Annotated in this window: 49 protein-coding genes, 4 pseudogenes and 1 riboswitch (2 of these 54 cut by a window edge); of the genes and pseudogenes, 27 read left to right on the forward strand and 26 right to left on the reverse strand. The window is 72.5% G+C overall.

The features are described from left to right. Together ACIBMZ_RS01070 and ACIBMZ_RS01075 are read left to right on the forward strand one after the other, a co-directional pair. Positions 1-249: the 3' end of a hypothetical protein gene (locus tag ACIBMZ_RS01070; protein WP_396689913.1), read on the forward strand. Its footprint begins 723 nt before the window's first position; only the last 249 of its 972 coding nucleotides appear in the window; its start codon lies beyond the left edge, outside the window; it ends in the stop codon at positions 247-249. Between the two features lie 103 nt (positions 250-352). Next, on the forward strand, positions 353-853 hold the full coding sequence (locus ACIBMZ_RS01075; RefSeq protein WP_396689915.1) for a GNAT family N-acetyltransferase: 501 nt from the start codon (positions 353-355) through the stop codon (positions 851-853). Between the two features lie 60 nt (positions 854-913). On the opposite strand, the pseudogene ACIBMZ_RS01080 reads toward ACIBMZ_RS01075, so the two are convergent. The 8 genes and pseudogenes from ACIBMZ_RS01080 to ACIBMZ_RS01115 all read right to left on the reverse strand — a co-directional run. Continuing rightward, positions 914-2,473 (reverse strand): annotated as a pseudogene (locus ACIBMZ_RS01080) (AAA family ATPase); the annotation flags it as partial. Between the two features lie 149 nt (positions 2,474-2,622). Next, a pseudogene (locus ACIBMZ_RS01085) lies at positions 2,623-3,208 on the reverse strand (ATPase); the annotation flags it as partial. A gap of 38 nt (positions 3,209-3,246) precedes the next feature. Then, the gene (locus ACIBMZ_RS01090) at positions 3,247-3,756 is read right to left on the reverse strand and encodes a hypothetical protein (RefSeq protein ID WP_396689917.1); all 510 of its coding nucleotides are present in this window, start codon (positions 3,754-3,756) and stop codon (positions 3,247-3,249) included. Between the two features lie 41 nt (positions 3,757-3,797). Then, the gene (locus tag ACIBMZ_RS01095) at positions 3,798-4,562 is read right to left on the reverse strand and encodes a GTP-binding protein (protein ID WP_396689919.1); all 765 of its coding nucleotides are present in this window, start codon (positions 4,560-4,562) and stop codon (positions 3,798-3,800) included. After that, positions 4,540-5,025, reverse strand: a complete 486-nt coding sequence (locus ACIBMZ_RS01100) for a DUF742 domain-containing protein (protein WP_396689920.1) — start codon at positions 5,023-5,025, stop codon at positions 4,540-4,542. The genes ACIBMZ_RS01095 and ACIBMZ_RS01100 overlap by 23 nt, the downstream gene beginning before the upstream one ends. After that, on the reverse strand, positions 5,022-5,492 hold the full coding sequence (locus tag ACIBMZ_RS01105; RefSeq protein WP_131055729.1) for a roadblock/LC7 domain-containing protein: 471 nt from the start codon (positions 5,490-5,492) through the stop codon (positions 5,022-5,024). The genes ACIBMZ_RS01100 and ACIBMZ_RS01105 overlap by 4 nt, the downstream gene beginning before the upstream one ends. Beyond that, entirely contained in the window at positions 5,489-8,134 is a 2,646-nt protein-coding gene (locus tag ACIBMZ_RS01110; protein WP_396689921.1) for a nitrate- and nitrite sensing domain-containing protein, read from the reverse strand. Before ACIBMZ_RS01110 ends, ACIBMZ_RS01105 begins: the two co-directional genes overlap by 4 nt. Beyond that, entirely contained in the window at positions 8,121-9,293 is a 1,173-nt protein-coding gene (locus ACIBMZ_RS01115; protein WP_396689922.1) for a hypothetical protein, read from the reverse strand. The genes ACIBMZ_RS01110 and ACIBMZ_RS01115 overlap by 14 nt, the downstream gene beginning before the upstream one ends. 368 nt (positions 9,294-9,661) lie before the next feature. Between ACIBMZ_RS01115 and ACIBMZ_RS01120 the strand changes: the two genes are divergently transcribed. Both ACIBMZ_RS01120 and ACIBMZ_RS01125 read left to right on the forward strand, forming a co-directional pair. After that, on the forward strand, positions 9,662-12,529 hold the full coding sequence (locus ACIBMZ_RS01120; protein ID WP_396689923.1) for an alpha/beta fold hydrolase: 2,868 nt from the start codon (positions 9,662-9,664) through the stop codon (positions 12,527-12,529). Next, the gene (locus ACIBMZ_RS01125; protein WP_396689925.1) at positions 12,529-13,425 is read left to right on the forward strand and encodes an ABC transporter permease; all 897 of its coding nucleotides are present in this window, start codon (positions 12,529-12,531) and stop codon (positions 13,423-13,425) included. Before ACIBMZ_RS01120 ends, ACIBMZ_RS01125 begins: the two co-directional genes overlap by 1 nt. Here ACIBMZ_RS01125 and ACIBMZ_RS01130 read toward each other — a convergent pair. Continuing rightward, positions 13,415-14,113 carry a DUF4232 domain-containing protein gene (locus tag ACIBMZ_RS01130; RefSeq protein WP_396689927.1) on the reverse strand — a complete coding sequence of 233 codons (699 nt, stop codon included), beginning with the start codon at positions 14,111-14,113 and terminating at the stop codon, positions 13,415-13,417. The genes ACIBMZ_RS01125 and ACIBMZ_RS01130 overlap by 11 nt on opposite strands. A 378-nt stretch (positions 14,114-14,491) precedes the next feature. On the opposite strand from ACIBMZ_RS01130, the gene ACIBMZ_RS01135 reads away from it, so the two are divergent. The 4 genes from ACIBMZ_RS01135 to paaN all read left to right on the forward strand — a co-directional run bounded on the left by ACIBMZ_RS01135 (position 14,492) and on the right by paaN (position 19,595). Next, entirely contained in the window at positions 14,492-14,941 is a 450-nt protein-coding gene (locus ACIBMZ_RS01135; RefSeq protein WP_396689928.1) for a DoxX family protein, read from the forward strand. Positions 14,942-15,135: 194 nt separating this feature from the next. Further along, positions 15,136-15,271: riboswitch (SAM riboswitch) on the forward strand. 9 nt (positions 15,272-15,280) lie between these two features. Next, a complete protein-coding gene (gene thrC / locus ACIBMZ_RS01140; protein ID WP_396689930.1) occupies positions 15,281-16,567 on the forward strand; it encodes a threonine synthase in 1,287 nt (428 codons plus the stop codon). A gap of 282 nt (positions 16,568-16,849) precedes the next feature. Then, positions 16,850-17,869, forward strand: coding sequence for a GNAT family N-acetyltransferase (locus tag ACIBMZ_RS01145; protein WP_396689931.1), 1,020 nt, complete (start codon positions 16,850-16,852; stop codon positions 17,867-17,869). A gap of 52 nt (positions 17,870-17,921) precedes the next feature. Further along, positions 17,922-19,595, forward strand: a complete 1,674-nt coding sequence (gene paaN, locus ACIBMZ_RS01150; protein WP_396689933.1) for a phenylacetic acid degradation protein PaaN — start codon at positions 17,922-17,924, stop codon at positions 19,593-19,595. 438 nt (positions 19,596-20,033) lie between these two features. Here paaN and ACIBMZ_RS01155 read toward each other — a convergent pair whose 3' ends face one another. Next, positions 20,034-20,564: a GNAT family N-acetyltransferase gene (locus ACIBMZ_RS01155; RefSeq protein WP_396689935.1), complete on the reverse strand. Its 531-nt coding sequence runs from the start codon at positions 20,562-20,564 to the stop codon at positions 20,034-20,036. A 210-nt stretch (positions 20,565-20,774) separates the two neighbouring features. On the opposite strand from ACIBMZ_RS01155, the gene ACIBMZ_RS01160 reads away from it, so the two are divergent. The 3 genes from ACIBMZ_RS01160 to groL all read left to right on the forward strand — a co-directional run bounded on the left by ACIBMZ_RS01160 (position 20,775) and on the right by groL (position 24,231). After that, entirely contained in the window at positions 20,775-20,975 is a 201-nt protein-coding gene (locus ACIBMZ_RS01160) for a cold-shock protein (protein ID WP_131053053.1), read from the forward strand. A 322-nt stretch (positions 20,976-21,297) separates the two neighbouring features. Next, on the forward strand, positions 21,298-22,335 hold the full coding sequence (locus ACIBMZ_RS01165; protein ID WP_396689937.1) for a hypothetical protein: 1,038 nt from the start codon (positions 21,298-21,300) through the stop codon (positions 22,333-22,335). Positions 22,336-22,608: 273 nt separating this feature from the next. Then, entirely contained in the window at positions 22,609-24,231 is a 1,623-nt protein-coding gene (gene groL / locus ACIBMZ_RS01170) for a chaperonin GroEL (protein ID WP_396689938.1), read from the forward strand. 52 nt (positions 24,232-24,283) lie between these two features. Here the strand turns inward: groL and ACIBMZ_RS01175 are convergent, their stop codons facing one another. From ACIBMZ_RS01175 to ACIBMZ_RS01185, 3 genes are all read right to left on the reverse strand, one after another. Continuing rightward, positions 24,284-24,526 carry a hypothetical protein gene (locus ACIBMZ_RS01175; RefSeq protein ID WP_396689940.1) on the reverse strand — a complete coding sequence of 81 codons (243 nt, stop codon included), beginning with the start codon at positions 24,524-24,526 and terminating at the stop codon, positions 24,284-24,286. Between the two features lie 69 nt (positions 24,527-24,595). Continuing rightward, on the reverse strand, positions 24,596-25,537 hold the full coding sequence (locus tag ACIBMZ_RS01180) for a GNAT family N-acetyltransferase (protein ID WP_396689941.1): 942 nt from the start codon (positions 25,535-25,537) through the stop codon (positions 24,596-24,598). A gap of 50 nt (positions 25,538-25,587) precedes the next feature. Beyond that, entirely contained in the window at positions 25,588-27,999 is a 2,412-nt protein-coding gene (locus tag ACIBMZ_RS01185; RefSeq protein WP_396689943.1) for a S8 family serine peptidase, read from the reverse strand. 50 nt (positions 28,000-28,049) lie between these two features. Here ACIBMZ_RS01185 and ACIBMZ_RS01190 point away from each other — a divergent pair, with 50 nt between their 5' ends. Together ACIBMZ_RS01190 and ACIBMZ_RS01195 are read left to right on the forward strand one after the other, a co-directional pair. Further along, positions 28,050-29,909, forward strand: coding sequence for a glycerol-3-phosphate dehydrogenase/oxidase (locus tag ACIBMZ_RS01190; RefSeq protein ID WP_396689945.1), 1,860 nt, complete (start codon positions 28,050-28,052; stop codon positions 29,907-29,909). Between the two features lie 83 nt (positions 29,910-29,992). Further along, positions 29,993-30,520: a hypothetical protein gene (locus tag ACIBMZ_RS01195; RefSeq protein ID WP_396689947.1), complete on the forward strand. Its 528-nt coding sequence runs from the start codon at positions 29,993-29,995 to the stop codon at positions 30,518-30,520. 52 nt (positions 30,521-30,572) lie between these two features. On the opposite strand, the gene ACIBMZ_RS01200 is transcribed toward ACIBMZ_RS01195, so the two are convergent. Next, positions 30,573-31,967 (reverse strand): FAD-binding oxidoreductase, encoded by a 1,395-nt coding sequence (locus ACIBMZ_RS01200; protein WP_396689948.1) that lies wholly within the window; start codon positions 31,965-31,967, stop codon positions 30,573-30,575. Between ACIBMZ_RS01200 and ACIBMZ_RS01205 the strand changes: the two genes are divergently transcribed. Beyond that, positions 31,966-32,379, forward strand: coding sequence for a DUF4031 domain-containing protein (locus ACIBMZ_RS01205; RefSeq protein ID WP_396689950.1), 414 nt, complete (start codon positions 31,966-31,968; stop codon positions 32,377-32,379). The two genes, ACIBMZ_RS01200 and ACIBMZ_RS01205, sit on opposite strands and share 2 nt — an antisense overlap. Here the strand turns inward: ACIBMZ_RS01205 and ACIBMZ_RS01210 are convergent. Next, positions 32,269-32,940 (reverse strand): metal-dependent phosphohydrolase, encoded by a 672-nt coding sequence (locus tag ACIBMZ_RS01210; RefSeq protein WP_396689952.1) that lies wholly within the window; start codon positions 32,938-32,940, stop codon positions 32,269-32,271. The two genes, ACIBMZ_RS01205 and ACIBMZ_RS01210, sit on opposite strands and share 111 nt — an antisense overlap. Before the next feature lie 163 nt (positions 32,941-33,103). Here ACIBMZ_RS01210 and ACIBMZ_RS01215 point away from each other — a divergent pair, with 163 nt between their 5' ends. Then, positions 33,104-34,318: an aromatic acid exporter family protein gene (locus ACIBMZ_RS01215; RefSeq protein ID WP_396690951.1), complete on the forward strand. Its 1,215-nt coding sequence runs from the start codon at positions 33,104-33,106 to the stop codon at positions 34,316-34,318. Between the two features lie 18 nt (positions 34,319-34,336). Then, positions 34,337-35,839, forward strand: coding sequence for a PrsW family intramembrane metalloprotease (locus tag ACIBMZ_RS01220; RefSeq protein ID WP_396689954.1), 1,503 nt, complete (start codon positions 34,337-34,339; stop codon positions 35,837-35,839). A gap of 16 nt (positions 35,840-35,855) precedes the next feature. On the opposite strand, the gene ACIBMZ_RS01225 is transcribed toward ACIBMZ_RS01220, so the two are convergent. Together ACIBMZ_RS01225 and ACIBMZ_RS01230 are read right to left on the reverse strand one after the other, a co-directional pair. Beyond that, complete coding sequence (locus ACIBMZ_RS01225; protein WP_396689955.1) at positions 35,856-36,023, reverse strand: hypothetical protein; 168 nt, start codon at positions 36,021-36,023, stop codon at positions 35,856-35,858. 98 nt (positions 36,024-36,121) lie between these two features. Further along, entirely contained in the window at positions 36,122-36,460 is a 339-nt protein-coding gene (locus tag ACIBMZ_RS01230; protein WP_117229104.1) for a co-chaperone GroES, read from the reverse strand. A gap of 173 nt (positions 36,461-36,633) precedes the next feature. On the opposite strand from ACIBMZ_RS01230, the gene ACIBMZ_RS01235 reads away from it, so the two are divergent. Then, on the forward strand, positions 36,634-37,932 hold the full coding sequence (locus tag ACIBMZ_RS01235) for an AI-2E family transporter (protein WP_396689957.1): 1,299 nt from the start codon (positions 36,634-36,636) through the stop codon (positions 37,930-37,932). Positions 37,933-37,963: 31 nt separating this feature from the next. On the opposite strand, the pseudogene ACIBMZ_RS01240 reads toward ACIBMZ_RS01235, so the two are convergent. Further along, positions 37,964-38,641, reverse strand: a pseudogene (locus ACIBMZ_RS01240) (ATP-dependent DNA helicase); the annotation flags it as partial. Positions 38,642-38,764: 123 nt separating this feature from the next. Then, positions 38,765-40,126 (reverse strand): annotated as a pseudogene (locus ACIBMZ_RS01245) (ATP-dependent DNA helicase); the annotation flags it as partial. A 140-nt stretch (positions 40,127-40,266) separates the two neighbouring features. Here ACIBMZ_RS01245 and ACIBMZ_RS01250 point away from each other — a divergent pair. The 4 genes from ACIBMZ_RS01250 (at position 40,267) to ACIBMZ_RS01265 (ending at position 43,529) form a co-directional block, all read left to right on the forward strand. Then, complete coding sequence (locus tag ACIBMZ_RS01250) at positions 40,267-40,773, forward strand: DUF402 domain-containing protein (protein WP_396689959.1); 507 nt, start codon at positions 40,267-40,269, stop codon at positions 40,771-40,773. Positions 40,774-40,831: 58 nt separating this feature from the next. Further along, positions 40,832-41,761: a PPK2 family polyphosphate kinase gene (locus ACIBMZ_RS01255; RefSeq protein ID WP_396689961.1), complete on the forward strand. Its 930-nt coding sequence runs from the start codon at positions 40,832-40,834 to the stop codon at positions 41,759-41,761. A 129-nt stretch (positions 41,762-41,890) separates the two neighbouring features. After that, positions 41,891-42,517 (forward strand): DUF47 family protein, encoded by a 627-nt coding sequence (locus ACIBMZ_RS01260; protein ID WP_350699318.1) that lies wholly within the window; start codon positions 41,891-41,893, stop codon positions 42,515-42,517. A 4-nt stretch (positions 42,518-42,521) separates the two neighbouring features. Next, positions 42,522-43,529, forward strand: coding sequence for an anion permease (locus ACIBMZ_RS01265; protein WP_396689963.1), 1,008 nt, complete (start codon positions 42,522-42,524; stop codon positions 43,527-43,529). A 62-nt stretch (positions 43,530-43,591) separates the two neighbouring features. On the opposite strand, the gene ACIBMZ_RS01270 is transcribed toward ACIBMZ_RS01265, so the two are convergent. Further along, positions 43,592-44,560: a Gfo/Idh/MocA family protein gene (locus tag ACIBMZ_RS01270; protein WP_396689964.1), complete on the reverse strand. Its 969-nt coding sequence runs from the start codon at positions 44,558-44,560 to the stop codon at positions 43,592-43,594. Between the two features lie 76 nt (positions 44,561-44,636). Here ACIBMZ_RS01270 and ACIBMZ_RS01275 point away from each other — a divergent pair, with 76 nt between their 5' ends. Beyond that, entirely contained in the window at positions 44,637-45,482 is an 846-nt protein-coding gene (locus ACIBMZ_RS01275; RefSeq protein WP_396689966.1) for an NUDIX hydrolase, read from the forward strand. 6 nt (positions 45,483-45,488) lie between these two features. Here the strand turns inward: ACIBMZ_RS01275 and mshD are convergent, their stop codons facing one another. The 3 genes from mshD to ACIBMZ_RS01290 form a co-directional block, all read right to left on the reverse strand. Next, the gene (mshD, locus tag ACIBMZ_RS01280) at positions 45,489-46,415 is read right to left on the reverse strand and encodes a mycothiol synthase (RefSeq protein WP_396689968.1); all 927 of its coding nucleotides are present in this window, start codon (positions 46,413-46,415) and stop codon (positions 45,489-45,491) included. Between the two features lie 57 nt (positions 46,416-46,472). Next, a complete protein-coding gene (locus tag ACIBMZ_RS01285; protein ID WP_396689970.1) occupies positions 46,473-47,333 on the reverse strand; it encodes a polysaccharide deacetylase family protein in 861 nt (286 codons plus the stop codon). 111 nt (positions 47,334-47,444) lie between these two features. Continuing rightward, entirely contained in the window at positions 47,445-48,182 is a 738-nt protein-coding gene (locus ACIBMZ_RS01290; RefSeq protein WP_396689972.1) for a winged-helix domain-containing protein, read from the reverse strand. 250 nt (positions 48,183-48,432) lie between these two features. Between ACIBMZ_RS01290 and ACIBMZ_RS01295 the strand changes: the two genes are divergently transcribed. From ACIBMZ_RS01295 to ACIBMZ_RS01315, 5 genes are all read left to right on the forward strand, one after another. Next, the gene (locus tag ACIBMZ_RS01295; RefSeq protein WP_396689974.1) at positions 48,433-49,467 is read left to right on the forward strand and encodes a hypothetical protein; all 1,035 of its coding nucleotides are present in this window, start codon (positions 48,433-48,435) and stop codon (positions 49,465-49,467) included. A 128-nt stretch (positions 49,468-49,595) separates the two neighbouring features. Further along, complete coding sequence (locus tag ACIBMZ_RS01300) at positions 49,596-50,381, forward strand: DUF2993 domain-containing protein (RefSeq protein WP_396689976.1); 786 nt, start codon at positions 49,596-49,598, stop codon at positions 50,379-50,381. Between the two features lie 71 nt (positions 50,382-50,452). Then, positions 50,453-50,530 carry an Ms5788A family Cys-rich leader peptide gene (locus tag ACIBMZ_RS01305; protein WP_311202345.1) on the forward strand — a complete coding sequence of 26 codons (78 nt, stop codon included), beginning with the start codon at positions 50,453-50,455 and terminating at the stop codon, positions 50,528-50,530. 211 nt (positions 50,531-50,741) lie between these two features. Next, positions 50,742-51,590, forward strand: coding sequence for a sulfurtransferase (locus ACIBMZ_RS01310; protein WP_396689977.1), 849 nt, complete (start codon positions 50,742-50,744; stop codon positions 51,588-51,590). A 1-nt stretch (position 51,591) separates the two neighbouring features. Continuing rightward, entirely contained in the window at positions 51,592-51,915 is a 324-nt protein-coding gene (locus tag ACIBMZ_RS01315) for a DUF1416 domain-containing protein (RefSeq protein ID WP_396689979.1), read from the forward strand. A 165-nt stretch (positions 51,916-52,080) separates the two neighbouring features. On the opposite strand, the gene ACIBMZ_RS01320 is transcribed toward ACIBMZ_RS01315, so the two are convergent. The 3 genes from ACIBMZ_RS01320 to ACIBMZ_RS01330 form a co-directional block, all read right to left on the reverse strand. Beyond that, the gene (locus ACIBMZ_RS01320; RefSeq protein ID WP_191088575.1) at positions 52,081-52,221 is read right to left on the reverse strand and encodes a hypothetical protein; all 141 of its coding nucleotides are present in this window, start codon (positions 52,219-52,221) and stop codon (positions 52,081-52,083) included. Between the two features lie 13 nt (positions 52,222-52,234). Further along, positions 52,235-53,434: a glycosyltransferase gene (locus tag ACIBMZ_RS01325; protein WP_396689980.1), complete on the reverse strand. Its 1,200-nt coding sequence runs from the start codon at positions 53,432-53,434 to the stop codon at positions 52,235-52,237. A 352-nt stretch (positions 53,435-53,786) separates the two neighbouring features. Continuing rightward, positions 53,787-56,091, reverse strand: the 3' portion of a protein-coding gene (locus tag ACIBMZ_RS01330) for a S8 family serine peptidase (RefSeq protein ID WP_396689982.1). It continues 2,066 nt past the right edge of the window; the window shows 2,305 of its 4,371 coding nt (coding positions 2,067-4,371); its start codon lies beyond the right edge, outside the window; it ends in the stop codon at positions 53,787-53,789.

The raw sequence follows: 56,091 nt of genomic DNA on the forward strand, positions 1-56,091 counted from the left end.
CGTGGCCCGGAGGCGCTGCGACGCGCGGTGCTGCTCAGCGACGGCGCCTCCGCCGCCGTCGAGGAGTTCGGCCTGTTCGACTGGGCCGGCCTGCTGGACGTGGCTTCCACCGGCGGACCGGGCGCGCTCGTCGACCTGGTCCGGGCGGCCGAGCGGGACCACCCCGACCGGCTGCGCCGGCACAAGCCGGCCGACGACGCGTCCGCCGTCTACTGCGAATTCACTCCGCCGGACGACAGCGGAGCGTGAGGTAGTACGAAATCCGGTCCGACCGGTCGAACCCGTCCGCCGGAGGGGTCGGTCGACGCGGACCGGGTGGACTTGCGGCGCCGGGCGCGGGAGACTGCGGCACGTGACGGGTGCGGTCCGGTTGGAGCCGGTAGACGAGAAGAACCTCGAACCGTTGCTCTCCGTGGCGGCGGCTGAGGCGGAACCGGCCGAGGTGATGCCGCCGGTGGAGGCACCGGCGGGCTGGTCGCACGCGCGACGGGAGGCGTTCCGGGAGTTCCACCGGGCGAGCTTCGGCGGACTCGACGGGCCCACCCGCACCGCCATGTACGCCATCCTGGCCGGTGGCGAGGTGGTCGGCATGATCCGGATGACCCGGCGTGACGCCCCGGACACCGTCGAGGTGGGCATGTGGCTGGGCCAGTCCGCCCGGGGCCAGGGCATCGGGCGTGCCGCGCTGTGCGAGCTGATGAACCTCGCGCCGGACGTCGGGGTGCGGACCGTGGTCGCGGACACCACCACCGACAACCACGGTGCGCTGTACGTGCTGGAGAGGTGCGGCGCGAAACTGCGCGAGGACGGCGACCGGGTGTACGCCGAGATCTCCCTCGACCCCGCCCGCTGACCCCACCCCCACCGCCTCGTCCCCACCGCCTCGCCGGGGGTAGCCCGGGGGCAGGGTGGGTCAGGTGCGTTGGTCGGCGTATGCGGCGAGCCAGGCGACCTGGGCGGGGTCCAGGGACGGGCGTACCCGGGCACGGGCCGTGGCGACGTGGTCGGCGGTGACCGTGGCGGCGGTCAGCGACTCACGCATCGCGGCCAGCGCCGCCTCCCGGACCAGCGCCGCGCAGTCGGCGGCGGAGAAACCGTCCAACTCCGCGCCGAGCGAGGGGAGGTCGACGTCCTCGGCGAGCGGTACGTTGCGGGCGGCGGCCCGCAGGATCTCCGCCCGGGCCTCGGCGTCCGGCGGCGGCACGTAGACCAGCCGTTCCAGCCGCCCGGGACGTAGCAGCGCCGGGTCGACCAGGTCCGGGCGGTTCGTCGCGCCGATCACCACCACGTTGCGCAGCGACTCGACGCCGTCCATCTCGGTGAGCAACGCGGCCACCACCCGGTCGGTGGTGCCGCCGTCGCTGGCCTGGCCGCGCACCGGAGCCAGGGCGTCCACCTCGTCCAGGAACACCAGCGTCGGCGCGGCCTCCCGGGCCCGCCGGAACAGCTCGCGGACCGCGCGTTCGCTCTCGCCGACCCACTTGGACAGCAGTTCGGCACCCTTGACCGAGAGCACGTTCGCCCGACCGGACCCGGCCAGCGCCGTCACCAGGAACGTCTTGCCGCAGCCGGGCGGGCCGTAGAGCAGCACGCCACGGGGTGGCTGTACGCCGAGGCGGGCGAAGGTGTCCGGGTAGGTCAGCGGCCACAGCACCGACTCGGTCAACGTCTGCTTGACCTCGACCAGGTCACCGACGTCGTCGAGGGTCACCCGGGCCAACTCCAACGTGGACGCGGCCATGCTGGTCGGCCGGACCACCTCCAGGGCGGCGGTGAAGTCGGCCTTAGCGACGGTCGGGTTCTCCACCGACTTCTGCCGCAGGGCCGCGCGCACCCCGGCCTCCCGCACCAGCGCGGCCAGGTCGGCGGCGACGAACCCGGGGGTACGCCCGGCGACCTCGTCCAGCCGTACGTCCTCGGCGAGCGGCACCGGGCGGGTCAACACGGTGAGCTGTTCCCGTCGCAAAGCGGCGTCGGGCAGCGGAACGTCGATCCGTAGCGAGAGCAGGTCCGGGGCGCGCAGCGCCGGGTCCACGGCCTCCGACCGGCCGGTGGTGCAGACCACCGCCGAACCGGCCCGGATGATCTCGGCCAGGCACTGCCGGAACACGGTCGCGACCGGGCCGGGACTGTCCGCCGGGGCCAGCGCCTCCACGTCCGAGACCAGCAGCACGGCCGGGCCACCGGCGACCACCTCGGCGGTCACCGCCCGGAGCCGGGCCGCGGCCGAGGTGTTGCTCAGCGCCGCGACCTCGGGCGCCCAGAGCTGGTGCACCCGGGCACCGACCTGCGCGGCCACCGCCCGGACCAGCGCGGACTTCCCCGAGCCGGCCGGGCCGGCGACGAGTACGCCGAGCGCGACGGTGGTGCCCAGCCGGCCGAGCACCTCACCGTGGTGGAAGCCCAGGTCCAGCAGCTCGGTCAGTTCCTCGGCCTGAGAGCGCAGGCCGGGCAGCTCGTCCACCGAGGGGATCTGCTCCTCGTGCACCTCGCTGCCGGTCCAGACCTCGGCACCGGTCTCCGCGTCGGCGTCGGTGCGGTCGCCGACCACCGTCGTACGCCCACCGGCCGCTCGCCCGCGCCCGGCGGAGACGGCGGTCGCCGACCGGCGGACGTCGGTCTCACCCCGGGTCTCCGGACCGTGCTCCCAGCCGACCAGAGTGTCCATGGTGACCAGCGCCCCCGGGGCCGGGTCGGCGTCGACGACGCGGAGCAGCGTGCTGGTCCAGGCGTACCCGACCCGGGTGGAGAGGCTGCGTCGGGCCGCCTCGACGAGCGTGCGTGTCGAGGCGTCCGGCAGGACGTCCTGGGGCAACAGGGAGACGTCGTCCCCGGCGGTGACCACCTTGCCGAGCAGCGCCAGCCGCAGCATCTCCGGGGAGACCACCGCGACGATCTGGGCCGGGCCGGAGAGCAGCACCCGGCGGGCGGCGGTGACCGGGGCCGCGCTCACCGTGACCTCTCCGCCGTCGCGGACACCGAGGTTGCCCAGCGTCAGGTCGTCGGCGTGCAGCAGACCGGCGCCGGAGCCCGGCTCGGCCTCGGCGGCGATGCCGGCGGTCACCCGCCGGCCGGCCAACCGGACCGGATCACCGGCCCGTAACCCGAGCGCGGTCAGCGCCTCGGGGTGCAGTCGGACGATGCCACGCCGGGCGTCCAGCGCGGCCGGACGCAGACTCGCGATCAGGGTCAACTCGGGTTCGCCCACCCGAGCGACCCTAACCGGCCCGGTCACCCCACGTGCGGTCAGCCCGGCGGATCCTCACCGGTGAGCAGGGACGGGTCACGACGGATCAACTCGGCCAGCCGGGCCGCCGGGTCCGGCTCCGGGGCGTCCGGAGGGCCGGACCACCCGGCCGCGTCGCTGGTCGGCATCGGCCAGGCCGGCGGTGGCGTGGCGGGCTGCCCGCTGACCGCGATCTCCTGGCCGACCCAGGCCACCCGCAGGTCGTACGCGGTGCCGTCGTGGTCGACCCGGGCGGTGACGCTGCTGCCCGGATGTGCCGCGACCACGGCGCGCAGCGCCTCGGCGACCTCCTCCGCGACGTGTCGCGGCGGCGTCGCGGGTACGCGTTCCGGCGCGCCCACCCAGCCGGGTCCCGCGTTCCGGCTGTCCGTCCGGCTCACCGTCGCACCGGGCGGCACGTCCGGGCCCGGATCGGGCTGGTCGTCGGCCGACGGATCCGTGGACCGGCGGCGCAGCGCCTCCTCGCGCCGACGCATGCGGGCCAGTGTCTCGTCCAGTCCGCCTCTCATCCGCCTCACCCCTTCCCACGAGCGGCCGTGAGCCGGTCGGCTCAGGCCCGCTTGTCCCGGATCGCCCGGTCCAGCGCTCGATCGAGGACGACCAGCAGGGCGTCCCGCACCGAGAGCCGGTCCCGGGCGTCGAACTGCACCAGAGGTACGTGCTCACCGATGGCCAGGGCCCACCGGATCGCGTTGAGGTCGTGCGCCAGCCGCCCGTCGAAGGCGTTCACCCCGACCACGAAGGGCAGGCCGGCCCGTTCGAAGAAGTCGATCGCCGGATAGCAGTCGTCCAACCGGGCGCTGTCCACCACCACCAGCGCGCCGAGCGCACCCCGGGCCAGGTCGTCCCACATGAAGCCGAAGCGGGCCTGGCCGGGCGTACCGAACAGGTAGAGCTTCAGGCTGCGGTCGATGGTGACGCAACCGAAGTCCATCGCCACCGTGGTCGTCGTCTTGTCCGAGCGCTGGCCGGGGTCGTCGACCCCGATACCGGCGATCGTCATCTCCGCCTCGGTGGTCAACGGCACGATCTCCGAGATGGCGCCCACGGTGGTCGTCTTACCCACTCCGAAGCCGCCGGCCACCAGGATCTTGACCGGGATCGGCGGGGTCCGGCGGTGTGCACCCGTGCCGCCGGTCGCCGCCGGAGGCAGGTACGGCGGTGGCGGGGTCACCGGGGCGGGGGGCGGCGGCGGAGTGGCCCGTCCCACCGGTGGTGGGACCGGCGCGGAGCCACCGTAGCGGGCCGCGGCGCTGTTGGCGGAGAGCGCGCCCTGCGGGGCGACCGGCCAGTCAGGAGATTGCACGAAGTCCATCAATCACTCGCAGGATGACGTCGGGGTCGAGGGCGTCGTCGGCATCGTTGACGTGTACGTCCAGATGGCCGGCGGCCCGCAGGTCGCCCACCAGGACCCGGGTCACACCGAAGTGCAACCGGGTCTTGGCGGAGATCTCGGCGACCGAGATCGGGTCGCCGCAGAGTGCCACGATCGCCTGGAGTTCCGGGGTCAGCCGAGCGGTCACACTGGTCCACGGCTCGGGGCCGGGCCGGGCGGTCACCTGGGTCTCCAGGCCGATCGACGGGTCCGCGCCGGCCACCCGCCCGGCCGTGAGCACGAACGGGCGGAGTCCGGTCGGACCGGCCGTCTCGGGTTCCGATCCGACCGCCGCCGGTGCGTCCACCGGGCCGGCGTCGCCGCCGACCGGGGAGGGCTCACGCAGGTAGGGCCGGATCCGGAGCACCGGCTCCGGTTCCGCACCGGCGGCGTCGGGATTCATTGCTGAACGGAGTTCTTGAGTTCGGCGATCAGGCGCGGAGTGAGTGCGCTTCCGGCCCGACCGGCGAACAGGGTCATCTCGTACGCGACGGTGCCGAGGTTGGCCGACCGGTCGGCGACCACACCGAGTACCGAGCCGCTGCTGATCGCGCTGATCAGCAGATAGCCCTCGGCCATGTCGACCACGACCCGGTTGAGCCCGCCCAGCGCGTACCAGCTCGCGGCACCGCCGGCCAGGCTGGTCATGCCGGAAACCACCGCGGCGAGCCGTTCCGCGTTGGACCGGTCCTTGATCGCGGACATGGCCATCAGCAACCCGTCGGACGAGACGGCGATCGCCTCCAGCACCCCTGCCGTGCTCGAGGTGAAGGTGTCCAGGAGCCAGTTGAACGTGCGGGCCTCGGGGCTGAGGTCGCCGGCCGGGTGACTCTGGTGGTCGAGGTTCTCGTGTACGTGCGGGCTGGTCAAAGTGGCGTTCCTTCTTCGTCGCTGCGGTCGGGACGGACATCGCGCAGAGCCCGGGCGACGCCGGTCTCGAACGCGTTGAGGAGATCGCGGACCTCGGCCGGGTCACCGGGGTTCTGGGCCACCGTCTGACGGGGAGCCGTGGCGATCAGGTTCGCGCCCGGCACGCGCCGGGTCAGTTCGGCGGGGGTACCGGACGGTGCGGGCGCGACCGGCTGTGGGAGCGCCGCCGCGCGGCTCAGCTCGGCCCGGCGTACGCCCGACTCGAACTGCTCGACGAGGGCGCGGGCGGCGACCGGGTCGGCACCGGTGGCGTCCACCGGCCCCACCCGGGGCGCGCTCCGGGACAGGCTGGCGCCGGGGACGCGCTGCCGGACACCGGGCAGCCGGCCGGTCGGTGCGGGCGACGGTGCCTCCGCCCGCGCCGGCTCGGCCCCGGCCGGTACGGCGGGGTCGCCCTCGGTTGGACGGTCCGGCGCGACGGTGTGGTCCGGGGCGGAAGCGTGGCCCGGTGCGACGGTGTGGTCCGGTGCGACGGTGTCCGGAGCGGTGGCGAAGGCGTCCCAGGACTCACCCAGCTCCATGCTCTCGGTGGCCCGGCTGAGCAGTTTCTGGTCGAAGCCGGGCAGTGCGGTGGCCTCGACCGGGGGCCGGGTCGGACCGCCGACCCCGACCGGCACCGGTTCGGCCTGCGCCGGGCCGTCCGGCATCGGCGGGGTGCCCGGGTCGGGTTGGTGCCGGGTCGGCAGCGCGACGGCGGTGCCGACCCGGACGGTCGTGGTCACGCCGCCGGTGCCGAAGACCAGTGACACCCGGGGGATGAGCAGGGTGGCGGTGACGCCGCCGCCGGGCGTCGCGGACAGGCCGACGCCCCAGCCGTGTCGCCGGGCCAGTCGGCCCACCACGAAGAGTCCGAGCACCTCGGTCGGGGCGAGGTCGAGCCGTTCCCGGCGGGTGAGTCGGACGTTCTCGTCGGCCAGCCGCGCCTCGGTCATGCCGATCCCGTGGTCGACCACGGTCAGCCGGGCACCGTCCTCGGTCACCTCGCCGCCGACCACCACGCGGGTGTGCGGCGGGGAGAAGACCGTGGCGTTCTCCATCAACTCGGCCAGCGCCAGCACCAGGTCACCGATGATCGCCGGAGCCGCCGAGACCTCGGCCGGGACCGCGACGTCGACCCGGGTGTAGTCCTCGATCTCACCGAGGGCGAGGCGGACCGCGTCGGCCAGCGGGACCGGCGCGACGTGGGTGACGTCGCCGGTGGCACCGGAGAGCACCACCAGGTTGCCGGCGTTGCGCCGCAACCGGCTGGAGATGTGGTCGAGCCGGTACAGGCTCTCCAGCCGACCCGGGTCCGCCTCCTGCTGCTCCAGCCGGTCGATCAGCGCGATCTGCCGGCCGACCAGGTTCTGCGTACGTCGGCCGACGTGCCCGAACATCTGGGCCACGTTGCGCCGGCTGGCCACCTGCCGTTCCACCAGCCGGGCGGCGGTGCTCTGCACCCGCTCGAAGGCGCGGGCCAGGTCACCGATCTCGTCCCGGGCGCGGACGTCGACCCGGTCGAGCCGGATCGGCTGGGCGTTGTCGGTCTCGTCGTCGGCCACCCGCACCAGCTCGGACTCGGCGACCCGGGCGACCCGGTCGGCGGAGCGGGTGAGGCGGGTCAGCGGTCGGGCCACGGTCCGGCCGATGGCCAGGGCGAGCAGCACCACCACGACCAGGATCAGCAGCACCAGGGCGGTCACCCAGTACGCCTCGGCGAGCGCTGCCTGCCGGTCCGCCCGCACCTCGGCGGTCACGTCGGCGACCAGCTTCTTCTCCACGAACTGGCCGAGGGTGATCAGTGAGGAGATGGTCGGGTAGAGGACCTCGACGGGCGTCTGGGACACCGCACCGACCGGGTCCAGCGAACTCTGGTCCAGGAAGCCCGGCCCGGTCCGGGCGTCCAGGGCGGCCTGCTCGATGTCCATCAGTGCCAGTTGCTCGGGTGTGATCAGGCCGAGCAACTGGTTCGTCTCCGACTGGAGGGTGGCCATGTTGGCCACGAAGACCGTGGCGAGTTGCGGGCTGGGCTTCGCCGCGACCAGCACCAGCAGGGCGGCTCCGCTGCCGAGCCCCTCGCTCTTGCGCAGGATCCCGTCCAGCGCCAACACCTGTCGTCCGGCCGAGGTGCGGGTGTCCACGTCGTACGGCAGCCGCAGCGAGTCGATCAGGTTGAGGTTCACCGGCCCGTACGCGCCGATGACCTGGTCCGGGCCGGCCTGTCCGGCGAGCGTGGCGGTGCGTACCGGGGCGAGTTGCCGGACGCCGTCGAGCGCGGTCGACACCTCGCCGGGCAGTTCGTCGCCCAGCTCGGTGCGCAGGTCGACGATCAGGTCGTCCACCTCCGCGATCTCCTGGACCAGGTCGGTGCGCTCGACCTGTCGCAGCAGCAGTCCGATGGCGAGCATCCGCTCCCGCTGGAGGTGTTGGAGCAGGGTGCCGACCCGGCTGGCGACTCGGACGGTGCTCTCGATGTCACCGGCCCGCTGGGCCACCCCGGCGCGTTCCCACACCACCGGCAGCGTCAGCCCGAGCATGCAGAGCAGGGGGATGAGCACCAACAGGGCCAGCTTGCCCCGGATCCGGAGCCTATCGAGCAGCATCGAAGGGCCTCCACCGATCCGGGTCGTGGCCGTGCCCGACCGGCTGGAGCGCGCGGTCGCCCGGCGTACCCATGGGCTCCCACCGGGTGTCGGCAGGGTGCTCCAGGTCGCCGGCTTCGTCGTCGGTGGTGTGCGGTCGACCGGTGGTGTCACTCGGGCGAGACAGCCACCCGGCCACCGCCAGGGCGATCAGGAGCAGGCCGGCGACGCCGCCCGCGACCATGGTCAGCACGTCGTCCCGGTCGAGCTGGTCGATCCGCTCCACCAGCAGTCGGTCGATCTCGTCGAGCAGGATCGGCTGGAGCTGTCCGGCGGCCCGCTGGGCGTCGTCCCGTGCGCTGGTCAGCCGGACCAGGTTGATCGTGCCGGTCCGGTTGTCCGGCTGGGAGTGCAGCGCCATCGCCTCGGCGGCCCGCTGGTAGGCGTCGAACGGCGTGAGCACGCTCGCGCCGAGGTCGGCGCTCGCCGAGCTGTCCACCACCGCGCGCAGGTTGTTGACCAGGTCGTTGGCGGGTTGCAGGGCGGCCAGCCGCAGCGTGGCCAGCTCGCTGAGGGTGCGTACCTGGTCGCTGGCGGGCCGCTGCCCGGCCAGGACGGTCGCGTCGACGAGCCGCCCGGCGGCCACCGTCGCCTCCGGCATCTCCTCGCCGACACCGTCCTGGAGGAAGTACGAGGCGGCGCCGGAGTCGCGGATCAGGCCGGAGGTCTCGCGTACCTTGCCGTGCAGGGCCAGCAGCAGGTCGGTGACCTCCCGGTAGGCGCTGAAGGCCGCCTCGGGGTCGAGCGACCGCTCGGGCAGCGCCTCCAGCTTGGCCCGGATCCCGGCCCACCGTTCGTTGGTGCTCAGCTCGGCACCGATGCGGGCGTCCACGGCGGCGACCTGCTCGACGGCCTTCTGGAGGTTCTCGCGGGGCGGTCGGCGGTCGGCCACGGCGGCGCTCTGCGCGTCCACCAGGGCCTCGGTCACCGGTCCGAGGGCACGCAGGTACTCCACGCCCAACCGCTCCTGCTGGAGGGCCTCGCGGTCGGCGTCGATGTACTGGTGGGCGCGTATGACGAGGAACGCCACCGGCAACAGCAGCGCGGTGGCGAGTATCAGCGGCAGGATGCGGCCCGGTGTCCGGGGCCGGCGACGGACCCGCGAAGCGGGAACGGTCATGGTTTCTCCTCCGGGTGGCGCAGCGGTCGGGGGATGGCGTCAAGGAGCCGGTCCCGTGCGCCGGACCGGAAAACTAATCGAACCGGGACTGTCTGTATCGGTCTCTCCGGGTCAGGTTTGCGTCACTTCGAGCGATGTGACGGAGGATTAACTGATTGACTACGGTGGGTGGCTCTTTCCATGGAGATACGTCGTAGTAACGCGTAGTTTCCAGTGAAAGGCATTAATTTCCATGATGCGAAGTCATCCCAAAGGTTCGCCTACGGAGGATGTGCGGTCGACCTCTTGCGGATGACGATCGGCCGAGTAGGACGGACGTACGGCGGATCTCAGCTACCACTCAGGTTGCGGGCCGTACCGTGTGCCGAATGAGATCGCCGTTCTCGGCCGAGCGGATTCGCCGTGCCCTGCCCACCGGCCGCCGGGCCGTCGCCGCGTCGGTGGCTGTCGCACTGCTGGCGGCGGTCGTCGTCTGGGCGGTGTGGCCGGACCGGCCGAGCTTCCGGACCGAGGCCGCGATGCTCACCGTGCGATCCGGGCCGACCGGCGACGAGCCCGTCGACCTGGACACCACGCTGTACCTGCCGCGCGAGGCCGCCGCCGACCGGAAGGTGCCCGCGGTACTGCTCGCGCACGGGTTCGGCGGCACCAAGAACTCGGTCCGCACCGACGCCGAGGACCTCGCCGACCGGGGTTACGCGGTGTTGACCTGGACCGCCCGGGGCTTCGGTCGCAGCGGTGGCCAGATCCACCTGGACAGCCCCGACCACGAGGTCCGCGACGCGCAGCGACTGCTGGACTGGCTGGCCGACCGTCCGGAGATCCGGACCGACGCGGCGGGCGACCCCCGGGTCGGCGTGGTCGGCGGCTCCTACGGCGGCGCGCTGGCGCTGCTGCTCGCCGCCCAGGACCAGCGCGTGGACGCGATCGTCCCGATGATCACCTGGAACGACCTGTCCCGGTCCTTCCTGCCGGAGAGCGCCGGTGGGGAACCGACCGCCGGGGTGTTCAAGTCCGGCTGGGCCGGCATCTTCTTCGGTGGTGGCGGCGCCGTCGGCTCCGGACCGGCCGGTATCTCCGGCACCGGCGCCGAGTCGCCGGAGGGTGCGCCGGACGCCGGCCCGCCCAGCCCCGCGCCGGGTCAGGGGCCGGGCACCGCGCCGGGCGCCCCGGCCGCCGGTGCCCTGCCCGATCCCTCCTGCGGCCGGTTCGCCGCCGACGTCTGCGCCGCGTACCTGCGCATCGCCGCCACCGGTCAGGCCGACCAGGCCGCCGTCGACCTGCTGCGCCGGTCCAGCCCGGCCGGTGTGCTGGACCGGATCGAGGCGCCCACCCTGCTGGTCCAGGGCGCGGCGGACACCCTCTTCCCGCTGGGCGAGGCCGACGCCAACGCCCGGGGCATCGCCGCCAACGGCACCCCGGTGCGGGTCGCCTGGTTCACCGGCGGCCACGACGGCGGCGCCGGACCGCAGACCGACTCCGACCGGGTGAAGTTCCTGACCGCGCAGTGGCTCGACCACTACGTCGCGGGCACCGGGGACGCACCCGGCGACACCTTCACCTTCTCCCGGATCGCCGGCTTCGACGCGATGGACCGGGGGCTGGTCGCCACCGGTTACCGCACCGACGACTACCCCGGTCTCGGCGGCGACTCCCGCCGCGAGGTGACCGTGGCCGGGCCGCCCCAGCCGGTGGCCAACCCACCGGGCGGCAACCCCGCCGCGATCTCCTCGGTGCCGTTCGCCGGCTCGTTGAGTTCACTGCTCAGCGGGGTGGCCGGCGACATACCGGGGCAGCATGCCCGGTTCGAGTCCGAGCCGCTGACCGAGGCGGTCGACATCGTCGGTGCGCCCACGGTGTCGCTGCGGGCCGCGTCGAGCAGCGGCGAGGCGGTCCTCTTCGCCAAGCTCTACGTGGTCGACCCGGAGGGGGCGGCCACCCTGCCGAGCGGGCTGATCGCGCCGATCCGGCTCAGCGGTCTGCCGGCCACCGTCGACGCCGCCGCGCCGGTCACCGTGACCCTGCCGGCGATCGTGCACCGGGTGGAGGCCGGGCACCGGCTCCGGCTGGTGGTGGCCACCTCGGACCAGGCGTACACCACCCCGATCGAGCCGGCCGTCTACACGGTCGCGGTCGGTGACACGCCGGTCGGCCTGCCGACCGTCGACAGCGACCCGATCCCCACCGAGGCGGCGCTCTGGCGCTGGGTGCTGGTCGGGCTGATCGCCGCGATCGTGATCGGGCTCGTCGTGCTCGTGGCCGTGCTGCGCCTGCGGCACCGCCGCCAGGACACCTCGATCCATCCCGAGTACGCGGACACCCCGCTGGCCGTGCGCCATCTGCGCAAGGAGTACGCCGACGGCTTCGTGGCCGTCTCCGAGGTGGACTTCGAGGTGCACCCCGGTCAGGTGGTCGGCCTACTCGGGCCCAACGGTGCCGGCAAGACCACCACCCTGCGGGTGCTGATGGGGCTGACCCAGCCGACGGCCGGGGAGATCTACGTCTTCGGGCATCGGCTGGTGCCGGGATCGCCGGTGCTCTCCCGGATCGGCGCGCTCGTCGAGGGGCCCGGCTTCCTGCCGCACCTGTCCGGTTTGGAGAACCTCAGGGCGTACTGGCGGGCGACCGGGCGGCCGGAGGCCGACGCGCACTTCGAACAGGCGCTGGAGATCGCCGGGCTGGGCTCGTCGGTGCACCGGCGGGTCCGCAAGTACAGCCACGGCATGCGGCAACGGTTGGCCATCGCCCAGGCCATGCTCGGCCTGCCCGAGCTGCTGGTGCTCGACGAGCCGACCGACGGGCTGGACCCGCCGCAGATCGCCGAGATGCGTCGGGTGCTCCAGCGGTACGCCACCGACGGCCGCGCGGTGCTGGTCTCCAGCCACCTGCTCGCCGAGGTGGAACAGACCTGCACGCACGCCGTGGTGGTCAACAAGGGCCGGATCGTGGCCTCCGGGCCGGTGGAGGACATCGTCGGCGACTCGCCGAGCGTGCTGTTCGAGGTGAGCGACCCGCGCGCGGCCCGGGACGTGCTCAACGACCTCGGCGGCGTACGGGTGCTGGACGACGCCGACGGGCACCTGGTGGTGGACACCAACGGCACCGCCCGCAGCGAGGTGGTCGCCGAACTGGTGCGGGCCGGTATCGGGGTGGACCGGGTGGTGCCCCGGCGCCGCCTGGAGGACGCGTTCCTCGCCCTGGTGGGCGAGAACTCTCGGGGAAGCGGGGACCGGTGATGGCGGGATCGACCGTGCCGACGCGGGAGGAGTCCGAGGTGGCTCCGTCGGGCGCCGCCGCCGGCTACCGGCCGTCGAGGACGCTGCCGTTCGGTGCCGAGTTCCGCCGACAGGCGGCGCGGCGGCGCACCCAGTTGGCGCTCGGCTTCATGGTGCTGCTGCCGTTGATCATCCTGATCGCGTTCCAGTTCGACTCGGGTGACGACGACAACGGCCGGGGCGAGTTCGGCAGCCTCGTCTCGTTCGCCACCTCCGGCGGGCTGAACTTCACCCTGTTCACCATCTTCGTCTCCGCCTCGTTCCTGCTGGTCGTGGTGGTGGCGCTGTTCTGCGGCGACACGGTGGCCAGCGAGGCGAGCTGGGGCAGCCTGCGTTACCTGTTGGCGGTGCCGGTGCCCCGGGCCCGGCTGCTGACGGTGAAGCTGCTGGTGGCGCTCGCGTACTCGGCGTTCGCGCTGGTGCTGCTCGCCGGCACGGCCCTGCTGATCGGCACCCTGCGGTACGGCTGGTCACCGCTGCGTAGCACGGTCGCCGCGCAGCTCGAACCCGGCGAGGGGCTGCTCCGCCTGCTGGCGGTGCTCGGCTACCTGGCGGTCGTGCTGCTGGTCGTCGCCGGTCTGGCGTTCCTGCTCTCGGTGGTCACCGACGCCGCGCTGGGCGCGGTGGGCGGTGCGGTGCTGCTGTGGATCCTCTCCAGCATCCTCGACCAGATCACCGCGCTCGGCGCGATCCGGTCGTTCCTGCCGACCCACTACAGCACCGCCTGGCTGGGGCTGCTCTCCACGCCCGTGCAGACCGACGACATCGTCCGAGGGGCCATCTCGGCGATCTGCTACGCCACCCTGTTCTGGGGGCTCGCCTTCTGGCGCTTCACCCGCAAGGACATCACGAGCTGAGTGCGGCGTCGACGCCGTCGTCCGCCGAATCGGTGGGCGTCGGTGTCGGGCCCGTCCGCTTCTTCCAGGCGCTGACTCCGATCCGGTCGGTGTTGCCGAGGTCGATCGGCCCCTCCATGTCGAGTACCTGCCCCGGCTGCCCCTTGCCCGCCGCGATCTCCACCCGCGTGGCCTCGGTGGCGGCCACGGTCGGGTCGTCGACCAGGTTGCGCCAGATCACGGCAGCTCTGGCCGCGTCGCCCGGTGCCACCACCAGCCGCCGGGGCGGGTCGTCGAAGCCCGAGGCGATCCCGGCCGCCCCGGGGACCACCCGGACGCTGAGCGGTCGCCCCTCGCCGTCGTAGAGCCGTAACGCCGGATAGCCGTGCAGCGGGTACGGCCGGTCGCCGCAGTTGACCAGTTCGACGCCCATCGCCCGGAGCCCCATGGCCGCGCTGACACCGAGGTAGCGGATCCGTACGCCGGACTCGGGGCAGACCTCCGGCCCGGCCGAGGTCGGTGCCGGGGCGGTGGCCGCGCCGAGCGGCTCCGGCGGCGGGTCGCCCGGGGCGTTGTGCGACGCGTCGGTCGGCGCGCAGCCGGCGAGCATCGTGACGGCGGTCAGCAGCGCGGCGTGCCGCGTACGCCGGTCACCCGGGCCGTGTCTCGGGGTCGTCTCCGGAATCGATCCCCCGTGGATGTCTCGCATCGGGCCATCGTCGCATCACGGTGCTCGATCGCTCGCCCGGCTGTCGGCGTGGCGAGGCGGGTGGTTCGGGACGGCGTCGCGGTCGGCCGGGGGCCGCTCGGTGTACCGGCTGGTGGGACGACGGTGGCCGCTTCCGGACCCGGGTGGGCGCGCGGCTCCGGCTCGGATGACCGCGACTTGTTGCCGTCACATGTCCAGGGTGTACAGGGAGTCGTTACGGAGGGTGATCAAAACGATCTTCGCCGAGGGGGGTTCCTTCGGAAGTTCCAGTCGCTACCATCGATGTGGGAGCGTTCCCAAAGGAAGAGATTGCATCGACAAATATTTATCAATCCCGCATTCTGGTTGCCCTCGTCCATCCACAATGGAGGTTCCGGAATGCGTACTGACCGGTTCGGCGGGCCGGCCCTGTCCCTGTTCCGCATGGTCATCGGCCTGCTGTTTCTCTGCCACGGGTTGTCGTCTCTGTTCGGCGTCTTCGGCGGTGCCCGGGGGAGCGGTGAACCCGTCCCGCTCGGCACGTGGCCGGGCTGGTGGGCCGCGCTGATCCAGGCCGTCTGCGGCGCCCTGGTGCTCGTCGGTCTGCTCACCCGGCCGGCGGCCCTGGTGGCGTCGGGCTCGATGGCCTACGCCTACTTCGTCGTCCACCAGCCCGAGGCGCTGCTGCCGCTGCGCAACAACGGCGAGTTGTCCGTGCTGTTCTGCTGGTCGTTCCTGCTGATCGCGATACTCGGTCCGGGTAGCTGGGCGCTGGACAACCTGCTGCGCCAGCGCAGCGGGGCCGCACTGGACGTGAAGGCGGCCGAACGCAGGTCCGTACCGGCCTGATCCGGCTGGTGCGGCGGCCAGGCCGACGCTCGTGCGCGACCCTGGACCGGGTCTCCTCCGGCACCGCCGGAGCCGTCCGGTCCAGGGTCGTCGCCGTCCCTCAGGCGGTGGCGGCGGTGAGGAATCGCTCACAGGCTGAGATCGAACGCTGACGAGCGCGGCGCGATTGCCTAGACTCGGCGGCACAACTGAATACCTCATCCAGAGGGGCTGAGGGATACGGCCCGACGACGCCCCGGCAACCACCCCACGCGCTCATCGCTGAGCGTCCCGTGGGGCAGGTGCCAATTCCGTCCCCGCCGCAGGGTGCGATGTGGGGGAAGATGAGAGGACTCGGACATGACGTCGACGCTCGCCCCTACCGGGATCGACACCACCGCCAGCCCCGCCCGCGCCCTGGTCTGCCGCGCCTGTTCGGCCCGCTACCCGTTGGCCGCGCAGCACGCCTGTTACGAGTGTTTCGGCCCGCTGGAGGTCGACTACGACCCGGCGGCCCTCGCCACCGTGACCCGCGAGCAGATCGAGGCGGGCCCGCAGAACATCTGGCGCTACGCGGCGCTGCTCCCCGCCGGGCAGGACCCGGCCACCCGGGTCAGCCTGGACCCCGGTTTCACGCCGCTGGTCGCCGCCGACCAGCTCGCCGCCGAGCTGGGCATCACCGGCCCGCTCTGGGTCAAGGACGACAGCGCCAACCCCACCCACTCGTTCAAGGACCGGGTCGTCTCGGTCGCGCTGACCGCCGCCCGGGCGCTCGGCTTCGCCCGGTTCGCCTGCGCCTCCACCGGCAACCTGGCCAACTCCGTCGCCGCCCACGCGGCCCGGGCCGGCACCCCGTCGGTGGTCTTCATCCCCAGTGACCTGGAGCAGGGCAAGGTCGTGACGACCGCCGTGTACGGCGGTGAGCTGGTCGCCATCGACGGCTCGTACGACGACGTGAACCGGCTCTGCGGCGAACTGGTGGAGACCGACGAGTTCGAGGACACCGCCTTCGTCAACGTCAACGTCCGGCCGTACTACGCCGAGGGGTCCAAGACGCTCGGCTACGAGGTCGCCGAGCAGCTCGGCTGGCGGATTCCGGCCCAGGTCGTGATCCCGATGGCCTCCGGCGAACTGCTCACCAAGGTCGACAAGGCGTTCAGCGAGCTGGTCGAGATCGGCCTGGTCGAGGCACCGGCCGGCGGGTGGAAGGTCTTCGGTGCCCAGTCGGCCGGCTGCAACCCGATCGCCACCGCCCTGCACGGCGGCGGGGACACGATCACCCCGGTCAAGCCGACCGGGATCGCCAAGTCGCTCAACATCGGCGACCCGGCCGCCGGCCTGTACGCCCTGGAGGCGGTACGCCGTACCGGCGGCTGGATGGACTACGCCGACGACGACGAGATCCGTGCCGCCGTGCGGCTGCTGGCGCGTACCACCGGGGTCTTCGCCGAAACGGCCGGCGGGGTGACCGTCGCGGTGCTGCGCAAGCTGGTCGAGTCCGGAAAGTTGGACCCGACCGCGGAGACGGTGGTCTACAACACCGGCGAGGGGCTCAAGACGCTCGACGCGGTCGCGGGCGAGGTCGGACCGACCCACCGGATCAAGCCGTCGCTGCGGGCCGCCCGCGACGCCGGCCTGCTCGGCTGAGGCACACCGCGAACTCGTCGGCTGGTCGGCATGTTGCACGCCGACCGATCCGCCGGGTAACGGGCTTTTCGCGGTGAGTGCCGAAAACACGCCGTCGAGTACTTGACGGCAGGAACCGGGCGGCGCAAGATGCTTCGTGCGGGAGGGCGTTTCGCCGTAGACTTTCAGTCTTTACGACCCAGCGCCGGAGGCGTTGTGCGATCGTCCCTCCCGACCAAGCTTCCCGACGGGGCCGGCGAATAATCGCTGGCCCCGTCGCTCGTCGTCCCGCAGGCTGCGGAGATGGCCATCACCATCACCCCCTTCGGTGCCGACGACGAGTCGGCCATCGAGCAGGCGTTCCAGGTCGGTGCCGACTACAGCGCCGCGGAACTGCCGGACTACCCACCGTTCAGTCGGCAGCGGTTCGCCGCGCTGTTCCACCAACCGATGCCGGGCACCGAGACACTCGCCCTGCTGGCCCACGTCGACGGCGTCGCCGCCGGATACCTGCTGCTCCACCTGCCGCAACTCGACAACACCGAGAACGCCTCGGCCGAGCTCGTCGTCCATCCGGAGCACCGCCGCCAGGGGGTCGGTCGGGCGCTGTTCGAGCGCGGCCTGCGCGTGCTGCGGGAGCGCGGACGTAAACGGGTCAGCGCGATGAGCCGGGCACACCTGCGCGGCGAGCCCCACCAGCCGGGTCCGGCCACCCGGTTCGCCGCCACCGTCGGCGCGGTCGACGCCCTGGCCGACGTACGGCGGCGACTGCACGTCGCCGAGCTGGACCAGACCGCCCTGGACGCGCTGCTCGCCGACGCCCGGTCCCGGGCCACCGACTACGAGGTGCTGTTCTGGCGCGGGAACACGCCGGACGACCTGATCGCCGACGTCGCGTATCTGGACGGGCGGCTGCTGGCCGACGCGCCGATGGGCGACCTGGAGTGGGAGCCCGAGCAGGTCGACGCGGAGCGGGTACGCGGCACCGAGCGGGCGCTCGAAGCGCGCGGCAAGCGGCGGTACCACGCGGGCGTACGGCACCGGGGGTCCGGCCGACTGGTCGCCTGGACCCTGCTCGACATGTCACCGACCGCCGACTGGCACGCCTTCCAGCAGATCACCATCGTCGACCCGGAGCACCGGGGGCGCCGCCTCGGCCTGCTCACGAAGATCGAGAACCTTCGTCACCTGCTCGACCACGAGCCCGCTGTCCAGGTGATCGACACCTTCAACGCGGACAGCAACGACCACATGATCGCGATCAACGAGCAGCTCGGGTTCCGGGTGATGGACCGGTGGAGCAACTGGCAGCTCGACGTCTGAGGTGTGACACGCCCCTACTGATCGCGGGGCTTCCTGTTGCATGATGGCGGGCATGACGGAGACCCCGCACCCCCTCTACGACAGGCACGCCGACACCCTCGACCGCGCGCTGACCGCGATCGCGGAGCGCGGGTACTGGTCCGCCTACCCGGAATCACCCAGCCCCCGGGTGTACGGCGAGACCGCAGCCGCAGACGGCAAGGCCGCGTTCGAGGCGTACCTGGGCGGGGACTTCCCGCTCGACCAGCCGGGCGACGGCGACCGGGTCGCCACCGAGACCAGTCCGTTCGGTGTGCCGCTGAACGTCCGGTACCCGCACGCCACCGCCGACCAACTCGTCGCCGCCGCGTCCACGGCGCTGCCCGCGTGGCGGGACGCCGGTCCACAGATCCGGGTCGGGGTCTGCCTGGAGATCCTCGCCCGGCTGCACAAGCACGTCTTCGAACTGGCCAACGCGGTGCAGTTCACCAGCGGTCAGGCGTTCGTGATGGCGTTCCAGGCCGGTGGCGCGCACGCGCTCGACCGGGCGCTGGAGGCCGTCGCCTACGCGTACGCGGAGATGACCCGGCACCCGGGGACCGCTGCCTGGGAGAAGGCCGCCGGCAAGGGCGACCCGTTGCGGATGACCAAGACGTTCCACGTGGTGCCGCGCGGCGTCGCCCTCGTCATCGGCTGCAACACGTTCCCGACCTGGAACTCCTACCCGGGCCTGTTCGCCTCGCTGGTGACCGGCAACCCGGTGGTGGTCAAGCCGCACCCGCGCGCCGTACTCCCGCTGGCCGTGACGGTCCGCTACGCCCGGGAGGTGCTCGCCGAGGCCGGCTTCGACCCGAACCTGGTCCTGCTCGCCCCTGAGGCGCCCGGCGAGAAGCTGGCCTCGACCCTGGCTCTGCACCCGGCCGTCAAGATCGTGGACTTCACCGGGTCCACCGAGTACGGCGACTGGCTGGAGGCCAACGCCCGCCAGGCGGCGGTCTACACCGAGAAGGCCGGACTCAACACGGTCGTGGTCGACTCCACCGACGACTTCGCCGGCATGTGCCGCAACCTCGGCTTCACCCTGACGCTCTACAGCGGTCAGATGTGCACCACCTCGCAGAACATCCTCATCCCCCGGGACGGCATCGACACCGACCAGGGGCACAAGAGCTTCGACGAGGTGGCCGCCGGGATCGCCGCCGCCGTCGGCAAGCTCACCGCCGACCCGGCCCGGGGGGTCGAGCTGACCGGCGCCATCGTCAACGACGGCGTCCTGGACCGCCTCGACGAGGTGACCAAGGTCGGTACGCCGGTGCTGGAGTCGCGTGCCGTCACGCACCCGTCGTTCCCGGACGCGGTGGTGCGTACGCCGACGGTCGTCAAGCTGGACGCGGGCGACACGGCGACCTACTCGCGGGAGTGGTTCGGGCCGATCTCCTTCGCCATCGCCACCGACTCCACCACGCACAGCCTGGACATCCTCCGGGCGACCGTGGGGGAGAAGGGTGCGCTGACCGCAGCCGTCTACTCCACCGACGAGGCGGTGTTGGACGCCGCCGAGAGCGCCGCGATCGAGGTCGGGGTGCACCTGTCCGGCAACCTCACCGGCGGCGTCTTCGTGAACCAGTCGGCGGCGTTCTCCGACTTCCACGGCAGCGGCGCGAACGCGGCGGCCAACTCGGCGCTGACCGACGGCGCGTACGTCGCCAACCGTTTCCGCATCGTGCAGAGCCGCCGCCACGCCTAGGGGTATGGGTTTCGATTGCTTGCGGTGTGGGCTGCCCCGGAACCCCGGCGGTACTCCCGCCTGCCGCTTTCGCTCTGCTTCACTCCACGCAACACTTCCGGGAAAGCGTGCTGGTTCTGGGCAACTGCCAGGGCTCTGCCAGTGCGCTTTCTGTCAGAAGGAACGAATCGCCCTGTTCGTTGCGTGGGTTGACGCAGAGCAAAGGCGGCGCAGGGGACCTGGCGCGCGCCGCACCCGCCGGGACAACCCGGCCGTTCCGCCTCCCCACGACCGTCAGGGGTCGCCCCAGCAGGGAGAGGGCGAGTGGGGCCAACCCGAGGACGACCCACGAGACCAGCCGGACCACGTCGGGTTTCCGGGCAGCCCACCCTGCGGAGGGATCAAGCCTGACCGCCCGGAGCAGGGTGGGCTGCCCGGAAACCCCCACCCCACTCCCAACTACGCGCGTCGGCGCATCTGGAGTTCGCGGAGGGCGGGGACGGTCGGGTGCGGGACTCGTACGCCCGTGTCGGCGAAGCCGATCCGTTGGTAGGCGCGGTACGCGCGGTCGTTGCCCACCACGACTTCGAGCATCAGCTCGCGCCGCCCGCAGTCCCGGGACCAGGCGCCCACCGCTTCGATCAGGTCCGCGAGCAGGCCCGTGCCGCGCCAGGTCGGGGTGACGTAGACCGCGTAGACCACGGTGACCGCGAGTTCCGTGGGGTGGGCGACACCGCCGGCGTGCCCGACCAGCCGGCCGCCGGGGTCGGCCACGAACTGGGCGGTGTGGGTGCCGGCCGAGACCTGGGCGATTCGGGCGGCGTACTCGGCGTGCGGGCGGGCTGCGGCCTCCGCGATGGTCTCCAGGAAGGCCAGCGGGGCGTCGGCGAGCATCTCCAGACGGAGGGCCCGCATCCGGGCTGCGTCCGTCGGCTCGACCCGGCGGACGTCCGCGCGCAGGGTGTCGGCCCCGTCCATGGTGCTGGTCATGTCGGCATGCTTACCACAATGACGTACGGCGATGCCGTCAGTCGGAATACGCCCGATTTGTGGTCGTGCGCGGTCGTCACGCCTCGTGTACCGTGCGATTTCGGTCACCGTTTTCGGGGTCGTCGCGGATCGCTGAAACCGGTGGTCTCCGGGTGCTCGGCGTGCCGGTGCCCGGAGTTGTGGTACGCCGCGCAGAGTGAGGACAACACCGTGGCACAGGGCACCGTGAAGTGGTTCAACGCCGAAAAGGGCTACGGCTTCATCGCCGTCGACGGCGGGCAGGACGTCTTCGTCCACTTCTCCGCGATCGAGATGGACGGTTACAAGGCGCTGGACGACGGCCAGCGGGTGGAGTTCGAGATCGGCCAGGGCCAGAAGGGCCCCCAGGCAGAGCGGGTCCGCGCCATCTGAGCACCGACCCCGTCCGCCTCGCCGACTGATCGTCTGGCGGGGTTATGGGATCGTGGCCGGTGCAGGGCTGCGGCGCCGGGGCCGACCAGGGAAGATCATGTGCCGATCCAGCCATCGCTGAGGAGCGTCCATGTCCGACCAGCCGCCCCCGGCGGGTCCGTCCTCGTCCTCCGACGAGCCGGGCCGGCCCTCGCCTGCGAACGAGCCGACCCCGTCGACGGACGGGTCCGACTCACGCGCGAACGAGCCTGAGTCGTCCGTGACCGGGCCCGACTCGTCCGTGACCGGGCCCGGCTCGTCCGTGACCGGGCCCGGCTCGTCCGTGACCGGGCCTGATCGGCACGCCGACGTGTCCGGCCAGCCGGGCGCACCGACGCCCCATCCGGGCCAGTCCTACCCCGGCCAGCCCTACCCCGATCAGCCGTACCCGGGCCAGCCCTATCCCGGTCAGCCCTATCCGGGCCAGCCGTATCCGGCCTCGGCCCATGGTGGGTATCCGCAGCCGGGGTACGGCCTCGACCCGGCCAGCCCGCTGGTGAATCCGCCCGGTGCCGGAGTGGGCGGCTGGTACGCGCGCAGCGTCGGCGCGCTCCGCCGGGGCTGGCCGGTGCTGCTGCCGATCGTGCTGGTCACCCAGGTGTTGCCGGCGGTGGTGGTGGCGGTGCTCGGGCTGGTGGTCGATCCCTCCGCGCGCTGGGAGGAGCAGCTCGCCCGCGACAGTGAGGCGCTGCCCGCCGGGTTCTGGGCCGACGCCGTCATCTGGGTGGGCAGCCTGTTCGGGGCCGGTCTGGTCGCCAGCCTGGCGCAGTGCGTGGGGTGGGCGGCCGGTACCTGGGTGATCGCCCGGCAGGCGGCCGGTGCGCCGGTCGACCTCGGCACCGCCCTGCGCTACGGGCTCCGGCGGGCGCTCGGGCTGTGGGGCTGGACACTGCTGGTCGGCATGATCGTGCTGTTCGGTCTCTGCCTCTGTTTCCTGCCCGGCATCTACGCGGTCTTCGCGCTGGCCATGGTCGGCCCGGTCTATCTCTTCGAGCGGGACAACCCGATCGGCCGTTCGCACCAGATGCTGCGGCAGCGGCTGGGTCTGCTGCTCGGCCGGTTGGCGCTGGTGATCGGCGCGGTGATCGCCGTGTCGCTGGTGGCGGCCGGGATCGAGCAGGTGGGGCTGTTGCTCATCGGCACCGGCCCGATGGACACCCGGACGGTGACGGTCGGCACGGTCCTGGTGACGGTGATGGCGGCGCTGCTGACCCTGCCGGCCCACCTCGCCCAGTTGGTCGGGCTGGTCGTCACGTACGCCGAGCAGCGGGCACACGAGGGGCCGGTGAACGACGCCCAACTGGCGCACGAACTCGGCTGATCGCGGCGGTCGTGCTTGCACTCGGCAGGGCAGAGTGCTAAACAAGTCATTGGCACTCGCATGGCGTGAGTGCCAGTTGGTCGGGACGGTGGGGCCACCGTCGCACTCGGGGGACCACCCCGGGCGGGGCAGTGGCCGGTCGTCGCGGGCTATCCGGCCCGGCCGAGGAGACGTCGCCGTCGCCAGGTGGCGACGTCCCAAGGTGCGTACACCAGACGGCCCGTCCGGGGCACACCCCGGCTGGTCCGTGAGTGTCCAGGAGGACAACGCCGTATGGCCAAGATGATCGCGTTCGACGAAGAGGCTCGCCGCGGCCTCGAGCGGGGCATGAACCAGCTCGCCGACGCCGTGAAGGTGACCCTCGGCCCCAAGGGCCGCAACGTCGTGCTCGAGAAGAAGTGGGGTGCCCCCACCATCACCAACGATGGTGTGAGCATCGCCAAGGAGATCGAGCTCGAGGACCCGTACGAGAAGATCGGCGCCGAGCTGGTCAAGGAGGTCGCCAAGAAGACCGACGACGTGGCCGGTGACGGCACCACGACGGCGACCGTCCTGGCCCAGGCTCTCGTTCGCGAGGGTCTGCGCAACGTGGCCGCCGGCGCCAACCCGATGGCCCTGAAGCGGGGCATCGAGTCGGCCGTGGCCAGCGTCTCGGAGGAGCTGCTGAAGCTCGCCAAGGACGTCGAGACCAAGGAGCAGATCGCCTCCACCGCCTCCATCTCCGCTGGTGACACCAGCGTCGGCGAGATCATCGCCGAGGCGATGGACAAGGTCGGCAAGGAAGGCGTCATCACCGTCGAGGAGAGCAACACCTTCGGGCTGGAGCTGGAGCTCACCGAGGGTATGCGCTTCGACAAGGGCTACATCTCGGCCTACTTCATGACCGACCCGGAGCGTATGGAGGCCGTCTTCGACGACCCGTACATCCTGATCGCCAACAGCAAGATCTCGTCGGTCAAGGACCTGCTCCCGATCCTGGAGAAGGTCATGCAGGGCGGCAAGCCGCTGCTGATCATCGCCGAGGACCTGGAGGGCGAGGCCCTGGCCACCCTGGTGGTCAACAAGGTCCGGGGCACCTTCAAGTCGGTCGCCGTCAAGGCGCCGGGCTTCGGTGACCGCCGCAAGGCCATGCTGACCGACATCGCCATCCTCACCGGTGGCCAGGTCATCAGCGAGGAGGTCGGCCTCAAGCTGGACGCCGCCGGTCTCGACATGCTGGGCCGCGCCCGCAAGGTCGTGGTGACCAAGGACGAGACCACGATCGTCGACGGTGCCGGTGACGCCGAGCAGATCCAGGGCCGGGTCAACCAGATCCGGGCCGAGATCGACAAGAGCGACTCCGACTACGACCGGGAGAAGCTGCAGGAGCGTCTGGCCAAGCTGGCCGGCGGTGTTGCGGTGATCAAGGTCGGCGCGGCCACCGAGGTCGAGCTCAAGGAGCGCAAGCACCGCATCGAGGACGCCGTCCGCAACGCGAAGGCCGCCGTCGAGGAGGGCATCGTCCCGGGTGGTGGCGTCGCGCTGGTGCAGGCCGGCAAGACCGCCTTCGACAAGCTGGACCTGGCCGGCGACGAGGCGACCGGCGCGCAGATCGTGAAGATCGCGCTGGACGCCCCGCTGCGGCAGATCGCCGTCAACGCCGGCCTGGAGGGTGGCGTCGTCGTCGAGCGCGTCCGCAACCTCGACGCCGGTCACGGCCTCAACGCCGCGTCCGGTGAGTACGTCGACCTGCTGGCCGCGGGCATCATCGACCCGGCCAAGGTGACCCGGTCGGCGCTGCAGAACGCCTCGTCGATCGCCGCGCTGTTCCTCACCACCGAGGCCGTCGTGGCGGACAAGCCGGAGAAGACCCCGGCCGCCCCGGCTGGTCCGGGTGGCGGGGACATGGACTTCTGAGTCCAGCTCCAACGCCGGAAGGGGCGGACCGCGTCAGCGGTCCGCCCCTTCCCTATGTCGGCAGTGGCCGTTCGTCGCGCTGGTGCCGCGCCCGCTCGTACGGCCCGTGGTGCGGTGCCGGTTCGTCGACCAGGATGAGCGGCTCCTCGGGGGGCTCGGCGGCCCCGAACATCTCCGCCAACTGCTCGGCGTCGCCGTAGTCCAGCCGGTCGATCGGCAGTTGGGCCGGGAGTTCGGGAACCGCGACCAGGGGCACCGCCAGGGTGTCCCGGGTCTGTTCGTCATCCGTGGTCATGGCTGCCTCCTCTACGCAAAACCGTAGGGGGCGTCGATGACCGGGGTGGGGGAACGGTGCTATCGGCGGCTATGCGCCGGTTGACTCGTTCCGACCGGTGAGCGCCCTGCGGTACAGGAAGAAGACCCGCTCGATCCGGGCCCCGGCACTGCGCGAGTAGAAGGGCACCGGCCCGACCCAGCCGATCTGGGCGAACTCGACACCGGCCGCCCGCTGGTCCCGTAGGCAGCGGCGGAGCAGGACACCGCCGATGCCCGACCCCTCGGCGGCGGGCGCGGTGCCCATCGGCCCGAACCAACTCGGCCGGGACGACCCGTACGCGGCGAAGCCGAGCAGTGCACCGTCGCGCTCGGCCAGGTGGCAGCCGGCGTCGGGGCGGCCCACCGAACCGGCCAGTTCGGCGTCCCACGCCCCGCCGAAGGTCGTCTGCGCGAACGCGGCGAGCGTCGGCAGGTCGGCCGGCTCGGCCCGGCGTACCGTCACGCCCTGCCCGGCCAACCGGGCCTCGGCCGCTTCGGTGGAGCGCAGCGCCGGTGACGAGTCGGACGACAGGTCGGCGGTCATGTTCCAGGCGGTACGGTCCTGGCGGTAGCCGAGCGCGAGGGCGAGACAGATCGCCGGGGTGTAGCGGACGTCGACGCCGGGCCAGCCGTAGTGGGGCGGGTTCCCGGCGAGCACCATCTCGGCCGCGCCCGCCTCGGCCAGCACCCGCTCGGCGTGCCCGAGCAGGGCCCGGGCCACGCCCTGACGACGGACCTCGGGGTCCACCGCCAGCAGGTCCACGTGCCCGGCCTCGCCGGAGAGCGAGCCGATCAGGACCCCGACCAGGTCTTCACCCCGGTACGCGCCGAACACCCGCACCGGCCGGTCGGCGGCGGCCCGGTGCCAGAGCGTCGCCACGAGCGGCTCCGCCTCGGCCGCGTCCTCCGGCAGGTCGAGCGCCCGGCGGCAGACCTCCACCACCTCGGCGGCCCGCTCGACGCTCAACTCGGCGATGGTGGTCCCGTCCATGGCTGCCGACCCTAGATCACATCCGGTCCGGTGTCAGACCCGATCGGACGTCAGCCCCGGGCGGCCTCGACGGCGGCGTACGCGTCGACCAGCCCGGCGCCGGCCACGTTCGCCGTACCGCCGCAGGTGCCGGTGCCGCTCGGGACGTCGATCGGGGTGGCCGTCTCGCGCAGGATGCGTCGGGTTCGGTCCAGGTCGCCGACGAGGTCCGGGTTGGCCGACCACATCAACGCCACCACGCCGGCCACCTGCGGGGTCGCCATCGACGTGCCGGCGAGCGCGGCGTAGCCACCTCCGGGCATCGCGGAGAGGATGTCCTCGCCCGGCGCCACCAGGTCCGGTTTGTGCACTCCCGACGGGGTGGGTCCCCGGGACGAGAAGTCGGTGACGCGTCGCCGCTCGTCCACCGCGCCGACCGTCAGCACGTCCGGGTAGGGGGCCGGCGGGTCCTGGATGGATCGACAGAACGGGCCGGTGTTGCCGGCGGCGGCCACCACGAGGATCCCGGCGGCCTCCAGGGCGTCGACGGCCGGCAGCAGTGTCCGGGGGGCGCAACCCTCGATCGACGGGCAGCCCCACGAGTTGGTCAGGATCTCCGGTGCCCGGGCCGGGCGTCCCTGCGCGAACGGGTCGCCGCCCGGCGGGAAGGGCGCCAGCATGAACTGGAGACAGTCCAGGTACGCGGCGGGGTTGCCCAGGTTGCGGTCGAGGTTGACGCAGCCCACCCACTGCGCTCCCGGTGCCACGCCGATGCCGTCCCGCCCGACGGCGCTGCCCGCCGTGTGGGTGCCGTGCCCGCTGCGGTCGGTCGGCGTACGGGTGTCGTTCCACGGGTCGAACCACGAGTCGTCGCCGCCCCGGAAGCCCGGGGTCAGCGCCGGGTGCCCGGCGTCCACCCCGGAGTCCGAACTGCCCACGGTCACCCCGGCACCGGTCACCCCCAGCTCGGACCAGACCCGGTCCGCGCCGATCATGGTGATGTTCCAGGGCGGCCCGGTCGGCGCGGGGGCGTCGCCGCGCGTCGTACCGTCCGGCACCGGCAGTGGGCGCAGCCGCTGGCTGACCAGGACCCTCGCCACTTCGGGCCGGGTGGACAGCCAGGCCCGCGTCACCGGCCCGCCGTCCACCTCGATCGCGTTGACCAGGTAGTAGGCGGTGTGGTCGAGCCGCAGTCGGCGCAGGTCGCGGCGCAGGTCGGCCTGGGTCCGCTCGGCGGTGTCGACCAGCCGACGGTAGACCTCCTCGGCGCGGGCGTCCCGGCCCGCCCGGCCCGTCCCGGCCGGCAGGCCGGTCAGGTCGGCCTGCTCCCGCAGCACCACGAACAACCGTTCGCCGTGCAGCCCGGGCTGGCCGGCGACGACACCTCCGACGCCGACCGTCAGCAGCATCACCACGGCGGTCGCCCAGGCCGTGGCCCGACGTGGCGGGCGCGCCGAGGGCCGGGCCAGCGTCAGCGCGTACGCGGTCGACAGCAGCAGCGCGATCAGGAGCCCGGCACCCGTGGTGACGGCCACCCAGAACGGGATGTCCCGGCTGCCCGACAGGAGCAGGGTGACCTCCTCCGGGTCGGTGAAGGCCAGCGGACCGAACACACCCAGCCCGACCAGCGTCGCGGTGGGGAGGCGACCGCGTCCCGGGTCGGTACGCCGGGCCAGGGCCCGCAGCGCGGCCAGCGCGAAGCCGGCCGGTGGCAGGGTCAGCAGCAGCGGCAACTGGGCGCCCGACTGGCCGGTACCGGCACCGACCAGCAGCAGCACCACACCGGCGACGAGACCGCCGAGCAGCACCAGCCGGGCCGGTCGGGGTGGCTCGCCGACCTCGTGGTGGCCCCAGAAACGGGCGTCCAGCAACTCACCGGCCAGCACTCCCACGGCGGCGGCGGCCAGCCCGGCCAGCAGCGTCTCCAGCAGCCCGCCGAGCGCCCCGAACCGGACCCAGGGCATCAGCAGGACCAGCCCGCCCGCGATGCCGAGCAGGGTCACCACGGTCGGCCGGGGAGCCGGTGGGGCGGCCCGGTCGGGCTCGGGGCGGGCGGGGTGGGGAGCGGGGGCCAGGCGGGGGGAGAGCCGGTGCGCGAGCAGCGCCAGCAGCGCGGCGGTCACGGCCAGTGCGGCGAGGTACGCCTCGTGGTGCACCGGCGGGATCGTCCGCAGCAGCCCGAGTACGACCATCGCGAGCGTCCCGGCCAGCCAGGCACGGCCGGCGGCCCGGATCGCGGCCGAGCGGGGGACCAGGGCCAGCGGCAGCGTGGCGGCACCGACGAGGAGCACGGTGAACAGACCGGCCAGAGGCCAGAGCGGCACGAACCGGTCCAGCCCGCTGAGCAGCAGCACCTGGTCGACCAACCAGCCACCGGCCTGTGTCAGCAGGGTGATGGTGACCGTGGCGCCGCCGACCAGCACCGCCGCGACAACGGCCCAGGGACTGCCGGCGTCACCGGACGTCAAGTGATCGTCACGCATCCGCACACCCTACGGTCCGGGCTCCACCGGCCGTCCCCGACGGCCGTCGTATGCCACCAGGTGATCGCTGCGGCTACCGTGGACGGGTGCGCGATCCCCACGTCTTGCGATCCGTTGCCGGCCAGCTCTCGCCCGCCCGCCGGGCCGACGACCTGCGTCGGCTGCGTGCCGAGCGCTTCGACGTACTCGTCATCGGCGGTGGTGTGACCGGAGCCGGCGCGGCCGTCGACGCGGCCTCCCGGGGGCTGAAGGTGGCCCTGGTCGAGGCCCGCGACTTCGCGGCCGGTACGTCCAGCCGATCCAGCAAGCTGATCCACGGCGGCCTGCGCTACCTGGAGCAGTTGGAGTTCAACCTGGTGCACGAGGCGCTCACCGAGCGGGGCCTGCTGGCCACCCGGTTGGCGCCACACCTGGTGCGTCCGGTGCCGTTCCTGGTGCCGCTCCCCGCCGGGCAGGGCGTACGCGACCTGCCGGCCCGGGTGCTGCGCCGGGCGTACTACGGCGCCGGGGTGGCCGCGTACGACGCCTTCGCGGGTCTCTTCGGCGGTGGCCGGGGCATGCCGCTGCACCGGCACCTCAGCCGCGAGGGTGCCCGCCGGGTCTTCCCGAGCCTGCGCAACGAGGGGCTGGCCGGCGCGATCCGCTACTACGACGGCCAGGTGGACGACGCCCGGCTGGTGGTGACGCTGGCCCGGACCGCGGCGAGCCTGGGCGCGACGGTGGTGAGCAGCACCCGGGCGGTCGGGCTGATCCGGCAGGCCCGGGAGGTGACCGGGGTACGGGTCCGCGACCTGGAGGCGCCCGCCGGTTCCCCGGAGGCCGAGTTCGAGGTACGCGCCCGGACCGTGATCGCCGCCACCGGCGTGTGGACCGACGACATGTCGCGGATGCTCGACGACGTCGGGTTGCGGCGCGGCATCCGGGTCCGGGCGTCCAAGGGGGTGCACCTGGTGGTGCCCCGCTCGGCGATCACCGGCGAGACCGGGCTGATCCTGCGTACCGCCCGCAGTGTGCTGTTCGTGATCCCCTGGGGTGGGCACTGGATCATCGGCACCACGGACACCGACTGGCGACTGGACCGGTCGCATCCGGCGGCCTCCGCCAGCGACATCGACTACCTGTTGCAGCAGGTGAACACCGTGCTGGACCGGCCGCTCACCACCGCCGACATCGAGGGCGTGTACGCCGGGCTGCGCCCGTTGCTGGCCGGCGAGGCGGACTCCACCTCGAAGCTGTCCCGGGAGCACGCCGTCATCGAGCCGATGCTCGGGTTGTTGCTGGTGGCCGGCGGCAAGTACACGACGTACCGGGTGATGGCCTCGGACGTGGTCGACCGGGCCGCGCACCGGCTCGGGGCGCAACGTCCCTCGCGCACCGCCGACCTGCCGTTGCTCGGGGCGGACGGGTACGCGTCGATGTGGCGGGACCGGGCCGATCTGGCCCGTCGGCACGGGGTGCCGGTCGGGGTGGTCGAGCACCTGCTGGAGCGCTACGGCAGCCTCACCCTGGACCTGCTCGCCCTGATCGACGCCGACCCGTTGCAGGCGTCGCCGCTGGCCGGTGCGCCGGAGTACCTCGCGGCCGAGGTGACCTACGCGGCCCGTGCCGAGGGCGCGCTGCACCTGGAGGACGTGCTCACCCGGCGTACCCGGATCTCCTTCGAGACCACGCACCGGGGGCTGGACTCGGCCGAGCACGCGGCCGAGCTGATGGGCGCGGTGCTGGGCTGGGACGCGGCCCGGCGCGAGCGCGAGGTGACGCACTACCGGGCGCGGGTGGAGGCGGAGCGGCAGTCTCAGTTGATGCCGGACGACGCGACGGCGGACGCCGCCCGGCTGGGTGCGCCGGACGTGCGCGGCTATCCGGCGGACCGTGGCGCGGACGACGGTGCGGCGGGGCTGCCACGCTGACCAGGTCCATTCTGGATATCGCTGTCGATGGATGTCCGTCCGGACGCTTCCGTGTCCTACCTACGGTAGGGTAGGTTCCGCGCGTGATAGCGCAACCCTGGTCACGGCTGGTGTCCCTGCCCGTCACGGCCCTGGTGGTGGTCGCCCTCAGCGGATGCGCCTCGTTCGGCCAGCGCGCCGCACCGGAGACGTCGGCGAGCGGGCCGGCCGCCGACCAGCCCGGTGCCGGTGGCGCCGCGACCAGCGGCCAGGGGCGGGTCAGCCTGTTGCAGAACCTCGGCAGCGACGGGCCGCTGCGCACCCTGAACGTGACCCCCGACGGCCGGTGGGAGTGCATCGACTGTGCCGGCGACGGCGTCACCTCCACCGGCACGCTCAGCGAGGAACACCGCCAACGGTTGCAGCAGTTGCTCGCCGACCCGAGGCTGGCGAAGGAGACCGACGAGGCCCGGGGCTACCGGGTCACCTGCGTCGGCGCGTTGACCTCCAGCCTGCTCACCTCGGCCGGTCTGATCACCTCGCAGGACTGCCCCGGCGAGGAACGGCCCGAGGTGGCCGAGGAGATCCTGCTGCTGCTCACCCAGAACACCCCGGCCGAGATGGTCGGCTGAGGCCGCCCGTCAGAAGCACCTCGCCCGGGCGGCGCAGTCCGGACGGCCCGGATCAGAGCACCTTGCCGGGGTTGAGCAGCCCGGACGGGTCGAGGGCGTGCTTGATCGCCTGATGCACCCGGACGCCCACCGGCCCGATCTCGCGGGCCAGCCACTCCCGCTTGAGCAGCCCGACGCCGTGCTCGCCGGTGCAGGTGCCACCGAGCGCCAGGCCGAGCCGCATGATCTCGTCGAAGGCCCGGCGGCCCCGCTCCAGACTGGCCGGATCGGCCCGGTCGACCACGATGTTCGGGTGCATGTTGCCGTCACCGGCGTGACCGACCACACCGATCGGCACCTCGCACTCGACGGCGATCCGGGCGACCCCGTCGAGCAGCGCGGCCAGCGCCGCCCGGGGCACCGCCACGTCGTCGATGACCAGGCCGCCGTTGCCGCCCGGGTACGTGTCCGTCGCGTACTTCTCCATCGCCGGGTGGGCCAGGCGTCGGGCCTGGAGCAGAGCGGCGGCCTCCACCGCGTCGGTGGCCGCGTACACCTCGGCGGCACCGGCGGCCGTGCAGACGGCGGCCAGTTCGGCCAGGTCCTCGGCGGCCCGGGGACCGGTGTCGGCGGCGGCCAGCAGCAGCGCCTCGGCGTCGGTGCGCAGCCCCATCGGCCGGTACGCCTCGATCGCCACCAGGTGCGTGCGGTCGAGCAGTTCGAGCAGGCTGGGGGAGAGCCCACGAGCGGCGATCCGGGCCACCGCGTCACCGGCCTCGGCGGTGGAGCCGAAGACCGCCACCAGCGTCAACGACTCCGCCGGGGCGGGCCGCAGCGCCACGGTCACCTCGGTGATCACCCCCAGGGTGCCCTCGGAGCCGACGAAGAGCCGGGTGAGGTCGTACCCGGCCACCCCCTTGGCGGTACGCCGACCGGTGCGCAGCACCTCGCCGGAGGCGAGCACCACCTCCATGCCGAGCACGTACTCGGTGGTGACGCCGTACTTGACGCAGCACATCCCGCCCGCGTTGGTGGCGACGTTGCCGCCGATGGTGGAGGACTCCCAGGAGCCCGGGTCCGGTGGATACCACAGGCCCTGCTCGGCCACGGCGGCGCTGAGTGCCGCGTTGACCACGCCGGGCTGGACCACGGCGATCCGGCTCACCGGGTCGATCTCCAGGATCGCGTCCATCGCCACGGTGCTCAGCACCACCGCGCCCGCGACGGCGTTCGCCGCACCCGCCAGGCCGGTCCGCGCGCCCTGCGGCACCACCGGTACGCCGTGCCGCCCGGCCGCCCGCACCACGGCGGCCACCTCCTCGGTGCTGCGCGGCCGGACGACCGCCAGCGGGGTGCCGGACGCGCACAGGTCGGCCTCGTCCCGCTCGTGCCCGCGCAGCAGGTCCGGGTCGGTGAGGACCGCGTCCGGGCCGAGCGCGGCGCGGAGGTCGTCGAGGAGGCTGGCCATGGGCCGAGGCTACGACCGGCCGATGGTGATCATCAACCTCGGGTCGTCGCCGGGTACCGTGGCTGCCGTGATCTACCTGGACCGGCCGGCCTGGCCGGCACGGGGTCGACTCTGGTCCCACCTGATCAGTGACGTCTCCGTCGCCGAACTGCACGCCTTCGCCGAGGCGCTCGGCGCTCCCCGGCGCGGCTTCGACCGGGACCACTACGACATCCCGGCGGAACGTTTCGCGATGGCGGTCTGGCTCGGCGCGCAGGTGGTGCCGAGTCGCGAGATCGTCCGGCTCCTGCGGGCCACCGGCCTACGTCGCCCCAAACACCTCGCCGCCCGCGCCCCGGCCGGTGAGGGCGGCCAGCTCGCGGGTCAGGTTGGCCCGCGCCCGCGCCTGTCCGGCGTCGGCCAGCGGGGCTAGCCGGAACAGCGCGGGCAGGGCGAGCAGCCCGGAGAGCACCCGGGCCCGACCGACCCGGTAGTCCGGCTCCGGCACGTGGGCGTACTCCCGGCGGATCGCCGCCGCGTACCTGTCGTACTCCGGCTCGGGCGCGGCCAGCACCGCCAGGTCGGCGTCGCAGAGCAGCCCGCCGTCGCGGTCCGCCGGGTCCACCGCGTGCCCGGCGGTGAGCAGGACCAACCGGCCGACCTCGGCCACCTCGGCGGCGGGCAGTCCGGCCCGGGTGAGCAGGGACTCGGCGAGCGCGGCGCTGTCGCGTTCGTTGCGGTCGCCGGGTGCCCGGGGGTCGTACACCGCGTCGTGGCACCAGGCGGCGAGCCGGACCAGGTCGGGCCGGGACGCGGCCGGTGCGTACCGGTCGACGAGGTCGAGCACGGCGGTCAGGTGGTCGACCGTGTGGTAGTGACGGTGCGGCTCCCGCCAGCGGGTGAGCAGCTCGGCCCCGGCGTCGTCCACCGCCGCCGACCGGGTCGCGCCCGCCGAGCGGGCGGCGGCCCGCCACCGTTGCGTCAGCCCCGTCACCCGGACGAGTCTGCACCACCGGGGGGTTTCTCGGGTCACGGCGGGTCCGTCACCCGTTGGGTGGGCGCACCCGCCCGGCGAGGATTGTCCCTTCGTGCCGTGGGTAGTCGCGGCCATGGCGGTGGCCCGGGACCGACGATTCACCCTGCTGCGCGACAACCGCATGCGCGAGGGCCTGTCGGACGTGGACACCCAGCGGATCTCGGAGACGGTCGCGCAACTGCACCACCGGGGCAAGGCCACCCTCAAGGACCGCCTGCACCGGGTACGGATGTCGCTCGCCCTGGCCCTCCAGGCGGGTCTCGCGGCCGGGCTGGCCTGGGTGGCCGCGCACGAACTGCTGGGCAACCCGCAGCCGGTCTTCGCACCGATCTCGGCGGTCGGCACCCTCGCCGTCTCGGTGGGCCAACGGTTCCGTCGCACCGCCGAACTGATCATCGGCGTGGGAGTCGGGGTTTTCGTCGGTGACCTGCTGGTCTATTTCCTGGGCACCGGTCCGTGGCAGCTCGCGCTGATCGTCACCTCGGCGATCCTGCTCACCATCTTCGCCGGTGGCAGCGTCGCGATCGTCATCCAGGCGGCGGCCACCGCGGTGCTGATCGCGACGCTCAGTCCCTCGGTCGAGGACCTGGAGATCCCCCGGTTCATCGACGCGCTCGTCGGCGGCAGCATCGCGTTGCTGGTCACCGCGGTCCTGCTGCCACTCAACCCGCTGCGGGTGCTCAACCGGGCCGCCCGCCCGGCCCTGGACCTGCTCGCCGAGCAACTCGACAACGCCGCCCACGGCCTGCGCGACCGGAACCGCGACCGGATCCAGGAGGCGCTGGACCGGCTGCGGGACAACAAGGAGGAGCTGACCGCGCTCTCCGAGGCGATCGAGGGCGCCAAGGAGACCGCCCTGCTTTCTCCGGCGCGCTGGCACCGGCGCAGCGAACTGACCCACTACGCGGAGGCGGCCGAGCCGATCGACCGGGCGATGCGTAACAGCGGCACGCTGATCCGGCGGGCCGTCACCCTGGTCGAGGACGACGAACCGGTCCCCGGGCCGATGCCGGACGCGGTCGCGCACCTCGCCGAGTCGGTCCGCCTGCTCAAGAAGGAGTTCGCCCAGGGCGAGGAGCCCGAGCAGGCCCGGGAGCGGTCGCTGCGCGCGGTGAGCGAGGCCGGTCGGGCGTACGCCGAGGGGGTCGGGTTCTCCGGCAGCGTGGTGGTCGCCCAGGTGCGCACCACCGCCAGCGACCTCATGGTGGCCTCGGGGATCAGTCAGGAGGAGGCGAACCGGCTGGTCCGGCAGTCCTTCGGTGAGCTGGACCGACCCGGTGCGCCGGCCGGTCCGGAACCGGCCGCCAAGGCACCCACCGCGCCCCCGGTCGGCTGAGTCGCGGGCGTGGTGCCGATGCGTCGGGCCGGGTGGGCTCGGCATGACTACGCTGACCGCATGGCCGACACCCCGTCCGGCGGATACCTCCCGCCGTCGCCTCCCGTGCCCGGCGCACCACCCGGTGGCCCCGGCACGCCCGGCATGCCACGTCGCCGGTTCGGCTGGCGGCGGGCACTGGTACTGGCCGGGGTGATCCTGCTGATCGCCGTCGGCGCGATCTTCATCATCTTCAGCATCGGTGCCAGCATCGGTACGGAGGCGTTGCTGGTCGGCACCGCCGCCGCGATCCTCCCGGTGCCGGTGCTGGTGGCCTGTTTCCTCTGGCTCGACCGGTACGAACCCGAGCCGCTGAAGTATCTGATCTTCTGCTTCGCCTGGGGCGCCTTTGTCTCCACCTCGATCTCGCTGCTGGTCAACGAGACGGCCGCCAACTGGTTCGACGACCAGGGACTGCCCGCCGGCCTGACCGCGGTGCTGGTCGCGCCGTTCATCGAGGAACTGACCAAGACCCTCGGCCCGATCCTGCTGCTGATCTTCCGGCGGCGCGAGTGGTCGGGCATCACCGACGGACTGGTCTACTGCGGACTCTCCGCGATCGGCTTCGCGATGGTGGAGAACATCCTCTACCTCGGTGGCCTCGGCTACGCCTCGGGCGTCGAGCAGTACGGCCCGGCGACCGGTGCGCAGCAGGTCATCGCCATCTTCATCGGCCGGATCCTGCTGTTCGGCTTCGCCCACCCGCTGTTCACCTCGCTGGCCGGTATCGGACTCGGTATCGCCGCCCGGTCGGCGGACCGGCGGGTGCGTTTCTTCGCCCCGGTCGCCGGTTTGCTGCTGGCGATGATGCTGCACGGCGCGTGGAACCTGCTGCCGACGCTGGCCGAGGCCACCGGCGAGGTGCTGATCTCGGTGGTCGGCATCGTCGGGGTGATGGTGCCGATCTTCTTCGGCATGGTCGGCTTCGCGGTCTGGCTGCGGGCCTGGGAGGGCCGGCTCACCGAGCGGGTGCTGCCCGACTACGTCCGCGCCGGGTGGCTGACCCCGCCGGAGGTGGCGGCGCTGAGCAGTCTCGGGCGGCGGCACGCGGCCCGGGTGTGGGCACAGCGGGTGGGTGGCGAGGCCGGGCTGCGGGCGATGCGCGGCTACCAGTTCGCGGCCACCCGGCTGGCGTTGCTGCGCGACGGCGCGACGCGGGGCCTGGACCGTCGGCCCGCCGACCGGGAACGGACGGCACGGGAGGAACGGGAGCTGTTGGACTCGATCAGCCTGTACCGGTCGTACTTCGTGGGCCGGGACCCGCAGACCCCGGTGGGCGTCTGGGACGGACAGCGGTATCTTCTGCGCTTCCCGGACGGCTCGCAGCGGGCGGTCGAGGCACCGGAGGAGCCGGTGGTGCCGATCCCGGTGGTGCTCGCGCCCCCGCAGCCCCCGCCGCCACCGGTCCACCACGGCGGCTACGGCCCGTACGGCTGGCACGGGCAGCACCCGCCCGCGCACTGGCCGCCGGGCCACCGCTGAGCGGGCGGGTGCCCGTTCAGGCCATCAGGCTGGTCAGGAAGTCCCCGAGCCCCTGCGCCATCATCATCAGGGCCGCCCCGATCGACCGGAACATCTGGGCGGCGCCCTCCGGTCGGAAGGCCATGAAGTAGATCAGGAACGCGAGGCTGCCCCAGGCCAGCACCTTCTTCACGAGAACCGGCATCGTCCCTCCCCAGGGCCGGTGGTGCGGCTGGCTTCCCGCCGGGGAGCGTGGCAAACGACGCGGACGGTGTCAGGCCCGGTGAACCGGTGCCGCCGGGGTCACAGGTAGAGCCCGGTGGCGTTCTCCTCGACCCGCTCGGCGGCCACCGCGTGCACGTCACGCTCGCGCAGCAGCACATAGCCGCGCCCGTGCAGTTCGACCTCCGAGCGGTCGTCCGGGTCGAATAGCACCCGGTCGCCGGAGACGATCGAGCGTACGTTCGGCCCGACTCCCACGGCCGTGGCCCAGGCCAGGCGCTTGCCCACGGCGGCGGTGGCGGGGATGACGATGCCGGCGGTGGAACGGCGCTCGCCCTCGCTGCCCTCCACCCGGACCAGCACGCGGTCGTGCAGCAGCCGGATGGGCAGGCCGGAGTCGAGATTCGGGTCGGCTGTCACGCCGCAGACGCTACCGTGTCGCCTCCGGCGCACCGGTCGGTGGTCACCCGGGTTGGGCAGCCGTCCGCGGGGGCAATGTGTGGCGGAAGTTTGCCCTACCGTGGAGCGGTCGGACGTATCCTGTCCGCCGCTGGCGCCCATGCGCGGGCCGAGAATCTGCCTGGAGGTGCCCCGTGAGCCGGTTCGAGCGGATCCGCAGCCGCGTGCGGCGCGCGTACGAGTCGGGTCGGGATTCCGTGCGGGCGGCCCGCAACCGGCCGCCGGACGTGCCGGAGCCGGCCGTCACGGCCTCGCCGTCGCGACCGGGTCCGGCGGCGTCACCGGCCACCACCGTGGTCGACGAGGAGTCCCCGGAGTCCGGGCACGTCTCCACCTCCAGTCGCGACGACGCGGACGTGCCGCACGCGTTACGCATCGCCGCCGGGTGGTCGTGGCGGCTGATCGTGGTCGGCGTCGTGTTCTGGGCGCTGATGAAGGTCGTCAGCACGATCAGCATCGTGATCATTCCGCTCGCCGTGGCCCTGCTGCTGTCGGCGTTGCTGGCCCCCGCCGTCGGGTGGCTGCTGCGGGCCCGGTTCCCGAGGTCGCTGGCGACGGCGGTGGTGCTGGTCGCCGGTCTGGCCGCGGTGATCGGCACGCTGACACTGGTGGTCAACGAGTTCATCAAGGGTGTGCCGGAGCTGGCCGCGAAGTCGACCCAGGGTCTGCAACAGATCCAGGACTGGCTCAAGACCGGGCCGCTGCACCTGTCCGACAACGACCTCGACCGGTACATCGAGGAGCTCCAGCAGTTCGTCAACAACAACACCGAGCGGTTCACCAGCGGCGCGCTCTCCACCGCCGCGACCCTGGCCGAGGTGCTGACCGGTACGGTCCTGGTGCTCTTCGCGGCGTTCTTCTTCCTCCGTGACGGCACCATCATCTGGCGGTTCCTGGTCCGGTTGCTGCCGGTGGCGGCCCGCTGGAAGGTCGACGACGCCGGTCGGGCCTCCTGGGCGACGCTGGGCGCCTACGTGCGGGCCACGGTGCTGGTCGCCTTCATCGACGCGGTCGGCATCGGGATCTTCCTCGTCATCTTCGACATCCCGTTCGCGTTCCCGCTGGCCGCGCTGGTCTTCCTCGGTGCGTTCATCCCGATCGTCGGTGCCACCCTCTCCGGTGGCGTGGCGGTGCTGGTCGCACTTGTCGACAGCGGTCCGGTGACCGCGTTGATCATCCTCGGCGTGGTGATCGGCGTGCAGCAGGTGGAGGGCCACATCCTCCAGCCGCTGATCATGGGTCGGGCGGTGGCCATCCACCCGCTCGCGGTGATCATCGGTCTGGCCGCCGGTGTGGTGCTCGCCGGGATCACCGGCGCGCTGGTCGCCGTGCCGCTGATCGCGGTGCTCAACACGGCGGTGCGTCGGCTCGCCGCGCGCAGCGTGCCGGACACCCCGCCGGATGCGGTGGTCGTCGCCTCCCGCGCGCCCTGACCCATGGTGGTCCGGCGCGGCCCGGTCGGCGTCAGTCGGCGGCGAGCCGGGTCAGCGCGCCCTGGACCACCTCACGACGGGTCGTGTACCAGAACGGCGGCAGCGAACGACGCAGGAACGGGCCGTACCCACGGGCGGTCTCCAGCCGGGAGTCCAGCACCGCCACCACGCCCCGGTCACCGGTGGCCCGGATCAGTCGCCCGACCCCCTGCGCCAGGCGGACCGCCGCGATCGGCACGCTGACGGCGGCGAAGCCGGAGCCGCCCTGGGCGTCCACCGCCGCCGCCCGCGCGGCGGCCAGCGGCTCGTCCGGCCGGGGGAAGGGCAGTCGGTCGATCACCACCAACTGGCACGAGTCACCGGGCACGTCCACCCCCTGCCACAGCGACATCACCCCGAACAGGCAGCTCGACCGCTCCTCCCGGAACCTGCGCACCAGCAGTGGCAGCGCCTCCTCGCCCTGTAGCAGCACCGGCAGGTCGGTGCGCGCACGCAGCAGCTCCGCCGCCTGCTGCGCGGCCCGCCGCGAGGAGAACAGCCCGAGCGTACGGCCGCCGAGCGCGGTGACCAGGGAGAGCAGTTCCTCGCCGGCGGCGTCCGGTAGCCCGGAGACACCCGGTCGGGGCAGGTGCGAGGCCACGTAGAGGATGCCCTGGCGCGGGTAGTCGAAGGGGGAGCCGACGTCCAGCGACCGCCAGCCCGCGCCGGAGTCGGTCGCCGCCTCGGCCGTGGACCCGGTGGGATCGCCGCCCGACCCGGTGTCGACCGGCGTTGCGCCGCCCGACGCCGTGCGGGGGCGGCGGGTGGTGTCGGCGAGCGCGGCGGCGGCCGGTGTCGGCGGGGCGGGCGGCGGCGCGTCCAGCCCCAGGGCCCGGGCCACGGTGTCGAAGCGCCCGCCCAGGGCCAGGGTCGCCGAGGTGGCCACCACGGTCCGCTCGTCGTACAGGTGCGTGGCGAGCGTGCCGGCGACGGACAGGGGCGCGACGACCAACGCGCGCCGCCCGCTGTTGTCGTTGCGCTCCACCCACGCCACGTCGTGCTCCGCCTCGTCCAGCAGCCGCTGGGCGGTGGTGGAGAGCTCGTCCAGCACGGACTTGGCCTGCTGCTTGCGCACCGGGTCGGGGTCGTCGGCCTTGATGTCGCCGATGCTGTCCAGTGCTGCCCGGGTCGCCGCGTCGAGCAGCGTGCAGGCTTCCCGCAGCGGGTCGGGCAGGCCGCCGGTGATCCGCCCGACCGGCGCCTCGGCCAGCCCGACCGCGAGGGCGTCACCGGACGCGGTCAGCGCCTCGGCGGTCTCCGGCCGCAGCAACGGGCGGGCCCGCCGGGCGGACCGGTCGATCAGCTCCGGGGTCAACTCGGCCTGCGCCGCCGAGGAGACCCGGTCGGCCAACTCGTGGGCCTCGTCCACCACCAGCAGCTTGTGCGGCGGGACGATGTGCCGTCCGGCGAGCATGTCGACGGCGAGCAGGCTGTGGTTGGTGACCACGATGTCTGCCTCCCGGGCGCGGGCCCGGGACGCCTCCGCGAAGCACTCCGCGCCGTACGGGCAGCGGCTCGCGCCGACACACTCCCGGGCCGGCATGGAGACCAGCCGCCAGGCCTGGTCGTCGACGCCCGGGTCGAGTTCGTCCCGGTCACCGGTGTCGGTCTCCATCGCCCAGTCCCGCAGGCGCTGGATCTGCTTGCCGAGTCGGCCGGCCTCGCCCAGCCACTTGGTGCCGCCGCCGGGGCGCTCGGTCGGGGCGTCGAAGAGGGTGTCCTCCGGCTCGTCCTCGTTGGAGTTCTCCAGGCGGGCCATGCAGAGGTAGTGGTGGCGGCCCTTGAGCACGGCGAAGGTCGGCCGACGGCCGAGCACCGGCTCGACCGCGTCGGCCAGTCGCGGCAGGTCGTGCTCGACCAGTTGGGACTGCAACGCCAGGGTGGCGGTGGAGACCACCACCGGACCGTCGACGGTCAGGGCGGGCGCCAGGTAGGCCAGCGACTTGCCAGTGCCGGTGCCGGCCTGCACCAGCAGGTGGTCGCCGGAGGCGACGCACTCCTCGATCGCCGTGGCCATCTGCTGCTGACCGGGACGGGCGGCGCCGCCCGGCACCGCGCCGACCGCGGCGGCGAGCAGGTCGGCCCCGCCGGGCCGGTCACCTCGACGGCGGGCCTTGGCGCGGGCGGAGCCGGTGGCGGTGCGGGGCGGAGTCACCGTGGCACGGTACCCGCCGGGGCCGACGCGGACCGTACCGATCGGCCGTGTTGCGGTGTCACGGTGTGGGCACTTCTCTCCCCGTCGTCCGGTAACTTCCTGACGGCGACGGGTGGGCGGAATCGGTTAGGGTGCGACTCATGCCGAGCGACGTGGTCCGCGTGATCTACCGCAAGTACGACGGCAGCGCCCACCGCGACTACCCGGCCCGTCGACTGGCCGAGGACGACCTCGGCGTCTGGCTCGGCGTGTCGGCCGGCACGAGTTCCGTCTACCACGGTCGCCCGTCGGTCGAGCAGATCCCGTTCGTGCTGCTCGTGCCGCACCACGCCTGGTGGACCGGCATGTTCAACCCGCCCCCGCGCACCAGCGAGGTCTACTGCGACATCACCAGTCCGGCCCGCTGGGAGGGCGAGGACACGGTGCACCTGATCGACCTGGACCTGGACGTGGTCCGGCGTCGGGAGACCGGCCTGGTCGAACTGCGCGACGAGGACGAGTTCGCCGAGCACCGGGCCCGCTTCGGCTACCCCGACGACCTGGTGGTGGAGGCCGAGGCGGCGGCACGGTGGCTGCTCGGCGCGCTGGGCGACGGCACCGAGCCGTTCGCCGCCTCGTACCGCAAGTGGTTGGCCCTGGTGGTCTGAGCCCGGCCTGCTCCGGCGTCGCCGCGCGCCACCACCGTGGTCGCGCGATGATGCTGCGATGGGCTACGAGGGAACTGACGTGGTGGCGCCGGTCGGCGGCGCGGTACGCGATCTGCTCCGGGTGCCACCCGGAGGGCCGGTCGACCTCGGGGCGATCGATCCGCGCGCGACGCCCGGGTTGCCCGGCCCGGAGGTGACCGGGCCGGACCGCAAAGGGTGGGCCCGTCGGCAGGTGAGGTTCGTCGGCGACGGGTTGGCCCGCCAGCAGGAGATGCTGTTCGCCGGTGCGAAGGCCGACCCGGGGTCGGGGCGGCGGGTGCTGCTGGTGCTCCAGGCGATGGACTGCGGTGGCAAGGACGGCACGGTCAAGCGGGTGGTCGGCGCGATGAACCCGCTCGGGGTGCACATCCGGGCGTTCGGGCCGCCGACCGCCGAGGAGCTACGGCACCACTTCCTGTGGCGAATCCGACAGGCGCTGCCGCCCGCAGGCCACCTGGGGGTGTTCAACCGCTCGCACTACGAGGACATCCTGGTGCCCCGGGTGCAGGAGCGCGCGCCGGAGCGCGTCTGGCGCCCCCGGTACGCCGAGATCGACGACTTCGAGCGGGAGCTGACCGAGGGCGACGTGGCCGTCGTCAAGGTCTTCCTGCACATCTCGAACACCGAGCAGGCGCGCCGCCTGCTGGCCCGGTTGGACGACCCGACGAAGCACTGGAAGTACCACCCCTCCGACGTCGACGCCCGCGCACGCTGGGACGACTACCAGGCCGCGTACGCGGAGCTGCTGGGTCGGTGCGGCAGTGACGCCGCGCCCTGGTACGCGGTGCCGGCCGACCGGAAGTGGTACCGGGACTGGGCGGTGGCGCACCTGCTGCGTGAGACGTTCGACACCCTCCCGCTCGGGTATCCGCCCGCGGACTTCGACGTCGCGGGGGAACGGGAGCGATTGCTGAGGACAACGGGTCTGGTGAAGGTGAACAGAAGTTGAACGAGCGGTGAATGGCACCTGGCCAGGGGTGGGCCGCCGAAGGGCCGCGTCGGGGGTTCCCTAGCATTCCCTCAGCAGGGCGCCGGACGGCGGCTGCACCCCTACCACCGACACGACGAGGTCCGTGCTGTGAGGTTTTCATTCCGCCCCAACGAGGGCGCCTTCTACGAGCTCTTCACCAGGGCCGCGCAGAACCTGGTCCGGGGTACCGCGCTGCTGAACGAGCTGGCCCTGCCCGATGTCGAGGTGCAGTCGGTCAGCGAACGGCTCACCGAGGTCGAGCACGACAGCGACCAGATCACCCACGAGTTGTTCAAGAAGATCAACTCGACCTTCGTCACTCCGTTCGACCGGGAGGACATCTACCGGCTGGGGTCGCTGCTGGACGACGTGATGGACCACCTGGAGGCGGTCGGCAACCTGCTCTACCTGTACGGGCTGACCAAGCTGCCCTCGCTGCCCCGGGAGATGCACGAGCTGGTGCACGTCCTCGACCAGCAGGCCAAGTTGACCGCCGAGGCGATGCCCCGGCTGAAGTCGATGAAGGACCTGGAGGACTACTGGATCGAGATCAACCGGCTGGAGAACGACGGCGACCAGGCGTACCGGATGCTGCTGGTGCGGCTCTTCTCCGGCGAGTACGACGCCCTGACCGTGCTCAAGATGAAGGAGGTCGCCGACGAGCTGGAGGCCGCGTGCGACGCCTTCGAGCACGTGGCGAACACCGTCGAGACCATCGCGGTCAAGGAGTCCTGATCCTGTGAGTCCCGAGCTCATCGCGGTGCTTGCGGTGATCGGGGTGGCCCTGGTGTTCGACTACACCAACGGCTTCCACGATGCCGCCAACGCGATCGCGACCAGCATCTCCACCCGGGCGCTCACACCCCGGGTCGCGCTCGCCATGGCGGCGGTCGGCAACTTCATCGGTGCCCACTTCGGCGCCGAGGTCGCCAAGACCGTCGGCAGCGGGCTGGTGGCTCTGCCCACCGGTGTGTCCAGCCTCGGCATCGTCTTCGCCGGTGTCATCGGCGCGATCACCTGGAACATCATCACCTGGTATTTCGGACTGCCCTCGTCCTCCTCGCACGCCCTGATCGGTGGCCTGGTCGGCGCCACCGTCGCGGCCTCCGGCACCGTGCTCTGGTCGGGCATCGGCGAGAACGTGATCATCCCGATGATCCTGTCGCCGATGGTCGGCTTCATCCTCGGCTACATTGCGATGATCGCCGTGCAGTGGATCTTCCGGAAGGGGCACCCGGGCAAGCTGAACCGGGGCTTCCGCTGGGCGCAGACCGCCTCGGCGGCGGCCATGTCGGTCGGCCACGGCATGCAGGACGCCGCCAAGACCATCGGCATCGTGGTGCTCGCCCTCTTTGTCGGTGGCTACCAGGACGATGCCACCTACATCCCGGAGTGGGCGTTCTGGACCTCGGCCGCCGTGCTGGCCGCCGGCACGTATGCCGGTGGGTGGCGGATCATCCGGACCCTCGGTCGGAAGATCATCGACCTGCGCCCGCCGGAGGGCTTCGCGGCCGAGACCGTGGCCAGCGGCGTGCTCTACTTCAACGCGCTGGTCCTCGGCGCGCCCATCTCGACCACCCACACGATCACCTCGGCGATCATGGGCGTCGGGGCGACCAAGCGGCTCTCCGCCGTACGGTGGGGCGTGGCCGGCAACATCGTCGGCGCCTGGATCCTGACCTTCCCGGCGGCCGGTTCGATCGGCGCGCTGATGTACTTCGTCGTCCGCCCGCTGTTCGGTTCCTAGATGTAAGGAAGGGTCCCCTGCTAACGCCTCGTGTATAGCAGGGGACCCTTCCTTACATCCGGTCAGAGGTACGAGACGCCGATCTGCGCGCGGACGTCGTCCAGCAGAGTCATGATCTCCAGGGTCGCCGAGTGCGGCACCAGGGGGCTCTCGGTCAGCCCCTCGGCGAGGCAGCGCTGCACCTCGATCGCCTCGTACTGGTAGCCGTTGCCGACCAGGTCGGCGGCGATCGTCTCGGCCGGTGCGTCCGCCCGGTGCAGGGTGAAGCCGTCCGGCCGGAAGAACGGATCCGGCAGTTCGATCCGCCCGGTGGTGCCGACGATCGAGGCGGTGAGCCCGGTCGCTCCGACCATGCCGCAGCTCAGCGTGGCGACGGCGCCGGAGTCGTATCCGAGGACGATGCCGGTGTTCTCGTCCGTGCCCTCCGGCCCCAGCTTCGCCCACGACCGGACGTGCTGCGGCACACCGAGCACCAGGTGGGCCAGGCTCACCGGGTAGACGCCCAGGTCCAGCAGGGCACCCCCGCCCAGCGCCCGCGCCCGCATCCGGTGCTCGGGCGGGAACGGCCCGGCCACCCCGAAGTCGGCCCGTACGCCGGTGACGGTCCCGATCGCCCCGTCGGCGATCAGCTCGCAGGCGCGCAGGATGAGCGGGTTGCACCGCATCCACATGGCCTCCATCAGGAAGACCCCGCCCGCGCGCGCGATCTCCACCAGCTCGGTGCTGGTGGCCAGGTCGAGCGTGAACGGCTTCTCCACCAGCGCCGGCTTGCCGGCGGTGAGGCAGGTGCGAGCCGCCTCGTGGTGGGCGGCGTGCGGGGTGGCGACGTAGATCACGTCCACCTCGGGGTCAGCCGCCAGGTCGCTCCAGGTGCCGTACGCCCGCGTCGCACCGTGCTGTTCGGCGAAGCGCTCGGCGCTCTCGGCGGTCCGTGAGCCGACCGCGACCAGTTCCGCGCCCGGCACCAGGCGGAGGTCTTCGGCGAAGCGAGCGGCGATGTGGCCGGTGGCCAGGATGCCCCAACGAGTCATGGCGTGACGCTACCGAAGATCACCTTCGGGCGGCACCGCTGATCCACCGGTCGGGAACCCGACCTAAGCTCGGCATATGACCGTGGATCGTGGTTATCCCGCGCCGCCCGCACTGGTGGAGCACGCCCGCCGGTTCCAGGCGACGGGCGGGGCCCCCGCGACGCCCCGGACGGCCGCCACCGTGCTGCTGCTCCGCCCCGCCGACGAGGGCTTCGAGGTCTACCTGATCCGCCGGGTCGCGGCGATGGCCTTCGGCGGCATGTACGCCTTCCCCGGCGGCGGGGTCGACCCCTCGGACTCGACCGCGCACCTCGGCTGGGCCGGGCCCGAGCCGGCCGACTGGGGCGTACGACTCGGCGTGGCGCCGCAGGCCGCGCAGGCCGTGGTCTGCGCGGCGGCCCGGGAGGTGTTCGAGGAGGTCGGCGTGCTGCTCGCCGGTCCGGACGAGGGGCGGGTCGTCGGCGACGTCAGCGACGACGGCTGGGAGGCCGCCCGGGTGGACCTGGAGCAGCGGCGCACCGGCTTCGCCGAGTTGCTGGCCACGCGGGACCTGACGCTGCGGTCCGACCTGCTGCTGCCGTGGAGCCGCTGGGTGACCCCGGACTTCGAGCCGCGCCGCTTCGACACGTACTTCTTCGTGGCGTTGCTGCCCGAGGGGCAGCGGACCCGGGAGGTCTCCGGCGAGGCCGACCACGCCCTGTGGATCAGGCCCGGGGACGCCTGCGAACGCGCTGCGGCCGGTGAGCTGACGATGCTGCCGCCGACCCGGGTCACCCTCGCCGAGGTGGCCGCCTGTGCCGACCTGGCGGCGGTGGCGCGGGCGGCGGCGGCCCGGGACGCCGGCAGCCCGATCACGCCGGTCCTGGACCTCTCCGACGAGGCTGATCCCCGCTTCTATCTGGAAACCCCGCCGACGCGCTGATCCGTCTCAGCCGAGCTGGTAGTTGACGTGGGCGGACCACCGGGCGAACCCGGTCCGCTCGTAGAGCGCCACCGCGCCGGTGTTGGACTCGTCGACGTAGAGCATCACCCGGTCCAGACCGCGCTGCTCCCGCAGGTACGCCAACCCGGCCGTGGTCAGTGCCCGACCGAGCCCGCCGCCGTGCGCGGACGGGTCCACCCCGAGTACGTACACCTCGCCGATGCGGGCCGAGCCCTCCCGCTCGTGCACCTTCGTCCAGTGGAAGCCGAGCAGTCGGCCGGTCGACGACTCGACGGCGAGCAGGAAACCGGCCGGGTCGAACCACGGCTCGTCGAGGCGTACCCGCAGGTCGTCGGTGGTCCACCGGCCCTGCTCGGGATGGTCGGCGAAGGCCCGGGCGTTCAGGGCCAGCCAGGCGTCGTCGTCCTGGCCGGGGCGGTACGCGCGCAGTTCCACCCCGTCGGGCAGGCGCGGTGCGTCCAGGGGGGCGGTCAGCGGCCGGCGCAGTTGCCAGAGCACCCGGGCGCGGAGGAAGCCGAGGTCCACCGCGAGCGCGGCGGCCGACGGGTGGTCACCGTGCGCCCAGGCGCGCAGCGGCCCGGTGGCGGCGGCGACCACCGCTCGGGCCAGCGACCGACCGAGGCCGCGTCGCCGGTACGCGGGGTGCACCACGAGTTCCGCGCCGATCCCGCCGGCCGGGTCACCGGTGTCCAGGTGGGCGTACCCGGTGAGAGTGCCGTCGTCGGCGCGGGTCAGCAGGTGGATCGCGGGCGCCCGCTCGTCGCGCAGCCGGAGCAGGACGTGTTCGTCCAGCGGGTCTGCGCCGTCGGAGTCGCCCGCCGTCCGGGCCAGCGCCAGCACCTCGGCGATCTCCGTCGGCCCGAGCCGCTCGGTGCGGTGGACCTGGTCGTCGGTCGATCGAGTGCCGCTCATCCCGTCACGGTATCCGGATCACCGGCGGCATCGCGGCGGTGGGCGGGACGGAACCGGTCAGAAGCCGTGACGTGGCAGCGCCTGGACGTCGAGCCGACCACTCAGTTCGGGCAGGATGCGGTACAGCGCGTCCACTGTGCCCTGTCGATCGCCTCCGGCATCGTGCAACAGGACGATCGAGCCGGGTTGCACCCCGTCGAGCACCGACGCGGCGATCCGGGTCGCACCGGGCCGCTGCCAGTCGGAGGTGTCCAGCGTCCAGTGCAGCGGCGTCATGCCGAGTTCGCGGGCGGTGGCGACCAGGGAGTACGTCCAGGCGCCGCCGGGCTGGCGGTACCAGGCGATCGGGGCGTCCGGCACGGCGGCGCGGATCGCCTCGCTGGTGCGCAGCAGGTCGTTCCGGATCTGTTCCGGTGACCGCGCGCCCAGCGTCACGTCGTGTTCCCAACTGTGGTTGCACAGGGTGTGTCCGTCGGCCACGATCTGCTGGACGAGCCACGGGTACGCCTGGGCGTTCTGGCCGACCAGGCAGAAGGTCGCGGTGACGCGGTGTTCCCGCAGCAGGGCGAGCACCTGCGGGGTGTAGTCCGGGTTCGGTCCGTCGTCGAAGGTGAGGGCGACGGTGCCGGTGCCGGTGGTGACCTGGGTGCCCATCGGACCGAAGTTGGGGTCCTCGGTCGTGCCGTGGTCCGGGTCGCGCGGAGCACCGCTGGACGGGACGGCACCGGGCGTGCCGGTGGGTACGTCAGCCGAGGGCGGGGCCTGGTCGGCGTACTCGGGATGCTCGGCACCGGTCGCGGTGACCGCGGAGTCGTCGCGCGGCTCCTGGGGCAGTAGGTTGCGCCCGAGCAGGTACGTCGAGCCGAGCACCGCGGACACCACGAGCACGATGATGCCGACCGCCTGTGTCGTACTCACCGACCGTCGTGCCGAGCTCCCGTAATACGTGCCCACCGCAGCCCCTTTTGCTGGTCAACTCGGCAGTCACCATAAAACTGCCGAGTCGCCCAAAAGGGGCATATGGGGGAATTAGCCCTCGACGGTGAGGGGGTGCATCGCCAGGGACGCGTGCTCGGTCGCCTCGGCCAGGGCGCGGTTCGACGGCACGACGAACTTGTAGCCCACCTGGCGCACGGTGCCGATCATCGACTCGTACTCGGAGCCGAGCTTGGCCCGCAGCCGACGGACGTGCACGTCCACCGTCCGGGTGCCGCCGAAGTAGTCGTAGCCCCAGACCTCGCGCAGCAACTGGTCGCGGGTGAACACCCGGCCCGGGTGCTGGGCCAGGAACTTGAGCAGCTCGAACTCCTTGTAGGTGAGGTCGAGCGGGCGGCCCTTGAGCTTGGCGGCGTAGGTGTCCGGGTCGATCATCAGCTCACCGGCCCGGATCGAACCGCCGGCACCGGCCGTGGCGTTGCTCAACCGGCCGACCGCGAGTCGCAACCGGGCCTCCACCTCGGCCGGACCGGCGGAGGCGAGGATGACGTCGTCCACGCCCCAGTCGGCGTTGAGCGCGATCAGTCCGGCCTCGGTGACGACCGCGACCAGCGGAACGCCCAGCCCGGTGGCGTGCAGCATGCGGCAGGTCGCCCGCGCCTCGCTCAGCTCGGAGCGGGCGTCGACGAGCACGGCGTCCGGGCTCGGACCGGCGACCAGGGTGCGGACGTCGCGCGGTGCGGTGCGAACCGAGTGCGGCAGCAGGTCGAGTGCGGGCAGCACTGCGGATGGTTCGCCTGCTCGTGCGGTCACCAGCAGCAGGATCTCCACGATCACCTCCGTCCCGGCGGCCGGTGTGGCCGCACGCGACCAGCGGCACTCAGGGCGAGTGGGCGCTGGGAACTTCCGTGGGTCCCGGCGTCGCTGACGGGCGGGTTTCGGCTTGAGAGTAGCCGATGGGCCCGCTCGGACCCCGACGCGGTTTCCTGTTTGCCCCTTCTGCCCCTGATCGCGGCCCAGGTTTTAACGTCGCCGAAACCGTGACACCCGAGTTGTGCGGAAGGTCTGGCACGATCGGTGCGTGTTTCCCTCCAACTCGCCCGAGGCCGACCGAGACCCGTGGGTGGACGACGCGCCCCCCGGCGACGGCGCGGCACCGCGTACCGGTCCGGACGTCGAGCCCGAGGAGCGGGGCCGCTCCCGGGGCCCGCGACGGCTGCGCCGCGGCGGTTCGCCCCGGCGTGCCGACGACGCGCTCGACGAGGAGGAGGACGAGGACGAGGTACCACCGGTCGACGTACCCAAGAAGCTCTCCCTCGCCGTCGGCGGGTTCGCCGCGCTGCTCGGCGTCGGTCTGATCGTCGGCGCACAGACCTCCGGGCCCGGCGACCGGGTGCCCTTCGCCATCGTGGTGTTCCTCGTCCAGGTGCTGTTCGTGCTCGCCTGGACGGTGGTGAACCGGCCGCCGGCCCCCGCGGTGGTGATCGGCGTCGGCGTGCTGGTCGCCGCCGTGGCGGACACCGTGGCCATCCGGACGGCCGAACCCCGCCTGCTGCCGCTGTTCTACGTCGCGGTCGGCGGGGTGCTCGTCGCGGTGCTCGGCCAGTTGGTCCGACGGGTCGACCGGGTGCGGGTGACCGACTCGGTGCGGACCACCGCGACCATCGTGCTCGGCCCGGTCGCCTTCGCCACGCTCATCGTGCTCACCCGGATTCCCGCCGGCACCCAGGCGATCGCGGTCTGCCTCGCGGCGAGCACGGTCGCGCTCACCGTCGCCCGGCTGACCGACGCCGTCGCGGCCTGGCCCCGGCTCGCACCCCAGGTGCCGCGTGGGGCCGCCGGGGTGGTCGGTGGCGCGATGGTGGGTACGCTCGTGAGCGCGTTGCTCGGCGGCTACCTGGTCACCCCGTTCACCCCGACCCGCGCCGCGATCATCGGTCTGGTCACCGCGGTCGTCGCCGTCCTGGCGGACCTGGCCTGCGGGTACGCCGAGGCCGGTCGAATGATGGCGGGCGAACTGCCCGACGCGTGGGCGGCCCGGCACGTGCAGGGTCCGCTCGCCGGCTTCGCGATGGCCGCCCCGGCCGCGTACCTGATGTGCCGACTGGCGTTGTAGCCGACCGCTGCGGCGGCGGTTGAGGAATCCGGACATCGGGTAACACCGGTGCGCCGCAGGGGCGTGCCGGCGATGCGACCGGGATCGACGGTCGGCCGGGATCGACGTTCGACAGGACAGGAGAAGGCGTGGAGCACGAGCAGACCTATGGACGGCGCCCGCGGCGACGGGGGCGCAAGGTACTGATCGGCTTCGTCGTCCTGCTGCTCGTCCTCGTCGGGCTGCTGGTGATCGCCGACCGGGTCGCGGCGAACGTGGCCGAACGCACCATCGCCGACGAGGTCCGCCAGCAGGTGGCCCAGCAGGGTGCGCAGTCCGCCCCGCCCGAGGTCGAGGTGGGCGGGTTCCCCTTCCTCAACCAGGTGCTCGACGGCCGGTACGAACGGATCACCATCCGGCTGCGCGACGTGCAGGGCTCGGTGCAGGGTGACGCGGTCGCGCTGCCCAGCCTGGACGTGGACGCCCGCAACGTCCGCGCCTCGCTGGACACGCTGCGCACCGGCCAGGGCGACGTCGTCGCCGAGACGGTCAACGGGACCGGCACGATCAGCTACCAGAGTCTCGCCGCGTTGCTCGACCGGGACGGGCTGGCCCTCGCCGAGCAGGACGGGAAACTCGCGGTGACCGCGCCGCTGGAGGTCCTCGGCCAGCGCCTCACGGTCACCGGCATCGCCGAGATCGTCGTCGGGGAGCAGGGGCAGATCGCGCTCCGTTTCGACGACCTGAACGCCGAGGGCCTGCCCAACGTCGCGATCGCCCGCACTCTGCTGAACAATTTCGCCCGCAGCATCTCGGTCGACGTACCCCTGCCGGAACTGCCGTTCCAGCTCACCGTCCGGGAGGTCGTGCCGAGGCCGGAGGGGCTGACGGTGACCGCGGACGCACGGGACGTACCGATCAACTCGGTCGGCTGACCATCCGGGCCAGTCCCGGATGGTGGTCGGGCCCCTGGAGATTCGTGAGATCGCTGGTAGGCTCCCTGGTCATGGGGACGCTCCTCACCAAACGGCGCGCGGTCGACCTGTGCCGCGTGGCCACCTGCCTGTGTCGCCCCGTCATCTGACGGCGGGGCTGTTTCGGGCCGCCTAGCGGCCTACGGCACCAGGGGTACGCGTACCTGATCCCGGTGCACCCCACCGGACGCCCGGCAGCGGCGCCGTCGCACGAATCCCGTGATCCGTTCCTAGCTATGGGTCCCGCGCGTGGTGCGACTCCTTTCGAACAGCGATTTCCGCGCGCTGGCTCACCATCCATCCTCACCAGGGAGTGATCTGATGAGTCGCGACACCGCACTCGTCTCGGCCGAGTGGGCCGAGAAGAACCTCGACGCCCCGGGCGTCGTCTTCGTCGAGGTCGACGAGGACACCTCGGCCTACCACACCGGTCACATCGCCGGCGCGATCAAGCTCGACTGGAAGAACGACCTGCAGGACCCGGTCCGCCGGGACTTCGTCAACAAGACCCAGTTCGAGGCGCTGCTCTCCGAGCGCGGCATCAGCAACGACGACGTCGTCGTCCTGTACGGCGGCAACAACAACTGGTTCGCCGCGTACGCGTACTGGTACTTCAAGCTCTACGGCCACGGCGACGTCAAGCTGCTCGACGGCGGTCGCAAGAAGTGGGAGCTGGACGGCCGTCCGCTGGTCCGCGACGAGGTGACCCGCCCGGCGACGCAGTACGTCGCGCAGGAGCCGGACAACACCATCCGGGCCTTCCGCGACGAGGTCGTCGCCGCGATCGGCGTCAAGAACCTGGTCGACGTGCGCAGCCCCGACGAGTTCGCCGGTCGCCTGCTCGCCCCCGCCCACCTGCCGCAGGAGCAGGCCCAGCGGGGTGGCCACATCCCCACCGCGATCAGCGTGCCGTGGTCGAAGGCGGCCAACGAGGACGGCACCTTCAAGTCCGACGACGAGCTGCGCAAGATCTACGGCGAGGCCGGGCTGGACGACGGCAAGGAAACCATCGCGTACTGCCGGATCGGCGAGCGCTCCTCGCACACCTGGTTCGTCCTCCAGGAGCTGCTCGGCCACCGCAACGTGAAGAACTACGACGGATCCTGGACCGAGTACGGCTCGCTGGTCGGCGTGCCGGTGGCGCTCGGCGACGAGCCCGGGGAGGCCTGAGATGACCGCTCCGACCGCCGCCGGTTGCGCCGCACCGGATCAGGCCGCGCCGTTGCCGGCCAGCATCGACCTGGAGAAGGAGACGGTCATCACCGGCCTCGTCCGCTCCGCCGAGGGTGACCCGGTGCCGGGCGCGTACGTCCGGCTGCTCGACTCGACCGGCGAGTTCACCGCCGAGGTGGTGACCTCTCCGGCCGGTCAGTTCCGGTTCTTCGCCGCTCCTGGGAACTGGACCCTGCGGGCCCTGTCCCGGCACGGCAACGGCGACACCGCCGTGGCCGCCGGACGGGGTGTCAACGAGGTGACCGTCACGGTCACCGACTGACCCACGCTCTGATCGGCCTCGTGGCCCGCGTCCCCCTGACCACGGGGGGATCCGGGCCACGAGCCGTCTCCGCCCTTCCGCGACCGGGACCGGCGCGTCGAACATGGGAACGGCCGCCGGCATGATGCCGGCGGCCGTTTCACGTCGGGCCGTGCTGGCGGTACGTCAGCCGATCTTGCGACGGGCCTTGGCGCCCCACTTGGCGGCGGTCACCAGCAGGGCACCGAGCCCCAGCAGGATGCTGCCGAGCAGGCCGACGGTGGCGGTGGAGGCACCGGTCAGCGGGAGGTCCTGGTTCGCGGACATGTTGTCACCTCCCTCAGCCCTTCACGCCGACCGCCATGCGCGCCGGGGAGTCCCAGACGCACCGGTCGACAGTTGGCGCTCGGATCGCCTTCACCAGGGCGTGCACCAGGATCACCCGGTACAGCAGGTCGGCGACGATGATCACGGGGAGGAACAGCGGTAGGTGGGGGTGCCGCAGACGCCACGCGGCGAGGCCGACCCAGAGGCTCTGCCCGGCCAGCATGAGTCCCAGCCCGGCCAGCAGTCCGGGTCCGGCGGTGGCGAGCAGCCAGAGGGTCACCGGGCCGCCGGCCACATAGAGCACCCAGTGCAGCATCAACAGCAGGTACGCGAAGTCGAAGCGGCTGGTGTGCCGACCCACCCGGTGCCCGATGACCCCCTGGAAGGTGCCCCACATCCAGCGCAGGTTCTGCCGGTACCAGTCGCGCAGCGTGGTCGGGTCCTGGAGGTGCGCCAGGGCACGTGGCGCGTACACGACCCGGCCGAGGTTGCGCCGGTGTGTCTCCAGCACCCAGTACGTGTCGTCGACGATGTAGGGCGGCTGCTGCGGCAGCACGGTGTCCAGCAGTTCGGTGCGGTACACCGAGTTCGAGCCGGAGATGCAGTTCATGACGTTGAAGTGGCTCTGGATCCGGCGGATCACCGCCTGGTACATCCAGTAGCTGTAGGCGCGCTTGGCCAGCCACGGGTTCCACCGCCGCTCCGGCGGCCACCACGTGACGTTGTGGCCGACCGCGATGCCGACCTCCTCGGTCAACTCGGCCAGGGCGGCGGTGACGAAGTCCGGTGCGACCACCACGTCGTCGTCGAGGATGGCGACGGCCCGGTAGTGCGTACCGAGACCGAACTCGACGTACCCGGCGTGCAGGGCGGCCGGCTTGCCGACGTTGCGGGCCAGGGCCAGCACCCGGGCACCGGCCGACTCGGCGAGGCGCGCGGTGTCGTCGGTCGAGGCGTCGGAGACCAGGAACACGTCGCTCCCGGTGGCGCGGGCCGCGCGTACCGTCTCGGCGATGGTCGCGGCGCCGTTGCGGCAGGCGATCAGGACCGCCACCTGGTCGGCGCGTACCGGGCCGTAGCGCGGCGGCCGAATCCCGTGACGCGGCCGGTGGGCCACCTCGGGGCGGACGAAGCCGTACCCGAACGACCCGACGATCAGCAGCAGCGCGAGGGCACTCACAGTGATGGTCGAGGCCAGGAGAACTTCCAGCATGGCAGCCAATCCGCAGGCGGGAGGGGTTGTGAACGCCGCTCGCGTTGAGGCGTGCTGCTAACGCTAAGTGATGTACCGGCGGTCGCCAAGAGCGATGATCTCTTTCGTCCGTTCGGCCGACGGCCGGATGACCCTCCAGTCGGTCGAAAACGCCGATGACCAGGAGAAACAGTCGGCTGGGTGGACGCGCGACAGGGGCTGCCGGGTGCGCGCCATGTCGAAGGTGCGCCCTGTCGAGCTGATCTCGTGACCGATCCGAGCACCTGGCTTCGCAAGCCCTGACCTGGATTCTGCGCGGACAGGGTGATGGCCGCCGGTTCGTCACGAACCGGCGGCCATCACCGGTGGTGCGTCAGATGCCGGTCGCTCTGGTGCAGTTCGACGTGGGATCGAGGGCGAAGTCGAGCGAGCCGACGATGCCCGCCTCGATCTGGTGCCGCTTGACCTGCGGCACCCAACCGTCCTTGGCGACGATCACCTCGTACCGGCCCTTCGGCAACCACCAGGCGTACCTGCCGTCGGGACCGGAGGTCAGCGTCGTGCCCGTGCCGGCCGAGATCAGGTTCACCCGGACGGTCGCCACCACCGGCACCGTGACCCCACCGCAGGTGGTGCCGGTGACGCTGCCCTGGATCTTGCCCCAGCTCGACGGCGGCGAGACGTTCATCTCCACCGACACCGGCGTCACCGGGTACGGGGTGTCCGAGGCGATCGCCAGGTCGGCGTCGTACCGCCCCGGCTGCTGCAGCCCGGCCGCCGCGGTGGCGGTGAGCGTCACCGTGACCGTCCGGGACGCGCCCGGTGCCAGGGTGAAGGTGGTCGGCGAGGTGGACAGCCAGGGGACGTCCGCCTCGGCGGCACACTGCTCCAGGCCACCGAGCCGCTCGCTGTCCGCCGAGCCCACGAAGGAGCTCGGCGAGCCACCGATCTTGTACGCGCCGCAGGCGGCGGCGCCCCGGTACCGGCCGAACTGGGCGTTGGGCAGGTCCCGCCAGGCCCCGGCGGCCGGGTCGTAGGCGATGGTGCGGTTGCTGACCGCCGTCGAGCCCGCTGTCACGCCACCGGCCAGCACGAGCATCCCGCCGGCTGCCGCGTACTGGGAGCCCCACAGCTCGGTGGGCATGTTCGGCAGCGGACTCCACGCGTCGGTCGCCGGGTCGTACCGGTGGGCGTCGGTGTACTCGGTGCTGCCGGTGCCACCGGCGCAGTGCACCGTCTCACCGAGCCCGCCGCAGGCCAGCCAGGACACCGGGTGCGGGTACGCGGCCCGGGTGCCGAAGGTGCCGGTCGCCGGGTCGAAGACCACCAGCCGGGCGGAGTCCGTGCAGGTGGCGTCGGCACAGCCACCGACCAGGTACACCTTCCCGTCGACCACCGCCCCGCCGGCTGCCGCGGTCGGTGCCGGGTTGGTCGCCCCGGGCACGGTGCTCCAGGTGCCGACGGCCGGATCGAAGACGTCGACGGTGGCGACCGTGCGGTCGTCCGCGCCCCAGCCGCCGAGTACGTACAGTTTGCCGTCGACCGCTGCCGCGACCGGCTTGGAGCGTGCCACCGGCAGGTCCGGCAGCGCGGTCCATGCGTCGGCACCCGGGTCGTACGCCCAGGCCCGCCGCTCGGTGCCGGTGCCACCGCCACCACCGACGGAGTAGATCTTCCCGTCCAGCCACGCGGCGGCGTTGTCGTAGATCGCGGCCGGCAGCTTGGCGACCGGACTCCACGCGTCGTCGGCCGCCGTACGCGCCTCGGGTGCCGCCCCGCCGTACGCGACACCGATGCGGGTCTTGCTGATGCCCTTCATCGTCTGTTCCCGCAACGGTGCGCCGGAACGGTTCAGCAGTTCGAACCCGCCGGTGCGTTCCAGCAGCTCGACGGCGGCCGGCGCGCTGCCGGTGTTGCGCACGGTCAGCTTGGTGGTCCGGGTGCTGTTGTAGGGCTGGTGCGACACCACCGACGCGGAGCTGACCGTGAGCCGCCCGGCGCCGAGGGCGACGTCGGCCCGCTTGACCCGGTCGGCGACGACCGTGACCTGCTTGGTGGCCGGCTGGTACGGCGGACGGCTGGCGGTGAACGGGTGGGCGCCGGTCAGGCCGGAGAACAGCCAGTAGAAGCCGTCCGGCTCGGCGGTGTCCTCCGGGGTCGCCGCCGACACGGCCCGGTCCTGCGGCCGGTCGTCGCTGACGACGGTCACACCGTCCACGGGTGCGCCGGTGTTGCGGTCGGTGGTGGTGCCGACCACCAGTCCACCCGGCACCGGCGTGCACTCGCGGTTGACCACCTCCACGTCGTCCACCTGCCACCACCAGGCGAAGGTGCCCTTGAACCGGAAACGGACCAGGGCCGAGGCGGCGTTCGCCGCCGGGGTCAGTGCCACCTCCTCCACGCGGGGGCCACGCCGGCTGGTGGTCTGGTGCCAGACGTTGGTCCAGGTCGCGCCGGAGTCGACGGAGACGTCGACGTCGGCGGTGTCGGAGACTCCGACGGCCCGCCAGTCGCTGCGGAACCGCAGCACCGGCGCGCCGGTGCCGGAGAGGTCGAGCGGCGGGGCGACCAGATCGGTGTCCTGGGTGTTGCCGCTGCCCAGGGCGTCGCTGTCGACGATGGCGAATCCGCCGGCACCACCGGTCAGGTTGCCGCGCGACCGGGTGTCGGTGAAGGTC

The sequence above is a fragment of the Micromonospora sp. NPDC049900 genome (assembly GCF_044461025.1).
Taxonomy (GTDB): domain Bacteria; phylum Actinomycetota; class Actinomycetes; order Mycobacteriales; family Micromonosporaceae; genus Micromonospora.

What these genes read in the sequence shown, in the direction of transcription:
- ACIBMZ_RS01200 (WP_396689948.1), bottom strand. Translation starts at nt 31,967, where the DNA reads ATGGCCAGCCTCCTCGACGACCTCCGCGCCGCGCTCGGCCCGGACGCG.
- ACIBMZ_RS01215 (WP_396690951.1), top strand. Translation starts at nt 33,104, where the DNA reads ATGCGCGAGGGCCTGTCGGACGTGGACACCCAGCGGATCTCGGAGACG.
- ACIBMZ_RS01250 (WP_396689959.1), top strand. Translation starts at nt 40,267, where the DNA reads ATGCCGAGCGACGTGGTCCGCGTGATCTACCGCAAGTACGACGGCAGC.
- ACIBMZ_RS01155 (WP_396689935.1), bottom strand. Translation starts at nt 20,564, where the DNA reads ATGACCAGCACCATGGACGGGGCCGACACCCTGCGCGCGGACGTCCGC.
- ACIBMZ_RS01190 (WP_396689945.1), top strand. Translation starts at nt 28,050, where the DNA reads ATGCCACCAGGTGATCGCTGCGGCTACCGTGGACGGGTGCGCGATCCC.
- ACIBMZ_RS01275 (WP_396689966.1), top strand. Translation starts at nt 44,637, where the DNA reads ATGACCGTGGATCGTGGTTATCCCGCGCCGCCCGCACTGGTGGAGCAC.
- ACIBMZ_RS01130 (WP_396689927.1), bottom strand. Translation starts at nt 14,113, where the DNA reads ATGCGAGACATCCACGGGGGATCGATTCCGGAGACGACCCCGAGACAC.
- groL (WP_396689938.1), top strand. Translation starts at nt 22,609, where the DNA reads ATGGCCAAGATGATCGCGTTCGACGAAGAGGCTCGCCGCGGCCTCGAG.
- ACIBMZ_RS01325 (WP_396689980.1), bottom strand. Translation starts at nt 53,434, where the DNA reads ATGCTGGAAGTTCTCCTGGCCTCGACCATCACTGTGAGTGCCCTCGCG.
- ACIBMZ_RS01110 (WP_396689921.1), bottom strand. Translation starts at nt 8,134, where the DNA reads ATGCTGCTCGATAGGCTCCGGATCCGGGGCAAGCTGGCCCTGTTGGTG.
- ACIBMZ_RS01090 (WP_396689917.1), bottom strand. Translation starts at nt 3,756, where the DNA reads ATGAGAGGCGGACTGGACGAGACACTGGCCCGCATGCGTCGGCGCGAG.
- ACIBMZ_RS01180 (WP_396689941.1), bottom strand. Translation starts at nt 25,537, where the DNA reads ATGGACGGGACCACCATCGCCGAGTTGAGCGTCGAGCGGGCCGCCGAG.
- ACIBMZ_RS01305 (WP_311202345.1), top strand. Translation starts at nt 50,453, where the DNA reads ATGGGGACGCTCCTCACCAAACGGCGCGCGGTCGACCTGTGCCGCGTG.
- ACIBMZ_RS01310 (WP_396689977.1), top strand. Translation starts at nt 50,742, where the DNA reads ATGAGTCGCGACACCGCACTCGTCTCGGCCGAGTGGGCCGAGAAGAAC.
- ACIBMZ_RS01125 (WP_396689925.1), top strand. Translation starts at nt 12,529, where the DNA reads ATGGCGGGATCGACCGTGCCGACGCGGGAGGAGTCCGAGGTGGCTCCG.
- thrC (WP_396689930.1), top strand. Translation starts at nt 15,281, where the DNA reads ATGACGTCGACGCTCGCCCCTACCGGGATCGACACCACCGCCAGCCCC.
- ACIBMZ_RS01320 (WP_191088575.1), bottom strand. Translation starts at nt 52,221, where the DNA reads ATGTCCGCGAACCAGGACCTCCCGCTGACCGGTGCCTCCACCGCCACC.
- ACIBMZ_RS01220 (WP_396689954.1), top strand. Translation starts at nt 34,337, where the DNA reads ATGCGTCGGGCCGGGTGGGCTCGGCATGACTACGCTGACCGCATGGCC.
- ACIBMZ_RS01095 (WP_396689919.1), bottom strand. Translation starts at nt 4,562, where the DNA reads ATGGACTTCGTGCAATCTCCTGACTGGCCGGTCGCCCCGCAGGGCGCG.
- ACIBMZ_RS01145 (WP_396689931.1), top strand. Translation starts at nt 16,850, where the DNA reads ATGGCCATCACCATCACCCCCTTCGGTGCCGACGACGAGTCGGCCATC.
- ACIBMZ_RS01255 (WP_396689961.1), top strand. Translation starts at nt 40,832, where the DNA reads ATGGGCTACGAGGGAACTGACGTGGTGGCGCCGGTCGGCGGCGCGGTA.
- mshD (WP_396689968.1), bottom strand. Translation starts at nt 46,415, where the DNA reads ATGAGCGGCACTCGATCGACCGACGACCAGGTCCACCGCACCGAGCGG.
- ACIBMZ_RS01175 (WP_396689940.1), bottom strand. Translation starts at nt 24,526, where the DNA reads ATGACCACGGATGACGAACAGACCCGGGACACCCTGGCGGTGCCCCTG.
- ACIBMZ_RS01115 (WP_396689922.1), bottom strand. Translation starts at nt 9,293, where the DNA reads ATGACCGTTCCCGCTTCGCGGGTCCGTCGCCGGCCCCGGACACCGGGC.
- ACIBMZ_RS01225 (WP_396689955.1), bottom strand. Translation starts at nt 36,023, where the DNA reads ATGCCGGTTCTCGTGAAGAAGGTGCTGGCCTGGGGCAGCCTCGCGTTC.
- paaN (WP_396689933.1), top strand. Translation starts at nt 17,922, where the DNA reads ATGACGGAGACCCCGCACCCCCTCTACGACAGGCACGCCGACACCCTC.
- ACIBMZ_RS01270 (WP_396689964.1), bottom strand. Translation starts at nt 44,560, where the DNA reads ATGACTCGTTGGGGCATCCTGGCCACCGGCCACATCGCCGCTCGCTTC.
- ACIBMZ_RS01315 (WP_396689979.1), top strand. Translation starts at nt 51,592, where the DNA reads ATGACCGCTCCGACCGCCGCCGGTTGCGCCGCACCGGATCAGGCCGCG.
- ACIBMZ_RS01205 (WP_396689950.1), top strand. Translation starts at nt 31,966, where the DNA reads ATGGGCCGAGGCTACGACCGGCCGATGGTGATCATCAACCTCGGGTCG.
- ACIBMZ_RS01120 (WP_396689923.1), top strand. Translation starts at nt 9,662, where the DNA reads ATGAGATCGCCGTTCTCGGCCGAGCGGATTCGCCGTGCCCTGCCCACC.
- ACIBMZ_RS01185 (WP_396689943.1), bottom strand. Translation starts at nt 27,999, where the DNA reads ATGCGTGACGATCACTTGACGTCCGGTGACGCCGGCAGTCCCTGGGCC.
- ACIBMZ_RS01135 (WP_396689928.1), top strand. Translation starts at nt 14,492, where the DNA reads ATGCGTACTGACCGGTTCGGCGGGCCGGCCCTGTCCCTGTTCCGCATG.
- ACIBMZ_RS01100 (WP_396689920.1), bottom strand. Translation starts at nt 5,025, where the DNA reads ATGAATCCCGACGCCGCCGGTGCGGAACCGGAGCCGGTGCTCCGGATC.